Source organism: Mycobacterium sp. E2733, assembly GCF_001667585.1.
Classification (GTDB): domain Bacteria; phylum Actinomycetota; class Actinomycetes; order Mycobacteriales; family Mycobacteriaceae; genus Mycobacterium.
Map to the genome: position 1 here is coordinate 1 of NZ_LZJZ01000026.1, position 57671 is coordinate 57671.

At 67.2% G+C, this 57671-nt stretch carries 42 protein-coding genes and 2 pseudogenes (1 of these 44 running past the window's edge); 24 read left to right on the forward strand and 20 right to left on the reverse strand.

Annotation, left to right across the window (positions count from 1 at the left end; translation table 11 throughout):
• Positions 1–156: 156 nt before the first annotated feature.
• From A5678_RS05775 to A5678_RS05795, 5 genes are all read left to right on the forward strand, one after another.
• A complete protein-coding gene (locus A5678_RS05775) occupies positions 157–822 on the forward strand; it encodes an alpha/beta hydrolase (protein WP_068039896.1) in 666 nt (221 codons plus the stop codon).
• A 70-nt stretch (positions 823–892) separates the two neighbouring features.
• Positions 893–1720, forward strand: a complete 828-nt coding sequence (locus A5678_RS05780) for an SDR family oxidoreductase (protein WP_068039897.1) — start codon at positions 893–895, stop codon at positions 1718–1720.
• Positions 1721–1764: 44 nt separating this feature from the next.
• Positions 1765–5349 (forward strand): cobaltochelatase subunit CobN, encoded by a 3585-nt coding sequence (gene cobN, locus A5678_RS05785; RefSeq protein ID WP_068039785.1) that lies wholly within the window; start codon positions 1765–1767, stop codon positions 5347–5349.
• An 18-nt stretch (positions 5350–5367) separates the two neighbouring features.
• Positions 5368–5754, forward strand: a complete 387-nt coding sequence (locus A5678_RS05790; RefSeq protein WP_068039787.1) for a PPOX class F420-dependent oxidoreductase — start codon at positions 5368–5370, stop codon at positions 5752–5754.
• A gap of 6 nt (positions 5755–5760) precedes the next feature.
• A complete protein-coding gene (locus A5678_RS05795) occupies positions 5761–6615 on the forward strand; it encodes a type 1 glutamine amidotransferase domain-containing protein (RefSeq protein ID WP_068039790.1) in 855 nt (284 codons plus the stop codon).
• A 6-nt stretch (positions 6616–6621) separates the two neighbouring features.
• Here A5678_RS05795 and A5678_RS05800 read toward each other — a convergent pair whose 3' ends face one another.
• Complete coding sequence (locus tag A5678_RS05800) at positions 6622–7329, reverse strand: dienelactone hydrolase family protein (RefSeq protein WP_068039791.1); 708 nt, start codon at positions 7327–7329, stop codon at positions 6622–6624.
• Positions 7330–7402: 73 nt separating this feature from the next.
• Here A5678_RS05800 and A5678_RS05805 point away from each other — a divergent pair, with 73 nt between their 5' ends.
• The 3 genes and pseudogenes from A5678_RS05805 to lnt all read left to right on the forward strand — a co-directional run bounded on the left by A5678_RS05805 (position 7403) and on the right by lnt (position 12391).
• Positions 7403–7939 (forward strand): FxsA family protein, encoded by a 537-nt coding sequence (locus A5678_RS05805; RefSeq protein ID WP_068039793.1) that lies wholly within the window; start codon positions 7403–7405, stop codon positions 7937–7939.
• Between the two features lie 33 nt (positions 7940–7972).
• Entirely contained in the window at positions 7973–9586 is a 1614-nt protein-coding gene (locus A5678_RS05810; protein ID WP_068039795.1) for an amidohydrolase, read from the forward strand.
• Positions 9579–12391, forward strand: a pseudogene (lnt, locus tag A5678_RS05815) (apolipoprotein N-acyltransferase). The gene A5678_RS05810 and the pseudogene lnt overlap by 8 nt, the downstream one beginning before the upstream one ends.
• Before the next feature lie 10 nt (positions 12392–12401).
• Here lnt and rbpA read toward each other — a convergent pair.
• Positions 12402–12737, reverse strand: coding sequence for an RNA polymerase-binding protein RbpA (gene rbpA / locus A5678_RS05825; protein ID WP_067926986.1), 336 nt, complete (start codon positions 12735–12737; stop codon positions 12402–12404).
• 166 nt (positions 12738–12903) lie between these two features.
• Here rbpA and A5678_RS05830 point away from each other — a divergent pair, with 166 nt between their 5' ends.
• The 3 genes from A5678_RS05830 to A5678_RS05840 all read left to right on the forward strand — a co-directional run bounded on the left by A5678_RS05830 (position 12904) and on the right by A5678_RS05840 (position 28772).
• On the forward strand, positions 12904–13263 hold the full coding sequence (locus A5678_RS05830) for a hypothetical protein (RefSeq protein WP_082945410.1): 360 nt from the start codon (positions 12904–12906) through the stop codon (positions 13261–13263).
• A gap of 337 nt (positions 13264–13600) precedes the next feature.
• The gene (locus A5678_RS05835) at positions 13601–26113 is read left to right on the forward strand and encodes a type I polyketide synthase (protein ID WP_068039804.1); all 12513 of its coding nucleotides are present in this window, start codon (positions 13601–13603) and stop codon (positions 26111–26113) included.
• 25 nt (positions 26114–26138) lie between these two features.
• Positions 26139–28772 (forward strand): sugar epimerase family protein, encoded by a 2634-nt coding sequence (locus A5678_RS05840; RefSeq protein WP_068039806.1) that lies wholly within the window; start codon positions 26139–26141, stop codon positions 28770–28772.
• A gap of 49 nt (positions 28773–28821) precedes the next feature.
• Here A5678_RS05840 and A5678_RS05845 read toward each other — a convergent pair whose 3' ends face one another.
• The 14 genes and pseudogenes from A5678_RS05845 to A5678_RS05905 form a co-directional block, all read right to left on the reverse strand.
• A complete protein-coding gene (locus A5678_RS05845) occupies positions 28822–30009 on the reverse strand; it encodes a cytochrome P450 (protein ID WP_068039808.1) in 1188 nt (395 codons plus the stop codon).
• A 38-nt stretch (positions 30010–30047) separates the two neighbouring features.
• Positions 30048–31277, reverse strand: coding sequence for a cytochrome P450 (locus A5678_RS05850; protein WP_068039810.1), 1230 nt, complete (start codon positions 31275–31277; stop codon positions 30048–30050).
• Positions 31278–31305: 28 nt separating this feature from the next.
• Entirely contained in the window at positions 31306–32256 is a 951-nt protein-coding gene (locus A5678_RS05855; protein ID WP_068039812.1) for an SDR family NAD(P)-dependent oxidoreductase, read from the reverse strand.
• Positions 32257–32277: 21 nt separating this feature from the next.
• The gene (locus A5678_RS05860) at positions 32278–32700 is read right to left on the reverse strand and encodes a hypothetical protein (protein ID WP_068039814.1); all 423 of its coding nucleotides are present in this window, start codon (positions 32698–32700) and stop codon (positions 32278–32280) included.
• A 60-nt stretch (positions 32701–32760) separates the two neighbouring features.
• Complete coding sequence (locus A5678_RS05865) at positions 32761–33993, reverse strand: cytochrome P450 (protein WP_068039816.1); 1233 nt, start codon at positions 33991–33993, stop codon at positions 32761–32763.
• 15 nt (positions 33994–34008) lie between these two features.
• Positions 34009–35061: a dihydrodipicolinate reductase gene (locus A5678_RS05870; RefSeq protein WP_068039818.1), complete on the reverse strand. Its 1053-nt coding sequence runs from the start codon at positions 35059–35061 to the stop codon at positions 34009–34011.
• Positions 35058–35489 carry a hypothetical protein gene (locus tag A5678_RS05875; protein ID WP_068039820.1) on the reverse strand — a complete coding sequence of 144 codons (432 nt, stop codon included), beginning with the start codon at positions 35487–35489 and terminating at the stop codon, positions 35058–35060. Before A5678_RS05875 ends, A5678_RS05870 begins: the two co-directional genes overlap by 4 nt.
• Positions 35490–35510: 21 nt before the next feature.
• Complete coding sequence (locus A5678_RS05880) at positions 35511–36209, reverse strand: hypothetical protein (protein ID WP_068039822.1); 699 nt, start codon at positions 36207–36209, stop codon at positions 35511–35513.
• On the reverse strand, positions 36206–36334 hold the full coding sequence (locus A5678_RS28165; protein ID WP_046182590.1) for a hypothetical protein: 129 nt from the start codon (positions 36332–36334) through the stop codon (positions 36206–36208). The genes A5678_RS05880 and A5678_RS28165 overlap by 4 nt, the downstream gene beginning before the upstream one ends.
• 14 nt (positions 36335–36348) lie before the next feature.
• On the reverse strand, positions 36349–37158 hold the full coding sequence (locus tag A5678_RS05885; protein ID WP_068039823.1) for a CbbQ/NirQ/NorQ/GpvN family protein: 810 nt from the start codon (positions 37156–37158) through the stop codon (positions 36349–36351).
• Positions 37155–38684 carry a nitric oxide reductase activation protein NorD gene (locus tag A5678_RS05890; protein WP_068039825.1) on the reverse strand — a complete coding sequence of 510 codons (1530 nt, stop codon included), beginning with the start codon at positions 38682–38684 and terminating at the stop codon, positions 37155–37157. The genes A5678_RS05885 and A5678_RS05890 overlap by 4 nt, the downstream gene beginning before the upstream one ends.
• 217 nt (positions 38685–38901) lie before the next feature.
• Positions 38902–39609 (reverse strand): hypothetical protein, encoded by a 708-nt coding sequence (locus A5678_RS05895; protein ID WP_156746780.1) that lies wholly within the window; start codon positions 39607–39609, stop codon positions 38902–38904.
• Between the two features lie 191 nt (positions 39610–39800).
• A pseudogene (locus A5678_RS05900) lies at positions 39801–40088 on the reverse strand (dihydrodipicolinate reductase); the annotation flags it as partial.
• 40 nt (positions 40089–40128) lie between these two features.
• The gene (locus A5678_RS05905; RefSeq protein WP_068039837.1) at positions 40129–41046 is read right to left on the reverse strand and encodes an NAD(P)-dependent oxidoreductase; all 918 of its coding nucleotides are present in this window, start codon (positions 41044–41046) and stop codon (positions 40129–40131) included.
• A 241-nt stretch (positions 41047–41287) separates the two neighbouring features.
• Here A5678_RS05905 and A5678_RS05910 point away from each other — a divergent pair, with 241 nt between their 5' ends.
• Positions 41288–42415, forward strand: coding sequence for a dihydrodipicolinate reductase (locus A5678_RS05910; RefSeq protein ID WP_068039839.1), 1128 nt, complete (start codon positions 41288–41290; stop codon positions 42413–42415).
• Positions 42416–42421: 6 nt separating this feature from the next.
• Here A5678_RS05910 and A5678_RS05915 read toward each other — a convergent pair whose 3' ends face one another.
• Positions 42422–43021 (reverse strand): TetR/AcrR family transcriptional regulator, encoded by a 600-nt coding sequence (locus A5678_RS05915; RefSeq protein ID WP_068039841.1) that lies wholly within the window; start codon positions 43019–43021, stop codon positions 42422–42424.
• Between the two features lie 210 nt (positions 43022–43231).
• Here A5678_RS05915 and A5678_RS05920 point away from each other — a divergent pair, with 210 nt between their 5' ends.
• From A5678_RS05920 to A5678_RS05930, 3 genes are all read left to right on the forward strand, one after another.
• Positions 43232–44020, forward strand: a complete 789-nt coding sequence (locus A5678_RS05920) for an SDR family NAD(P)-dependent oxidoreductase (RefSeq protein ID WP_068039843.1) — start codon at positions 43232–43234, stop codon at positions 44018–44020.
• A gap of 65 nt (positions 44021–44085) precedes the next feature.
• Positions 44086–45168, forward strand: a complete 1083-nt coding sequence (locus A5678_RS05925; protein ID WP_068039845.1) for a dihydrodipicolinate reductase — start codon at positions 44086–44088, stop codon at positions 45166–45168.
• Positions 45169–45172: 4 nt separating this feature from the next.
• A complete protein-coding gene (locus A5678_RS05930) occupies positions 45173–45988 on the forward strand; it encodes a mycofactocin-coupled SDR family oxidoreductase (protein WP_068039848.1) in 816 nt (271 codons plus the stop codon).
• Positions 45989–46112: 124 nt separating this feature from the next.
• Here the strand turns inward: A5678_RS05930 and A5678_RS05935 are convergent, their stop codons facing one another.
• Complete coding sequence (locus A5678_RS05935) at positions 46113–46784, reverse strand: hypothetical protein (RefSeq protein WP_068039853.1); 672 nt, start codon at positions 46782–46784, stop codon at positions 46113–46115.
• A gap of 79 nt (positions 46785–46863) precedes the next feature.
• Here A5678_RS05935 and A5678_RS05940 point away from each other — a divergent pair, with 79 nt between their 5' ends.
• From A5678_RS05940 to A5678_RS05950, 3 genes are read left to right on the forward strand one after another with little or no spacing between them, the layout of a single operon-like run.
• Positions 46864–48369 (forward strand): carboxylesterase/lipase family protein, encoded by a 1506-nt coding sequence (locus A5678_RS05940; RefSeq protein WP_068039854.1) that lies wholly within the window; start codon positions 46864–46866, stop codon positions 48367–48369.
• A gap of 18 nt (positions 48370–48387) precedes the next feature.
• On the forward strand, positions 48388–50394 hold the full coding sequence (locus A5678_RS05945) for a phosphotransferase (protein ID WP_068039857.1): 2007 nt from the start codon (positions 48388–48390) through the stop codon (positions 50392–50394).
• Positions 50391–50885 carry a gluconokinase gene (locus A5678_RS05950; protein WP_068039859.1) on the forward strand — a complete coding sequence of 165 codons (495 nt, stop codon included), beginning with the start codon at positions 50391–50393 and terminating at the stop codon, positions 50883–50885. Before A5678_RS05945 ends, A5678_RS05950 begins: the two co-directional genes overlap by 4 nt.
• Before the next feature lie 4 nt (positions 50886–50889).
• On the opposite strand, the gene A5678_RS05955 is transcribed toward A5678_RS05950, so the two are convergent.
• Positions 50890–51921, reverse strand: a complete 1032-nt coding sequence (locus A5678_RS05955) for a DoxX family protein (protein WP_068039899.1) — start codon at positions 51919–51921, stop codon at positions 50890–50892.
• 94 nt (positions 51922–52015) lie between these two features.
• Between A5678_RS05955 and pncA the strand changes: the two genes are divergently transcribed.
• Positions 52016–52576 (forward strand): pyrazinamidase PncA, encoded by a 561-nt coding sequence (pncA, locus tag A5678_RS05960; protein WP_068039861.1) that lies wholly within the window; start codon positions 52016–52018, stop codon positions 52574–52576.
• A complete protein-coding gene (locus A5678_RS05965; RefSeq protein ID WP_068039863.1) occupies positions 52576–53376 on the forward strand; it encodes a ketosteroid isomerase family protein in 801 nt (266 codons plus the stop codon). The genes pncA and A5678_RS05965 overlap by 1 nt, the downstream gene beginning before the upstream one ends.
• Before the next feature lie 12 nt (positions 53377–53388).
• Here A5678_RS05965 and A5678_RS05970 read toward each other — a convergent pair whose 3' ends face one another.
• On the reverse strand, positions 53389–53739 hold the full coding sequence (locus A5678_RS05970; RefSeq protein WP_068039901.1) for a DoxX family protein: 351 nt from the start codon (positions 53737–53739) through the stop codon (positions 53389–53391).
• 168 nt (positions 53740–53907) lie between these two features.
• On the opposite strand from A5678_RS05970, the gene A5678_RS05975 reads away from it, so the two are divergent.
• The 4 genes in view from A5678_RS05975 to A5678_RS05990 are tightly spaced (each overlapping or abutting the next) and all read left to right on the forward strand, a layout consistent with a single transcriptional unit that may run on beyond the window.
• The gene (locus A5678_RS05975) at positions 53908–54900 is read left to right on the forward strand and encodes a sigma-70 family RNA polymerase sigma factor (protein ID WP_068039865.1); all 993 of its coding nucleotides are present in this window, start codon (positions 53908–53910) and stop codon (positions 54898–54900) included.
• The gene (locus A5678_RS05980) at positions 54890–56212 is read left to right on the forward strand and encodes a sugar ABC transporter substrate-binding protein (protein ID WP_068039866.1); all 1323 of its coding nucleotides are present in this window, start codon (positions 54890–54892) and stop codon (positions 56210–56212) included. The genes A5678_RS05975 and A5678_RS05980 overlap by 11 nt, the downstream gene beginning before the upstream one ends.
• A complete protein-coding gene (locus tag A5678_RS05985) occupies positions 56209–57150 on the forward strand; it encodes a carbohydrate ABC transporter permease (protein ID WP_068039869.1) in 942 nt (313 codons plus the stop codon). Before A5678_RS05980 ends, A5678_RS05985 begins: the two co-directional genes overlap by 4 nt.
• Positions 57137–57671 carry the 5' portion of a carbohydrate ABC transporter permease gene (locus A5678_RS05990; protein ID WP_156746778.1) on the forward strand. It continues 308 nt past the right edge of the window, so only the first 535 of its 843 coding nucleotides appear in the window; its start codon is at positions 57137–57139; its stop codon lies beyond the right edge, outside the window. The genes A5678_RS05985 and A5678_RS05990 overlap by 14 nt, the downstream gene beginning before the upstream one ends.

Sequence of the window (57671 nt, forward strand, 5' to 3'; positions counted from 1 at the left end):
AGGCGTCAGTGTCGCGCGTCCTGGCCACCCGTCCACGGTACCGAGGGCGTCCCGGTCTGGCGCCGAACGTGCACTCACGGCGAGATTTCGGCAGATTTGCCGCCCTGAGTGCACGTTCGGGATTGAAGCCTCACCGACCGGGGCACCCTCGTGCCCGTGCAGATAGTGGAGTACGCCCCGGGACGGTTTGCGGATGTCTACGGTGACTCGACCCGGCCCACCGTCTTGCTGTGGCACGGCATGCAGACCGATGCCCGCGCTGCCTTCGGTCCCCTCGCCGGCATGCTCGCCGAGCGCGGGGCGGCGGTGGTGGCGCCGGATTGGAATTCTCACGCCGACGACGGCGGGCGCGGGGACCTGTTGCGATCGCTCGACTTCACCCGAAACTTCGCCGACGACCGCGACAACATCGTCCTAGTCGGGTGGTCGATGGGAGGCGTCGCCGCGGCGGCCCTGACGCTGAGCGGCGACGGGCAATTGGCGCACACCGTGTGCCTGGCGGGCGCCTTCATGGTCCCCGATCCGATCTTCGGTCGACGCGTGACCGATGAGCTGTCGGCCGGCGGTGTCGGCACGCCGTTCACGCTGCTGCACGGCCTGGCCGACGACGTGGTCCCCGTGACGGCCAGCAGAGATTTCGCCCAAAGCCTTCAACGGGTCGGCTGGCCCGTCGAGTTGGTGGAGCTGGCGGCCGACCACGGGTCCATCGCCGGCGCGGACTACGACGCCGTCGCGGATCGCTACGAGCCGGGGAAGAGCGGCGAGTCGCTGCGGGTTGCGAGGGAGGTCGCCGCCCGGATCGCGGCCGTCGTCGGCCGCTGACCATCGCGCTCGGAAACCGTGCGGGTTGGTGTCAGAATGCAGCAGGGGCGAGCGGCGCGAGGAGGCAACCGTGCACGGGTTCGCGGGAAAGGTCGCCGCCGTGACCGGCGCCGGTTCGGGAATTGGCCGCGCGCTCGCCGTCGAGCTGGCTCATTCGGATGCGAGGCTGGCGATCAGCGACGTCGACATGGAGGGCCTCGCGCGGACCAAGGACCTGATCAGGCAGGTCGGTGCGCCCGTGCGCTCCGACCGCCTCGACGTCACCGACCGGGCGGCGTTCGTGGGCTACGCCGATACCGTCAGGGACCACTTCGGGATGGTCAACCAGATCTACAACATCGCCGGGATCGCCTTTCTCGGCGACGTCGAGGCCAGCCAATTCAAGGACATCGAGCGGGTGATGGACGTCGACTTCTGGGGAGTGGTCCACGGCACGAAGGCGTTCCTCCCGCACCTCATCGCGTCCGGTGACGGCCATGTCGTCAACATGTCGAGCATGTTCGGCTTCTTCGGCGTCCCGGGCCAGGCCGCCTACAACTCGGCCAAGTTCGCCGTGCGCGGATTCACCGAGGCGCTGCGGCAGGAGATGATTCTGGCCGGCCATCCGGTGGGGGTGACCTGCGTGCACCCCGGCTATGTGAAGACGCCGATCGCGCGCCACGCCGAATCAGTGGAAGGCCTGGACCAGGAAGCCGCGATCCGGGTCTTCGAGAAGGTCGCGATCACCAGCGCCGAGCGCGCCGCGCGGATCATCCTGAACGGGGTGCGCCGGAACAAGGCGCGCGTGGTGGTGGGCCCGGATGCCAGGGCGTTCAGCGCCATCGTCCGTACTTTCCCGGCGGGCTATCAGCGGCTGATGATGCCGATGACCGCGCGCTTCCAAAAGCCGTCGCGGTAGACGCCGTCGAGCGGCGTGACGCGTCCGTGCGGTACGAATGATGGGTGGCTGAGCCAACCATCCTGCTGCTGTCGACGTCCGACACGGACCTGATCAGCGCCCGCTCCAGCGGGAAAAATTATCGGTGGGCCAACCCCTCACGTCTGGATGAAAGCGAGTTGCCGGACCTGCTGGCCTCGCTATTGGAGGACGCTTCGATCGCGGTGGTCCGCATTCTCGGCGGCTACCGCGCCTGGCAGAGCGGCATCGACGCGGTCATCGCCAGCGGGGTGCCCACGGTGTTGGTCAGCGGCGAACAGGCCGCCGACGCCGAGTTGACCGGCCTGTCCACCCTCGCCGCCGGGATCGCGGTGCAGGCGCACATCTACCTGGCCCACGGCGGCGTGGACAACCTGCGCCAGCTGCACGCGTTCCTGTCCGACACCGTCCTGATGACCGGCTTCGGGTTCAGTCCGCCGGTCGTGACGCCGACCTGGGGCGAGCTGGAGCGGCCTACCGGCGACGCCGAAGGTCCCACGATCGCCGTGTTGTACTACCGCGCGCAGCAACTGGCCGGCAATACCGGCTACGTCGAGGCGCTGTGCCGGGCGATTGAGGACGCCGGCGGGCGGCCGATGCCGGTCTACTGTGCGTCCCTGCGGACCGCCGAACCGGAACTGCTGCAACGGCTGGGCGACGCCGATGCCATGGTGGTCACCGTTCTGGCCGCCGGGGGACTGAAGCCGGCCACGGTTTCCGCCGGCGGCGATGACGACAGCTGGAACGTCGAACACCTTGCGGTCCTGGGCATTCCGATCCTGCAGGGATTGTGTCTGACGAGCTCCCGGGCGCAGTGGAGCGAGAACGACGACGGGATCAGCCCGCTCGACGTCGCCACCCAGGTGGCGGTGCCCGAGTTCGACGGCCGCATCATCACCGTCCCGTTCTCCTTCAAGGAGATCGACGACGACGGGCTGATCTCCTACGTCGCCGACCCGGAGCGATGCGCGCGGGTCGCGGGCCTGGCGGTCCGGCACGCGCAGCTGCGCCACGTCGCGCCGGCCGACAAGCGGGTGGCCCTGGTGTTTTCGGCCTACCCGACCAAGCACGCCCGGATCGGCAACGCGGTGGGCCTGGACACGCCGGCCAGCGCGGTCGCGCTGCTGCGGGCGATGCGCGAGCGCGGGTACCAGGTGGGCGAGTTGCCCGGTGTCGACGCGGACGACGGGGACGCCCTGATCCACGCCTTGATCGAGCGCGGCGGCCAGGACCCCGACTGGCTCACCGAGGGGCAACTGGCGGGCAACCCGATTCGGGTGTCCGCCAAGGATTATCGCGACTGGTTCACCATCCTGCCCACCGAGCTGACGGACGCGGTGACCCAGCACTGGGGCCCGCCGCCCGGCGACCTCTTCGTGGATCGCACGCGAGACCCCGACGGTGAAATCGTCATCGCCGCAATGCAAGCGGGCAACCTGGTGCTGATGGTGCAGCCGCCCCGCGGCTTCGGGGAGAACCCGGTGGCGATCTACCACGACCCGGACCTACCGCCCAGCCACCACTATCTGGCGGCCTATCACTGGCTGGACGCCGGATTCGGCTCGCACGCCGTGGTGCACCTGGGCAAGCACGGCAACCTGGAGTGGCTGCCCGGCAAGACGCTTGGCATGTCGGCGGCCTGCGGATCCGACGCCGCGCTGGGCAACCTGCCGCTGATCTACCCCTTCCTGGTCAACGACCCCGGCGAGGGCACCCAGGCCAAGCGGCGCGCGCATGCGGTGCTCGTCGACCACCTCATCCCGCCGATGGCGCGCGCCGAGACCTACGGCGACATCGCCCGGCTGGAGCAGTTGCTCGACGAGCACGCCAACGTCGCCGCGCTGGATCCGGGCAAGCTGCCCGCCATCCGCCAGCAGATCTGGACGCTGATCCGGGCCGCCAAGATGGACCACGACCTCGGGCTGACCGAGCGCCCGCCGGAGGACTCGTTCGACGACATGCTGCTGCATGTCGACGGCTGGCTCTGCGAGATCAAGGACGTCCAGATCCGCGACGGCCTGCACATCCTGGGCCAAAAGCCTTCCGGGGAAGTCGAACTCGACCTCGTGCTGGCGATCCTGCGGGCGCGCCAACTGTTCGGCGGCGAGCAGACGCTCCCCGGGTTGCGGGAGGCGCTGGGCCTGGCGGAGGACGGCACCGACGAACGGGTGTCGGTCGACCAGGCCGAAGCCGCGGCGCGCGAACTCGTCGCCGCGCTGCAGGCCAGCGGGTGGGATCCCGACGCCGCCGAACGCATTACCGATAACGTCGAGGTGGCTGGGGTGCTACGGTTCGCGGCCACCGAGGTGGTGCCCCGGCTCGCCGGCACCGCCGCCGAGATCGAGCAGGTGCTCAACGCGCTGGACGGCCGGTTCATCCCGGCCGGCCCCTCCGGCTCACCGCTGCGCGGCCTGGTGAATGTGCTGCCCACCGGCCGCAACTTCTACTCCGTGGATCCCAAGGCGGTGCCGTCCCGGCTGGCCTGGGAAGCCGGTGTGGCCCTGGCGGATTCGCTGCTGAGCCGCTACCGCAACGACCACGGGGGGTGGCCGCAATCGGTGGGGCTGTCGGTGTGGGGCACCTCGGCGATGCGCACCGCCGGCGACGACATCGCCGAAGTGCTTGCCCTGCTGGGTGTCCGGCCGGTCTGGGACGACGCGTCGCGGCGCGTCGTCGACCTCACACCGATCCCGGTGGTCGAGCTGGGGCGCCCGCGCATCGACGTGACGGTGCGGATCTCGGGGTTCTTCCGGGACGCCTTCCCGCACGTGGTGACGATGCTCGACGACGCGGTGCGGCTGGTCGCCGGCCTCGACGAGCCCGCCGACGACAACTACGTGCGCGCACACGCGCAGGCCGACCTTGCCCAGCATGGCGATCAGCGACGTTCCACCACAAGAATTTTCGGATCCAAGCCGGGCACCTACGGGGCCGGGCTGCTGCAGCTGATCGACAGCCGCAACTGGCGCGACGACGCCGACCTGGCGCAGGTGTACACCGCGTGGGGAGGGTTCGCTTATGGCCGCGACCTGGACGGCCGCGAGGCGGTCGACGACATGAACCGCCAATACCGCCGCATCGCCGTGGCCGCCAAGAACACCGACACCCGCGAACACGACATCGCTGACTCCGACGACTACTTCCAGTACCACGGCGGCATGGTGGCCACGGTCCGGGCGCTGACCGGCCAGGCACCCGCCGCCTACATCGGCGACAACACCAGACCCGACGGGATCCGCACCCGCACGCTGTCCGAGGAGACCGCCCGAGTATTCCGCGCCCGCGTCGTCAATCCGCGCTGGATGGCGGCGATGCGCCGGCACGGTTACAAGGGCGCGTTCGAAATGGCGGCGACCGTTGACTACCTGTTCGGTTACGACGCCACCGCCGGGGTGATGGCCGACTGGATGTACGAGCGGCTCACCGAGAGCTACGTACTGGACCCCGAGAACCGGAAGTTCATGGCCGAGTCCAACCCGTGGGCGCTGCACGGCATGGCCGAACGCCTCCTGGAGGCCGCCGGCCGCGGCATGTGGGAACAGCCCCAACCGGAGACCCTCGACGGCCTGCGGCAGGCGCTGCTGGAAACCGAGGGCGACCTGGAGGGGTGATCGGCGTAGGTTGTTACCGTGACGCCCACCTTCGCCGATCTCGCCAAGGCGCAATACATCCTGCTGACTACCTTCACCAAAGACGGCAAGCCCAAGCCAACTCCGATCTGGGCGGCCGCCGACCAAGACCGGCTCCTGGTCATCACCCAGGAAAAGTCGTGGAAGGTCAAGCGCATTCGTAACACCCCGCGGGTCTCCCTTGCCACCTGCACCATGCAGGGCCGCCCGACGAGCGCGGCCGTCGAAGGCACCGCCGCGATCCTGGACAAGTCGCAAACCGCGGCGGTCTACGACGCGATCGGAAAGCGTTACGGTATCGCGGGCAAGGTGTTCAATCTCTTCAGCAAGCTGCGCGGCGGCATGGAGAACAATGTCGGTCTCGAGCTCAGGGTGGCACAGGCCTAGGGCCGCATGGGCACCGTTCTCGTCCCGATCCCGGACCGCGACTTCGACCCGACCGAGGTCGCCGTCAGCTGGCGCGTCCTGACCCGCAACGGCCATCGGGTGGTGTTCGCCACCGAGAGCGGGTCGCCCGGTTCGGCGGACGACATCATGGTGACCGGCCGCGGACTGGACGTGTGGTCCGCCCTGCCGGTGCTGGGCGCCGTCCCGGTGATCGGGCTGATGCTGCGGGCGAACAGGGATGGGCGTAGCGCGTATCGAGAGATGTTGGCCTCAAACGAGTTTCAACAACCGATCGCATGGGCGCAAGCCGGCCTCGACGGAGTCGACGCGCTGCTGCTGCCCGGCGGGCATCGCGCCCGTGGCATGCGCAGCTACATCGACAGCGACATCCTGCACCGGCTCGTCGTCGAAGCCTTCAGGCGCGGGGTCATCGTGGCCGCCATCTGTCACGGCGTGCTGCTCGCCGCGCGCAGCGTCGATCCCGCGACGGGTCGTTCGGTGCTCTATGGACACAAGACCACGGCGTTGACGTGGGCCATGGAGGGCCTGGCGTGGCGATTGACGCGGTTCACCCGATTCTGGGATCGGAACTATTACCGCACCTACACCGAGCAGCCCGGTCAGGCGGAAGGCTACATGTCGGTGCAGTCGGAAGTGACTCGCGCACTGGAAAATCCGATGGACTTCCGCGATGTCGTGCGTGGTACGCCGAGCTGGCGGCGCAAATCCTCCGGGATGTCACGCGACACCGCGACCGACTCGCGGCCCGCGTTCGTCGTCGACGACGGCGGCTACGTGTCGGCGCGCTGGCCGGGAGATACGCACACGTTCGCGACGGTCTTGTCGCGAAAGTTGGCGTGACGCAAACTACGTCGTCGCACCGGACTTCAAATGTTCGCCGAAGAACGCGAACACCCGGCGCCAGGCGTCCTCGGTGGCGGCCTTGTCGTAGCCGAAACCGGTGATCCGCAGCAGCGGCTGGGCGGGCAGCTCGTTGGCGAAGCTGTGCCCAACGCCGGGATAGACTTTCACATCGGCGGTGATGTTCTTGTTGGCGATGGTCTCGCGCAGCTTTTCGGGCGCGCCCCGTCCCAGTGGGTCGCGGGCGCCGAAGCTGGCCACAATGGGACACGCCCCATCGAGCGTCTTGTCGAGGCTGCGTGGCAGGGGAGCGCCGTAGAACGGCGCGGAGGCACCGAAACCCTTGGGCGACATCACCAATGCGAACTGGCCGCCCATGCAGAAACCCGCGACGCCGACCTGTCCGGAACATTCGGGCAAGGCTTTCACGTGATCGCGGGCCGCGAGGATGTCGTCGAGGGCGCGGCCGCGCTGCGTCTGCAGCTCCTTCATCACCCGGGTGATGCAGCGGAGGCGGCCGCCCCGCGCGTACATGTTCGGCGTGATCGCCACGTAGCCTGCCTGCGCGATTCGCTTGTTGGTCGACTCTTTGTCTCTGCCGTATCCGAATGCGTCGTGAATCACGACCACTCCGGGCCACGGGCCCTGACCGGGGGGAAGGTCCAGCAGTGCGTCGATCGGGCCGTCGGGGGTGTCGATCTCAATCGTGGTCATAGCGTCATCTAACTGCAATCGGCCACGACACCACCATGGGAACTTCGACGCGGGTGGTGGACGTTGGCTGGACATGCTGTCACGGCTGTTTTTCGTCTACGCCGCCGTCGAGCTGGCGGCGATCATCGCCCTGGTTTCGACGATCGGGTGGGGCTGGACGCTGCTGGCGTTGGTGGGCAGCTTCTTGCTCGGCTGGGTGCTGTTGGTGCCGATGACGGGCTCGCACCTGCTCCGCCAGATCGGGCACCTGCGGTCCGGCCTCGCCGAGACGCGCGCGGCGGTCCGGGATGGGGCGTTGGTCACGCTGGGCGCCCTGCTGGTCCTGATACCCGGGCCGGTCACCACGGTGATGGGGCTCTTGCTGCTGGTGCGGCCCGTCCGCTCGGCCGTCGGCCCCGGTTTGGCCGCGATCGCTATGCGTGGCCTGCGGCGGCGGATGCCGCTGCTCGCCGACACGGCGTTGTTCGGCGCGGGCGTGCCGCAAGGCAGCGGCGCTGCGGGAAACGACTACATCGACGGCGAGGTCGTGGACGTCCACGACGTCAGGCCGCCCGCCCTACCGAACGAGCCGGTGCGGGGCGGATTCCCGGGGCGGCCCACCTGGGACTAACCACCGGCCCGCCACCACACGTAGTTTTGCCCTGTGAGCGACGTGCCCACCACGCTGCTGGTCAACGGCCGGGTGCACAGCCCGACCCATCCCGACGCCACCGCGATGGCGGTGCGGGGCGGCATGGTTGCGTGGCTGGGCAGCGATGACGTCGGCCGTAGCTCCTTTCCGGGCGCGGACGTCGAAGACTTGGACGGCGGTTTCGTGGCGCCCGGGTTCGTGGACAGCCACATCCATCTGACCGCGACCGGCCTGACGCTCAGCGGGCTCGATCTACGAGCGGCGAGCTCGCGCGCGCAGTGCGTGCAGATGGTCGCCGACTATGCGGACGCCCACCGGGGCCTGCCGGTGTGGGGGCATGGCTGGGACGAGTCGTCATGGCCCGACAACAGCCCGCCGACCACCGCCGACCTCGATGCCGTCCTCGGTGACCGCCCCGCCTACCTTTCGCGGGTCGACGTGCACTCGGCGCTCGCCTCTACGGGGTTGCGCCGGCTGGTCACGGACCTACCGGCGGCGGTCGGCTTCACCCCCGACCGGCCGCTCACCGGCGACGCTCACCACCTGGTCCGTGCGGCCGCCCGCGACCTGTTGACGCCCGAGCAGCTGGCCGAGGCCCGCCTGGCCGCACTGCGGGCCGCCGCCGCGGCCGGCATCGTCGCGGTGCACGAATGCGCCGGGCCAGAGATCGGGGGGCTGGACGACTGGCTGCAGCTGCGGTCCCTCGGCGAGGATGTTCGAGGCGTCGAGGTGACCGGCTACTGGGGCGAGGCGGTGACCACCCCCGCACGGGCCCGCGCGCTCATCGAGGAGACCGGCGCCCGCGGGCTGGCCGGCGATCTCTTCGTCGACGGCGCGGTCGGGTCGCGCACCGCCTGGCTGCACGCGCCATACGCCGACGCCGAGGACCGGCTTGGCACCTGCTACCTCGACCCCGGCGCCATCGAGGCGCACGTGCGGGCGTGCACCGAGGCGGAGGTGACCGCGGGCTTCCATGTCATCGGCGACGCCGCCGTCTCCGCGGTGGTCACTGCCCTCGAGCGGGTCGTCGCGCAACTCGGGGTCGTCGCCGTCGCACGCTGCGGGCACCGCCTCGAGCACGTGGAAATGGTCACCGCCGAGCAGGCTGCCCAGCTGGGTCACTGGGGCGTTATCGCCAGCGTGCAGCCCAACTTCGACGCGCTGTGGGGTGGCGCCGACGGCATGTACGTGCGGCGCCTTGGCGCCCAACGAGGCAGTCGGCTCAATCCGTTTGCGCTGTTAGCATCCCAAGGCGTGCCCCTCGCGCTAGGTTCCGACGCACCGGTAACGGGCCTCGACCCGTGGGCGAGCGTGCGCGCGGCGGTCAACCATCGAACCCCAAGCAGCGCGGTCTCCGGGCGCGCCGCGTTCGCCGCCGCAACCCGTGGCGGCTGGCGGGCCGCCGGTATCCACGACGGCAAGACGGGAACCCTGGTGCCCGGTGCGCCGGCCTCCTATGCCGTATGGGACACCGGGCCCCTGGACGTCCACGCGCCTCGCGAGGCCGTTCAGCGCTGGTCGACCGACCCCCGCGCCCGGGTCCCGGCCCTGCCGCGCTTGGGCCCGAACGACGCGTTGCCGCGGTGCCGGCGAACGGTGCATCGGGGCGCTGTCATCCATGGCTGAGGAATGGTCCGACCGCAAGGACCGCCCCGACGGAGCCGACGGGCTAGACCCGGTGGAGGACGACCTCGCGGCGCGCCCGAATAGCGACCCGGGAAGCGACGAAGTCGAACCGGAGCGCGATGACAAGCCCGCAGACGACGTCGACTCCCCGGAACGCAGCGGGCCGCCGCTGACGGACCGCATCCGGGCCGGGGCCCGCGGGGTGGGCGCGGGGGTGCTCGCGCGGCTGCCCGCCGTCTGGGCGGCACTGCGGCCACGGCTGACCCGCCTGGCTTGCGCCGTGGCGGGCGGGGTCCTGCTCTTCACCAGCTTCCCGTCGTTGAACTGGTGGTGGGGCGCCGTGGTCGCGGCCGCGCTGCTGGGCTGGGTGCTCAAGCATCCGGCCACGACGCCGACGGGTGGTTTGGGCTACGGCTTCCTCTTCGGGTTGGCGTTCTATCTGCCGCTGCTGCCCTGGATCAGCATGCTCGTCGGCGCAGTGCCCTGGATGGTGCTGGCGACGACGTGTGCGCTGTTTCCCGCCCTCTTCGGCCTATGCGCTGTGCTGGTGCGGCCGCTGCCGGGCTGGCCGGTGTGGTTCGCGCTGGTGTGGGCGGCCCAGGAGTGGCTGAAATCGATGGTCCCGTTCGGCGGCTTCCCATGGGGGTCGGTGGCCTTCGGCCAGGCGCAGGGCCCGTTCCTGCCGTTGGCCCAGCTCGGGGGCGCCGCATTGCTCTCGATGGCGATCGTGCTGGTTGGGTTCAGCGCGACCGCCATCGAGCTGGAGATCATGAAGTGGTGGCACGCCGGTGAGCGGGCACACGGCGGCGACGAACGGGCGAAAGCCGATGCCGAACCACCCGCGGTGGTGCTGCCGGGCGTCTGCATCTGCCTCGTGCTGTTCGCTGCCGTCGTCGTCTGGCCGCAGGTGCGCCACGCCGGAACGGGGTCAGGCGGCGAGCCTTCGGTCACTGTCGCGGTGGTGCAAGGGAACGTGCCGCGGCTCGGTCTCGACTTCAATGCGCAACGCCGCGCCGTGCTCGATAACCACGTCCGCGAGACGCTGCGGCTGGCAGAGGACGTGCGAGCGGGACACGCGCCGCAACCTCAATTCGTCATCTGGCCGGAGGACTCCTCGGACATCGACCCGCTGGCCAACGTCGACGCCGCGCTGGAGATATCGCAGGCCGCGACCGCGATCGGCGCGCCGATCCTGATCGGCACCGTGTCGGAACTGCCCGGCAGCCCGCCGGAGAACCCCCAGTACACCAACACCATGATCGTGTGGAACCCGTCCACCGGACCGGCCGACCGGCACGACAAGGAAATCGTGCAGCCCTTCGGCGAATACCTGCCGATGCCGTGGCTGTTCAGCCATCTCTCCTCGTACGCCGACCGCGCCGGGAACATGGTGCCCCGGCCCGGCCGAGACGTCGTGCACATCGCCGGGGTGCCGGTCGGGGTGGCCACCTGCTGGGAAGTGATCTTCGACCGCGTCCCGCGCAAGGCGGTCCTCAACGGTGCCCAGTTGCTTGCCGTGCCGAGCAACAACGCCACCTTCAACAAGACGATGAGCGAACAGCAGCTGGGATTCGCCAAGGTGCGGGCCGTCGAGCACGACCGCTACGTGGTGGTCGCCGGCACCACCGGGATCAGCGCGGTGATCGCGCCGGACGGCGCCGAGCTGGTGCGCACCGACTTCTTCCAGCCCGATTACCTGGACATCCAGGTGCGCCTGAAGACGAAACTGACGCCGGCGACCCGCTGGGGTCCCATGCTGCAATGGCTCCTGGTCGCGGCGGCCGGAGCGGCCGTTCTGGCCGGGATACGGCACAATGGATGGTTCCCGCGTCCGATTCGTCGGAGGTCCGACGCCCCGGACGAATCCCCAAACGCCGGCACGCCCACGGGAGAAACCCCGCCCGAGGAGGGCGGGGACCAGGCGCAGCCGGAGGACGACGGTGACTACACTCCGCTCCACGAGGGCGGCCGACGACCGTCGCGAAACATCGGGCGACACAGAGGAGCTACATGACCACCGGCCAGCCGGCGCCCCGGGACCCGGGAAATCGTCCCAGCGAGCGCGTCCTGGTGATCATCCCCACCTACAACGAGCGGGAGAACCTGCCGGTGATCCACCGGCGGCTGAAGGACGCATGCCCGCACGTACACCTGCTCATCGTCGACGACAGCAGCCCAGACGGCACCGGCGAGCTCGCCGAGGAACTGGCGGCCGCCGATGCCGGCCGCACCCACGTGATGCACCGCACCGCCAAGGACGGCCTGGGCGCGGCGTACCTGGCGGGCTTCGCCTGGGGTCTGAGCCGCGACTACTCAGTGCTGGTGGAAATGGATGCCGACGGCAGCCACGCCCCCGAGCAGCTCCACCGTCTGCTGGACGCGGTCGACGCCGGAGCCGACCTGGCCATCGGATCCCGCTACGTCGAGGGCGGGTCGGTGCGAAATTGGCCGTGGCGGCGCTGGGCGCTGTCGTGGACGGCCAACACCTACGCACGGCTCGCGCTGGGAATCGGCGTCCATGACATCACGGCCGGCTACCGCGCCTACCGCCGCGAAGTGCTCGAGGCGATCGGTCTCGAGGCGGTGGATTCCAAGGGCTATTGCTTCCAGATCGACCTGACCTGGCGCACCGTGTGCAACGGCTTCGTCATCGTCGAGGTGCCGATCACCTTCACGGAGCGTGAACTCGGCGTCTCCAAGATGAGCGGATCGAACATCCGCGAGGCACTGATGAAGGTCACCCGCTGGGGCATCGAGGGCCGCAAGACCCGCGCCGGCGCCCAGCGCGCCGACAACCGCAGCTGAAGTTTGCGGGTCAGCCGCGGCGGCGTGACCGGATGATTTCGAGCCGTTCCTTGAGCAGCTCTTCGAGCTCCTCGACGCTGCGCCGTTCCAGCAACATGTCCCAGTGCGTGCGGGGCGGCTTCACCTTCTTCGGCTCCGGCAGGTCGCCCTCGATCAAGGTGCCTTCCAAACCGTTGCGGCACAGCCAGGTGCCGGGGATCTCAGCGTCGTCGGCGAACGGGACCTCGAACTCCTCGCCGTTCTCGGTGCGGTACTTCGCGAGCTGGCGTGGTGCAAGGTCGTGGTTGCGGTCGGTCTCGTAGCTCACGGCTCCGAGGCGGCTGCCTCTAAGGACGCGATCAGCCATGTTGCTACTCCTCTAGGTCCTTCGAACTTTCGGGCTGTGGTGCAATTCTGTCCGCTTAGCAAACGTTGCCGCGGTCTGCGTAGTTCCCCGGCCGGTGGCCGGCGCACGCGACGCGACCTTCAATGATACCGGGATCGCCGGGCGATCCCGACTAAAGTCGGCAGGCGTGACCCGCCGTTCCCGCCCGCAGCCGTGTCGTTGGTGCGGTCGAGACGTGTCCGACGCCGCTATGGGGCGCCGCCGCCAATACTGCCGGCAATCGTGCCGGCAGCGGGCCTACGAACAACGCGCCTCGCTGACCCGGGGCGGCGCCGGAGCCTCGCTCGCCCTGCCCCCCGACGCGGTGGTCCTGTCCGCGGACGACGCCGCCGACCTGTCCGACCGGGTCTACCAGGTGCGGTGCGCGGCGGAGGATGTCGCCACCGCCCTCGAAGAAGGAGCGCAGGCGACCGAACTGCGCGAATTGTGCGACCTGCTGATCCGGGCCGCCAGGGCAGCCGACGGCTGGCGCCGGGTCGGCGTCTGACCGTCCTGACCACTGTCGATGCATAGCCGGGTACAGTCGCGCCATGGACGGCGCGTCAGTTGTATCCCGGCGTACCGGGGTCGCGAGACGTCCCGACACCCGCGGGCGCAACGGCGCGTTCCGGATCCGCTTGGACAAGGCGTGCCTCACGCCGAAGCCGGTTCTCCGGTAGCAGCCGGGAGCATCGGACGTTTTGAAATACCGTCAGAGTTGGCCATACTCACCAGCGACATTCTTGGGCCGGAGAGCGCCACGGCATCGCATCGTGCGGCAATTTCCGTGACTCCGCGAGAGTCGCATCGGGGCAGCTGACGGCCAAGTTAGGCGAGAGGTAGTGATGGTGGATCAACTCCAGCATGCGACCGAGGCGCTGCGCAAAGCGCTGGTCCAGGTCGAGCGCCTGAAACGCACCAACCGTGCGCTGCTGGAGCGGTCGAGCGAGCCGATCGCGATCGTCGGTATGTCCTGCCGCTTCCCCGGCGGAGTCGAAACACCAGAAGACCTGTGGCAGATGGTGGCCGACGGCCGCGACGTGATCACGGAGTTCCCCAACGATCGCGGGTGGGACCTGGCGTCCCTGTATGACCCGGATCCCGACGCCCGCCACAAGACCTACGCGCGGACCGGCGGCTTCGTGGATGGCGTCGCCGACTTCGATCCGGCCTTCTTCGGCATCGCTCCGAGCGAGGCGCTCGCGATGGACCCGCAACACCGGATGCTGCTGGAACTGTCGTGGGAGGCGTTGGAACGGGGCGGGATCGACCCCAGCGGGCTGCGGGGCACCGCGACCGGTGTGTTCGCGGGCCTCATCGTCCAGGGCTACGGCATGCTCGCCGAGGAGATCGAGGGCTACCGCCTGACCGGCATGACCTCCAGCGTCGCCTCCGGTCGGGTGTCATACGTTTTAGGGCTGGAGGGCCCGGCGGTGTCGGTGGACACGGCGTGTTCGTCGTCGTTGGTGGCCTTGCACATGGCGGTGCAGTCGTTGCGTTCGGGCGAGTGCGATCTGGCGCTGGCCGGCGGCGCGACCGTCAACGCCACCCCGACGGTCTTCGTCGAATTCAGCCGCCACCGGGGGCTGGCGCCCGACGGCCGGTCCAAGGCTTACGCCGGGGCCGCCGACGGCGTCGGCTGGTCGGAGGGCGGCGCGATGCTCGTCGTCGAGCGGCTCTCGGATGCGCGGCGGTTGGGCCATCCGGTGCTGGCGCTGGTGCGCGGCTCGGCGGTCAATCAGGACGGTGCATCGAACGGGCTGACCGCGCCCAATGGCCCGTCGCAGCAGCGGGTGGTGCGCGCGGCGCTGGCCAACGCCGGGCTGTCGCCGGCGGACGTGGATGTGGTGGAAGGCCACGGTACGGGCACCACGCTGGGCGACCCCATCGAGGCCCAGGCGCTGCTTGCGACGTACGGCCAGGACCGGCCCGAGCCGCTGTGGCTGGGATCGATCAAGTCGAACATGGGCCACACCCAGGCCGCCGCCGGCGTGGCCGGCGTGATCAAGATGGTGCAGGCCATGCGCCACGAGATGTTGCCGGCGACACTGCATGTGGACGTGCCCAGCCCGCATGTCGATTGGTCGGCGGGATCGGTGTCGTTGCTCACCGAGGCGCAGCCCTGGCCGGCGGGCCCCCGCGTGCAACGCGCCGGCGTGTCGTCGTTCGGGATCAGCGGCACCAACGCACACGTGATCGTCGAGGCGGCCCCGGCGCCCGAGCCTCCGGCGGACCGCCCGCAGCCCGTGGCGGTGCCGTGGGTGGTGTCGGCAAAGTCGTTGCCGGCGTTGAGGTCTCAGGCGGCGCGGTTGGCCGGACACGTGCGCGGTCATGGCGATCTGGATGTCGCCGACGTGGCCTGGACGCTGGCGGGCCGCGCGACCTTCGAGCATCGGGCCGTCGCCGTCGGTGGCGACCGGGATCGGTTGCTGGCCGGGCTGGACGAGTTGGCCGGTGACGACCCGACCGGTTCGGTCATCCAGGGCAGCGCGGTGCCGGCGGGCAAAAGCGTCTTCGTGTTCCCCGGCCAGGGTTCCCAGTGGCTGGGCATGGGCATCGAATTGCTGGAAACCGCACCGGTATTCGCGCAGCAGATGGACGCGTGCGCGGAGGCGTTCGCGGAATTCGTCGACTGGTCGCTGATCGACGTCCTGCGTGGCGCCCCGGGTGCTCCGGGTATGGATCGCGTGGACGTGGTGCAGCCGGTGTTGTTCGCGATGATGGTGTCGCTGGCCGAACTGTGGAAATCGATCGGCGTCAACCCAGACGCGGTGATCGGCCATTCGCAGGGGGAGATCGCCGCGGCGTACGTCGCCGGCGCGCTGTCGCTGCGCGATGCCGCTCGGGTGGTCACGCTGCGCAGCAAGTTGCTGCGGGCGCTGGCCCATTCCGGCGGCATGCTCTCCATCGCATGCAGCACCGAACGCGCACGGGAATTATTGGCGCCCTACGGAAGTCGCGTCAGCATCGCGGCAGTCAACGGCCGCTCTGCGGTGGTGGTATCGGGCGAAGTGGCCGCGCTCGACGAACTCGTCGGGTTCTGCGCCGATCTGGAGCTGCGCACCCGCCGGATCGACGTGGATTATGCGTCGCACTCGGTCGAGGTGGAGGCCATTCGCGATGAGCTGACCGAGGCGCTGGCCGGCATCGAGCCGAGTTCCTCACGCATTGCCTTCTTCTCTACGGTGACCGGAAGCCGTTTGGACACCGCCGGTTTGGACGCCGCGTACTGGTATCGCAACATCCGGCAGACCGTGCAGTTCGACCAGGCGGTGCGCGCCGCATGCGAGCACGGGTACCGCACGTTCATCGAATCCAGCCCGCACCCCGCGCTGATCGCGGGCATCGAAGACACCGTGAACGACTGCCTGAAAAACGCGGCCGGTGACTCTGCGGCCATCGTGGTTCCCACTCTGGGCCGAGATGACGGCGGCCTCGACCGGTTCCTCACATCGGCCGCCGCTGCGTTCGTGGCCGGTGTGAACGTGAACTGGCGTGGTGTGGTGGCCGGAGCGGGCTTCGTGGAGCTGCCGACGTACGCCTTTGACCGGCGCAGGTTTTGGCTGTCCGGCGAGGGCATCGGAGCCGACGCCGCGGGCCTGGGACTCGGGACCAGCGAGCACGCATTGCTCACCGCGGTCGTCGAGCTGCCGGCCTCGGACGGGGTGCTGCTGACCGGTCGTCTGTCGCCCAGCCTGCAGGGGTGGCTGGCCGACCACGCGGTCTCCGGTGCCGCGGTGTTCCCGGGCGCGGGGTTCGTCGAGCTGGCGATCCGTGCCGGCGACGAAGTCGGCTGTTCGGTGGTCGACGAACTGACGCTGCAGGCGCCCCTGATGCTGCCTGCGTCCAGTTCGGTTGCCGTGCAGGTGGTTGTCGGTCCCAGCGACGAATCGGGCCGGCGCGCCGTCTCGGTGTTTTCCCGCGCCGACGCCGGTTCGGGATGGGTATGTCACGCGGAGGGAGTCTTGAGCTCCCGGTCGATTGAGCCCAGCGCCGATCTGTCGGCGTGGCCGCCCGCGGGCGCGGTCGCGGTGGACGTGGCCGATGGCTACGACCGGCTGGCAGCGCACGGATACGAATACGGCCCGGCGTTCCGCGGTCTGACCGCGACGTGGACCCGCGGCGACGAGGTGTTCGCCGAGGTGCGGCTGCCGGACGCGGCGGGAGGTGTCAGCGGGTTCGAGGTGCACCCGGCGTTGCTCGACGCGGCGATGCACGCCGTCGTCATGGCCCAGCAGGCGGCGGGCCATCCCGTCGAAGTGATGTTGCCGTTCTCGTGGCAGGACGTCTCGTTGCACGCCGCGGGTGCGACCGCGGTCCGCGCCCGGATCGCGCCGACCAACCAGGGCGCACAACGCGCTGGGGGCGCCACGATCTCGATCGAGCTCGCCGACGGGCTGGGCTTGCCGGTGCTGTCCGTGGGCGCGATGGTCGCCCGTCCCGTGAATGAGCGGCAACTGCGCGCGGCACTGTCGAGCTCGGGTCCCGAGCGACTGTTCGAATTGGCATGGTCGCCCGCAACGGTGGCGACCACGGCCAACCCGGCTCCGTCGTACGAGGTCTTGGAATCGGTTGTGACCGAACAGGATCCGGTTACCGCAACCTATGCGCGCACCCACCAGGTGCTGACTGCCGTGCAGTCGTGGTTGACCGAGCGCGACGCCGGTGTGTTGGTCGTGGCGACTCGCGGCGCCGTGGGATTGGCGGGGGAGGACGTCACCGATCTGCCCGGCGCGGCGGTCTGGGGACTGGTGCGCTCGGCGCAAACGGAGCATCCCGGTCGGATTGTTCTGGTGGATTCCGATGTGCCACTGGATGAACCGGCCGTCGCATCGGTACTCGCGGCCGGGGAGCCGCAGATTTTGCTGCGCAACGGCCAGGTCTATACGGCGCGAGTGCGGCCCAGCCGCGCAGTCGACGACCTCTTGGCGCCTCCGGGTGACGGACCCTGGCGCCTGGGCATCAGCAGCGCCGGGACGTTCGAAAACCTGCGACTGGAGCCGGTTCCCAACGCCGACGCACCGTTGGAGCCAGGTCAGGTTCGGGTGGCGCTGCGCGCCATCGCCGCCAACTTCCGCGACATCATGATCACCCTGGGTATGTTCACCCACGACGCCCTGCTCGGCGGCGAAGGCGCGGGCGTGGTGGTCGAGGTCGGCCCAGGTGTCACCGATTTTGCCGTCGGCGACTCGGTTTACGGGTTCTTCCCCGATGGAAGCGGCACGCTGGTCGCCGGTGACGTCCGCCTGCTGCAGCCGATGCCGCCGGATTGGTCATACGCCGAGGCCGCCGCCATCTCGGCCGTCTTCACCACCGCGTACATGGCCTTTGTGCACCTGGCCGATGTCAAGCCGGGCCAGCGGGTATTGGTGCATGCGGCCGCCGGCGGTGTCGGCATGGCCGCGGTCCAGTTGGGCCGGTACCTGGGTCTCGAGATATTCGCGACGGCGAGCCGGGGTAAGTGGGACACGTTGCGGGCCATGGGCTTCGACGACGACCACATCTCGGATTCCCGCAGCCTGGAATTCGAGGACAAGTTCCGGGCGGTGACCGGTGGCCGCGGTTTTGATGTGGTGCTGGATTCACTGGCCGGCGACTTCGTCGATGCCTCCCTGCGGCTGGTTGCCCCCGGCGGCGTGTTCTTGGAGATGGGCAAGACCGACATTCGCGATCCCGGCGTGATCGCCCAGGAATATCCGAGCGTGCGCTACCGCGCCTTCGACCTCTTCGAGCCCGGCCGTCCGCGGATGCACCAGTGGATGATCGAGTTGGCCGGGCTTTTCGACGCGGGTGTGCTGCGCCCGCTGCCGGTGACCACTTTCGACATCCGGCGCGCCCGCGCGGCGTTGCGGTACCTGAGCCAGGCCCGCCACGTCGGCAAGGTCGTCATGACGGTGCCGGACGCCTGGGCGGCCGGCACCGTGCTGATCACCGGTGGAACCGGAATGGCAGGTTCGACGCTGGCCCGCCACCTGGTCACTCAACACGGCGTGCGCAACGTCGTGTTGCTGAGCCGCAGCGGTCCCGAGGCGCCGGGCTCCGCCGAGTTGATCGCCGAATTGGAGGAAGCCGGGGCGGTTGCGCGCGCGGTCGTGTGCGACGCGGCCGACCGGGAGGCGCTGGCCGCGGCGATCGCCGACATTCCGGCGAGCCATCCACTGACCGGTGTGATCCACGCCGCCGGTGTGCTCGACGACGCGGTCGTCACGTCGCTGACTCCGGAGCGAGTCGATGCGGTGTTGCGCGCCAAGGTGGATGCGGCCTGGAACCTGCACGAGCTCACCCGCGATCTCGACCTGTCGGTGTTCGTCATGTTTTCGTCGATGGCCGGCCTGGTCGGGTCGTCGGGGCAGGGCAACTACGCGGCGGCCAACTCCTTCCTGGACGGGTTGGCCGCGCATCGGCGCGCCGTCGGGTTGCCCGCGATCTCACTGGGATGGGGGCTGTGGGACCAGGCCAGCGCCATGACCGGTGGGCTGGACGCCGCCGACCTCGCCCGCCTCGGTCGCGACGGGATTCTGGCGCTGTCTTCGGACGAGGCGATGGAGTTGTTCGACACCGCGCTGATTGTCGACGAGCCGTTCATGGCGCCCGCCCGCATCGACCTTAACGCGCTGCGCGCCCACGCAACCGCGGTGCCCCCCTTGTTCGCCGACCTGCTCAACGCCCCCGCGCGGCGCCAGGTCGACGACTCGCTGGCGGCCGCGAAGTCGAAATCCGCTCTGGCGCACCGTCTGCACGGGTTGCCCGAACCGGAACAGCACGCCGTGCTGCTGGACTTGGTCCGCTCGCACATCGCCACGGTGTTGGGTAACACCACGCCCGAGGCGATCGACCCGGACAAGGCGTTCCAGGATTTGGGCTTCGACTCGCTGACCGCGGTCGAAATGCGTAACCGGCTGAAAACGGCCACCGGACTGGCGCTTTCACCCACCCTGATCTTCGACTACCCGACCCCGAACGGGCTGGCGGGCTACATCCGCAGCGAACTCGCCGGAGTGCCACAAGAAATCACGCCCGCCCCGGTCGTTCGCGCCGCTGGCGACGACCCGATCGTGATCGTCGGCATGTCATGCCGGTATCCGGGCGGGGTGAATACACCGGACGACCTGTGGCAGATGCTCATCGAGCGCCGCGACGTGCTCTCGGAGTTCCCCACCGACCGCGGCTGGGATCTGGCCGGCATCTACAGCCCGGACCCCGACGTTCCGGGCACCTGCTACACCCGCACCGGCGGCTTCGTGGACGGCGTCGCGGAATTCGACCCCGCCTTCTTCGGCATCGCGCCGAGCGAGGCGCTGGCCATGGATCCGCAGCAGCGGATGTTCCTCGAGCTGTCGTGGGAAGCCTTGGAGCGAGCCGGAATTGAGCCCGGCGTATTGCGGGGCAGTGCGACCGGCATGTTCGCCGGGGTCTACACGCAGGGCTACGGCATGGGCGCCGCCCCGGCCGCGGAGGGCTTCCGCCTGACCGGGCAGTCGTCGAGCGTCGCGTCGGGCCGGGTGTCGTACGTGCTGGGCTTGGAGGGGCCGGCGGTGTCGGTGGACACGGCGTGTTCGTCGTCGTTGGTGGCGATGCACATGGCGGCGCAGTCGCTGCGCTCGGGCGAGTGCGACCTGGCGCTGGCCGGCGGCGTCACCGTCAACGCCACACCCGACATCTTCGTGGAGTTCAGCCGCATGCGCGGGCTGTCCGCGGATGGCCGGTGCAAGGCCTACGCGGGCGCCGCCGACGGCACCGGGTTCTCCGAAGGCGGCGGCATGCTCGTCCTGGAGCGCTTGTCGGATGCGGAGCGGCTGGGTCACCCCGTGCTGGCGGTGGTGCGAGGTTCGGCGATCAATCAGGACGGCGCCTCCAACGGCTTGACCGCGCCCAACGGTCCGTCCCAGCAGCGGGTGGTGCGCGCCGCGCTGGCCAATGCCGGATTGTCCGCGGCCGAGGTCGACGTGGTCGAAGGCCACGGCACGGGAACCACGTTGGGCGATCCCATTGAGGCCCAAGCACTGCTGGCCACCTACGGGCAAGATAGGGCGGAGCCCGGAAAACCCCTGCTGCTGGGATCGATCAAGTCGAACATGGGACACACGCAGGCCGCCGCCGGCGTGGCCGGCGTAATCAAGATGGTGCTGGCGATGCGCCATGACCTGCTGCCGGCGACGCTGCACGTCGACGAACCCAGCCCGCATGTCGACTGGTCGATGGGATCGGTGGCGCTGCTCACCGAGCCACAGCCCTGGACGGCGAACCGTCCCCGCCGGGCCGGCGTGTCGTCATTCGGCATCAGCGGCACCAACGCGCACGTGATCATCGAGTCCGCACCCGTCGGCGCCGCGCCGGTTGTGGATCGCGCCACGGCGCCGGTCGTTCCGTGGGTGGTGTCCGCAAAGTCGTTGTCGGCGTTGGGCTCCCAGGCCACCCGGCTGGCCGAGCACGTACGCCAGCGCGGTGACCTCGACGCCGGTGATGTGGCGTGGTCGTTGGCGGGGCGGTCGAACTTCGAGCATCGTGCCGTCGTTGTCGGTGGTGATCGCGAGCGGTTGCTGGCCGGCCTCGATGAGTTGGCCGCCGGTGAACTCGGATCGGTCGTCCAGGGCACGGTCACGCCCGGCGGCAAGACCGTCTTCGTCTTCCCCGGCCAGGGCGCCCAGACACTCGGCATGGGCATGGGTTTGCACGCCGCCTACCCGGTGTTCGCCGAGGCGTTCAACACCGTTGTGGCCGAACTGGACCGGCATCTGCTGCGGCCGTTGCGCGAAGTCATGTGGGGCCGCGACGAAAACCTTTTGAACACCACCGAGTTCGCCCAGCCAGCGTTGTTCGCGGTGGAAGTCGCCCTGTTCCGGTTGCTCGAGTCCTGGGGCATCCATCCCGACTTCGTGCTGGGCCATTCGATCGGTGAGCTGTCGGCCGCGCACGTCGGCGGCGTCTTGTCGCTGGAGAACGCGGCGGTACTGGTCGCCGCCCGCGGCCGCTTCATGCAGGCCCTGCCTGAGGGTGGGGCGATGTTCGCCGTGCAGGCCACCGAGCAGGAGGTGCGACCGCTGCTAGTGCCCGGGGTCGGCATCGCCGCCGTCAACGGGCCGACGTCGGTGGTCATTTCGGGCGCCGAGGACAAGGTGTCCGCTATCGCGGGCCAACTCCGCGCCGACGGGCGGCGCGTCCACCAGTTGGCGGTGTCCCACGCGTTCCACTCGCCGTTGATGGATCCGATGGTCGACGAATTCGGCACGGTCGCGGCCGGACTCGCCATCGGCAGTCCGACGATCCCGATCGTGTCGAACCTGACCGGGCAGCTCGCGGCCGACGACTTCGCTTCGGCCGCCTATTGGAAACGGCACATTCGCGAAGCCGTGCGGTTCGCCGACAGCGTGCGCTTCGTTCATTCGGCCGGCGCAGACCGCTTCCTCGAGGTCGGCCCCAGCAGTGGGCTGACGGCATCGATCGAAGAATCGCTTCCCGACGCTCCGGTGATCACTATGTCGGCGCTGCGCAAGGACCGCCCGGAGCCGGTGACCCTGACCAATGCCGTCGCGCAGGGATTCGTCGCGGGGATGGACGTGGACTGGCGCCGCGCCATCGGGAAAGCCAATTTCGTGGAGCTGCCTACCTATGCGTTCGAGCGCCGTCGGTTCTGGCTCTCCGGCGACGGAGCGACGGTCGACGCCGCGGGTCTGGGGCTCGCGCCCGGCGAGCACGCCTTGCTCGGTGCGGTGGTGGAACTGCCGGCGTCCGGCGGGGTGGTGCTGACGGGCCGGCTGTCGCCCAGTACGCAGAGCTGGTTGGCCGATCACGCCGTGGGTGGGGTGGTGCTGTTCCCCGGCGCGGGATTCGTCGAGCTCGCGATCCGCGCCGGCGACGAGGTGGGCTGCGGCGTTGTCGATGAGCTGAATCTGGCGGCGCCGCTGGTGTTGCCGGGCTCCGGATCGGTCGCGGTGCAGGTCGTCGTCGGCGGCGCTGACGAATCGGGTGCCCGTGCCGTGTCGGTCTTTTCGCGCGCCGACGCCGGTTCGGGCTGGTCGTTGCACGCCGAGGGTGTGCTGCGTGCAGGCGAAGTGCAGCCGAGCACGGACCTGTCGGTGTGGCCACCGATGGGTGCCACCGCGGTCGACGTCGGCGACGGCTACGAGCGCCTGGCCGAGCGCGGATACGGCTACGGCCCCGCGTTCCGCGGCCTGACCTCGATGTGGCGTCGCGGTGACGAAGTGTTCGCGGAAGTGAATCTGCCTGCAGATAGCGGGGTTTCGGCGGCCGGGTTCGGCGTCCACCCGGTGATGCTCGACGCGGCACTGCACGCGGTGATCTTGGCGTCCGATGGCGACGAACTCCCCGAAGGCTCGATGTTGGTGCCGTTCTCCTGGCAGCAGGTCTCGCTGCACGCCGCGGGCGCGACGGCGGTGCGGGCACGGATCGTCCCGGTGAGTGAGTCGGCGGTGTCGATCGAACTTGCGGACGGATTGGGACTGCCGGTGCTCTCGGTGGCATCGATGGTGGCCCGGCCGGTGACGGACCAGCAGCTGCTGGCGGCGGTTTCGAGTTCGGGACCGGACCGGCTCTTCGCGGTCATCTGGTCGGCGCAGCGGTCAACGTCGGTGCAGCCCGTCTCGGTATCGCTCTGGGGCGCAACGGAATCAGACGACACAGAGACGCAGCCGTCGGCCGTGGTGTTCGAATCGGCGCCGGTAGCCGACGATGTCGTGACCGAGGTCTACGCGGCAGCGCGCGCGGTCCTGCCCGTGCTGCAGTCCTGGCTGGCCCGCGACGGCGCGGGCACCCTGGTCGTGGCGACCCGCGGCGCGATGGCGTTGCCGGGGGAGGACGTCACCGATCTTGCGGGCGCGGCGGTGTGGGGACTGGTGCGCTCGGCGCAAACCGAGCATCCCGGCCGCATCGTGCTCGTCGACACCGATGCCCGGTTGGACGACGAGTCCGTGGCCGCACTCCTGGCGGTCGGCGAGCCGCAGGTTTTGCTGCGCGGCGGGGCGGTGTACACCGCCCGGGTGCACGGCAGCCGCGCCGTCGGCGGCTTGTTGGTGCCCCCGGCCGATGGGCCGTGGCGACTCGGCATGAGCAGCTACGGCACGTTCGAGAATCTGCGGTTGGAACGCATCCCGGATGCTGACGCCCCGCTGGAACCCGGACAGGTTCGGGTTGCGCTGTCGGCCCTGGCCGCCAACTTCCGCGATGTGATGATCGCGCTGGGGCTGTATCCGGACCCGGACGCCGTAATGGGCATCGAGGCATCCGGCGTCGTCATCGAAACTGGGCCCGGCACTGGACGTTTCGCGGTCGGCGACCGGGTGATGGGCCTGTTCCCCGATGGCACTGGCACGATCGGCAGGACCGACCAGCGCCTGCTCGCCAAGATGCCGGCCGGGTGGTCACACACCTCGGCCGCCACCACCACGGTGGTGTTCGCCACCGCCTTCTACGCGCTGGTGGACCTGGCCGCCGCCAAGCGAGGCCAGCGGGTGCTGGTGCACGCCGCCGCCGGTGGGGTGGGAATGGCCGCGGTGCAGCTGGCCCGCCACCTGGGTCTGGAAGTCTTCGCGACCGCCAGCCGGGGCAAGTGGGACACCCTGCGCGCCATGGGCTTTGACGAGGACCACATCTCGGATTCGCGCAGCCTGGACTTCGAGGACAAGTTCCGGGCCGTCACCGGTGGGCGTGGCCTGGACCTGGTGCTGGACTCACTGTCGGGCGACTTCGTCGACGCCTCCCTGCGACTCGTCGCCCCCGGCGGCGTGTTCCTGGAGATGGGCAAGACCGACATGCGCGAGCCCGAGGCGGTGGCTCAGGCACACCCCGGTGTGCGCTACCGCGCCTTCGATCTGTTCGAGGCCGGGCCGGACCGCATCGCTCAGATACTCGACGAGCTGGCCGCGTTGTTCGGTGACGACGTGCTGCGGCCGTTGCCGGTGACCAGGTTCGACGTGCGACGCGCGCCGGCTGCGTTGCGCTATTTGAGCCAGGCTCGCCACGTGGGCAAGGTCGTGATGAGCATGCCGGACGCCTGGGCGGCGGGCACGGTATTGATCACCGGTGCCACCGGGATGGCGGGTTCGGCATTGGCCCGTCACGTGGTCACGCGCCACGACGCGCGGAACCTGGTGTTGGTGAGCCGGCGTGGTCTCGACGCGCCGGGGGCCGCCGAACTGGTTACGGAACTCAGCGCGGCCGGCGCGCAGGTGCAAGTGGTGGCCTGTGATGCTGCCGACCGCGAGGCACTGGCCAAGGTGATCGCCGACATCCCGGTGCAGCGGCCGCTGTCGGGAGTGATCCACGCGGCCGGCGTACTCGACGACGCGGTGATCTCATCGCTCACCCCCGAGCGGGTGGAGGCGGTGTTGCGGGCCAAGGTCGATGCCGCGTGGAACCTGCACGAACTGACCCGCGATCTCGATGTGTCTGCGTTCGTGATGTTTTCGTCCATGGCCGGGCTGGCGGGCGCGTCCGGCCAGGCCAACTACGCGGCGGCGAACTCGTTCCTGGACGGGTTGGCCGTGCACCGGCGCACGCATGGGCTGCCGGCGATGTCGCTGGCCTGGGGTCTCTGGGATCAGACCAGCGCGATGACCGGAGCGCTCGGTGCCGCCGATCGTGCCCGCTTCGGCCGCGACGGAATCGTCGCGATGTCCTCCGACGAGGCGCTGGAACTGATGGATACCGCGCTCATCGTCGACGAGCCGTTCCTCTTGCCCGCCCACATCGACCTCGCCGCCCTACGGGTCAAGTTCGACGGCGGCACCCTGCCGCCGATGTTCGTCGATCTGATCAACGCGCCGACCCGCCGCCAGGTCGACGACTCACTGGCCGCGGCGAAGTCGAAATCGGCCCTGCTGCAGCGCCTCGAAGGATTGCCCGAGGACGAGCAACAGGCGGTTCTGCTGGACTTGGTGCGTGCCAACATCGCCACCGTGCTCGGCAACTCTAGCCCCGAGTCCATCGATCCGGACCGCGCATTCCAGGAGCTGGGCTTCGACTCGCTGACCGCGGTGGAGATGCGCAACCGGCTCAAGTCCGCCACCGGACTGGCCCTGTCGCCCACGCTGATCTTCGACTACCCCAACTCCGCCGCGCTGGCCGGTTACATGCATCGAGAACTCGTCGGTGCGGCCGAACAACAGAGTCCTGCCGCCGCTCCCGGGGAAGCCGAAATCCAGCGCGCCGTGGGATCGATCCCGGTCAAGCGCCTGCGGCAGGCCGGCGTGCTGGAGCTGTTGCTCGCGTTGGCGAATGAGGCCGACGGCGGTCGAGGCGACGGACAGTCGCCGGCCACCCCGGTGACCTCGGAGAAGGACATCGCGGACATGGACCTCGAGGACCTGGTCAACGCGGCGTTGATGGACGACGACGAGTAGCCATGAACTTGCGCAGGGCCAGTCAGTGAGAATCGCCGTCACCGGCGCCGGCGGCGTCCTCGGCCGGGGCCTGACCGCCCGCTTGCTCAGCCAGGGCCACGACGTCATCGGCTTCGCCCGTCATCGACCCGAGAGCTGGCCGAGTGCCGCAGAATTCGTCGCGGCCGACATCCGGGACGCCGATGCGGTCAACCGCGCGGTCGCCGGCGCCGACGTCGTGGCGCACTGCGCATGGGCGAACAGTCCGGGCCCCGACGCCCGGATCAGCCATCAGGTGAATGTCGCGGGCACCGCCAACGTTCTGCAGGCGATGGCCGAAACCGGTTCCAGGAGGATTGTTTTCGCATCCTCGCCGCATGTTTACGGCGGTGGAGATGCACCGAGGACCGAGCACGATGCGAGAACGCCGATCAGCGTCGATGGCGAATACAAGGCCCGGGTCGAGCGGATGATTGAGGAGGCCGGCCTGGAATGGGTCGCGATCCGCTCCGCGCTGATCGTCGGCCGAGGCGTCGATAACTGGGTGCGTCGGCTGCTGGCGCTGCCGGTATTCCCCGACAGGTCGGCCGACCGTCTCATGCAGGTCGTCCACCTCGACGACGCCCTCAGGCTGTTCAACCGGGCGATCGTGGACACCGAAATCGGCAGCGGTCCCGTCAATCTCGCCGCTCCTGGTGAGCTGACCTTCCGGCGCGTCGCCGCGGTGCTTGGACGCCCGATCATGCGGTTGGGCTTTGAGGCGGCCGAGCTGCAACTGGTGCACGGCGCGGCGTTCATGGATACCGCACGGTTGCGTGAGCAGTGGGGATTCCGCCCGGCGTGGAACTCCGGTGAGTGTGTCGAGGATTTGGCGCTCGCGGTGCGCGGCCGGGTCACCCTGGGCAAGCGGGTGGTGTCGCTACCGTGGCGGATGGCCAACATCGTTGACCTTCCTTCCGTGGATGCGCCGACCGAGGACGGGGTGAAGCCGAATTGGGCCGGCCCAGCCGGAGATAACGGGGAATTCGATACCCCGATCGACCCGCGCTTTCCAACCTTTCTGGCCACCAATTTGTCCGAGGCCCTACCTGGCCCGTTCTCGCCGGCGTCGGCGTCGGTGACCGTGCGCGGACTGCGCGCGGGTGGCGTGGCCATCGCCGAGCGGCTGCGGCCCGGCGGCATCATCCAGCGTGAAATCGCCACGCGGACCGTCGCCGTGTTCGCCCACCGGCTCTACGGGGCCATCACCTCGGCGCATTTCATGGCGGAAACCGTCCCGTTTGCCAAGCCCGCGATGATCGTCAGCAACAGCGGATTCTTCGGCCCCAGCATGGCGTCGTTGCCAATCTTCGGTGAGGAGCGTCCACGCTCCGAAACCAGCCGCGTCCGAAAGCAACTGCGGACCGTTCGCAACATCGGGGTATTCGGCGTCAACCTCATCGGCCTGTCCGCCGGCTCGTCCAGGGACACCCACGAGTTCGTTGCCGATGTGGATCGCCTGGAACGCCTGGTCGACGACGTGAACCGGTTGGACGATCGTCGGCTGCTCAGCCTGATCTCTTCGGCGCGCGACGATGTGGTGCACGGTTGGGTGCTGGCCTCGGCGTCGTTCATGCTGTGCGCCGCGTTCAACGTCCTGCTGCGCGGTTTGTGTGGACGAGACACCGCCGCGCCGGCGGGACCGGAATTGGTCAGTGCCCGATCGGTCGAGGCAATGCAGCGGTTGGTGGCTGCCGCACAGCGCGACCCGAAAGTGACAGCGCTGCTGGCCGAACCGGGGGCGCGGCTGGGCAAGCTGGCCGTCGAGGCCCCCGAGTTTCACGCCGCAGTCCTGGCGGAGCTGGCGCTGATCGGGCATCGGGGCCCCGCCGAACTCGAGATGCTGTCGATCAGCTATGCCGATGATCCCGAGTTGCTCGTCCGGATGGTGACCAGAGCGATGAGCGTCCCCGATCCGCCGCAGCCGCCGACGCGCCCCCCGATTCCCCTGCACGCCAGGCCTGTCGCTCAGCTGGCGGCACGCCAACTCCGCGACCGCGAAGTCCGTCGCGACAAGGTGGTTCGGGCCAACTGGGTGCTACGCAACCTCATGCGCGAGTATGGCCGCAGGTTGGTCGAGGCCGGAACCCTTGATACCGCCGATGATGTGTTCTATCTGCTCGTCGACGAGCTCGATGCGCTGCCGCCGGACGTCGGTGGGTTGGTGGCCCGGCGTCGTGCCGAACAACGCCGGCTGGCCGCTGTGGTTCCGCCGACGGTGTTCAGCGGGAGCTGGCAACCGACCACAGCGACATCGGGGGCCCTCACCAGCGGCGACAGACTGCGCGGTGTCGGCGTGTGTGGGGGTAAGGTGCGTGGCCGGGTGCGTATTGTCCGGCCCGAAACGATCGACGAACTGCAGGCCGGCGAAATCCTTGTCGCTGAGGTCACCGACGTCGGATACACCGCGGCGTTCTGCTACGCCGCCGCCGTGGTGACCGAACTGGGCGGCCCGATGTCACACGCCGCGGTGGTGGCCCGCGAGTTCGGCTTTCCCTGTGTGGTGGATGTGCAGGGCGCAACGAAGGCGCTGCCGCAGGGCGCCCTGGTCGAAGTCGACGGTACCTCGGGCGAGATTCGTCTGCTGGAGTTGGCGTCTGCGGACCATCCACCGCTTCCTGCGGACGGTCACGCCCACTGAAATCTGTTGCGCCATAAGCTGTTATGACCCGTCCTATCGACGTCGACGGTCACGGAGTCTCCGGTGTGAGAATTTTCAGCGGCAGCCTGGGCAACGTGGAGGTGGGGGATGGCCAGGTGATTTCGGGACGGTACCCGTGCGCAAGCTCAAAATGGGGAATGCGGCTCAGCCATTGGGTCACGACCACATTCATTTCCATCCGGGCCAGATGAGAGCCGACGCAACGGTGCGGACCGCCACCGAAGCCCCAATGCTTGTGCACCTTGCCGTCCAGCACCACATCATCACCGGAGATCGCGTCGCTGCCATCGCGGTTGATCGCACCCAGGCACAGTCGCACGCGCGAACCCGCCGGCAATGTGATGCCCGCAATGGTGACCTCCTCTGTGGTCACCCTGGGAACGACGGGGGCCGACGACTCAAGTCGGACTATCTCTTCGACGAAAACGCTTATTTCAGCAGGGTTTTGGCACAGTCTATTGCGCAAGTCGGGACGGCGCGCCAACTCGAGCATCGCCGCCCCGATAGCCGAGGTGACGGTGTCCAGGCCTGCCAGCACAAAGAAGAAGGCCATGCCGAGGGCTTCGTCGTCGGTCATCGCATCCTCGCCCACCAAAACCTGGGACAGGACATCGTCTCCGGGATTTTGCCGATGGGCGGCGACGGCCTCCGTAAGGTAGGCGAACATCTCCAGTGCCGGCGTCAGATCCGGGGTTTCACCAGCGGCGTTCGGAATGCTGAGTTCGATGATGGCGTCCTTCCACCCGATTAGCCTCTCCCGATCATGTAGCGGAAGGCCGAACAGCGTCAGGAAGACCTGCGAGGGGTAGGGAGTCGCCAGGTCGGCCATCACCTCACACTCGTCGCGTCCGGCAATCGAGTCGATGATGTCGATCGCTTGGTCCTGCATCGCGGGCAGTATCGCTGCAAGCGCATGGGGGCTGAAGAACGGTTGCAGAATCCTGCGAAACCGGGTGTGTTCCGGAGGATCGAAGGCCGCGGGCACCAGCGGCAGCGGGCTGCCGACGAACTCGAACGCCTTCTTAGACGAAAACACGCTCGGATTACGCAGTGCGGCAAGTACATCCTCACGCCGAGTCAGGGCGTACCAGCCGTCGCTCATTACCACTGGCCCCGCTTCGCGCAGTGCGGCCCAACCGGCGCCCCGATCGAGTGACATCGGAATATCGACCAAGTCGAGCACCGGAATTGCGGGGGAGTCATGAGGCTCGGTCATGGGCGCCTGTTCCTTTTGGCTTAAAACACCGCGGCGTTTCATCTACCGAACTCGAGCGCGAGACGCGTAGGTCCGCTCATGCCAAGAAGCGGCCTCCACGGCGGGTTCTCGGTGCACCGTGGATGGGGCAGCCTGTTCGCAAGTATCTTGAGCGCTTCGGAGAGCTCCCGCCTGGCGAGGTTCGCGCCGAGGCAGTAGTGAGCTCCTCCGCCGAACGTGAGGATGGGCGGCGGATCGTCGCGAGTGATGTCGAAGCGGGTGGGGTCGGCGTAAATGGAGGGATCCCGATTGGCGGCATAGGTGTTAACGATGATGAATGTCCCCGCTGGGAACGTGTAGTCACCGATCGTGACGTCGTTGGTGACACTGCGGAGGGTGCTGCACATAGATGGGGAGTGACGCATGGTCTCCTCGACGGCTTTCATCCCGAGCTCGGGGCGGTCGCGAAGCAGCGCCCATTGGTCCGGATGCTCGGATAGAACTTGCATCGAGGCTGCTAATTGCGTACGTGTGGTGTCGGTTCCGGCCACCAGGATGCTGAAAGCCAGCATCCGCACTTCGCCGGCGTCCAGCCGGTCGCCTCGGTTTTCCGCCCGGATGAGTTCGGAGAGCAGGTCGTCTGTCAGGGTCTTGCGCCGATCGGCGATCATCCCGTCGATGTATTCGTCGAAAGCGTCCCAGGCCGTCAGGACCTTGGGCTCTTCCTCGGCAAGATTGCAGTCGAAGCTCACGATCTTGAATATGTCCTCCGCCCACTTCGAGAACAGCTGCCAGTCTTGCCGTGGCGCACCCAGGAGCGCACAGATAACGGGGATCGGGTACGGCCGCGCGATCTCCTCGACGAACTCACAACTCCCTTCTGCGACAACCGCATCGACGAGTTCATTGATGACGGCGTGAATCGTCTCGTCCATGCGCGCGGTTGCCCGTGGCGTAAACGCCTTCGATACCAAGCCGCGCAGCCGACGATGTTCGTCGCCTTCCATGCAGAGGATGCTGCGCACGACGCGGTCCCACAGCTCGCCTGACGTCACGCCGTGCGCAGTGAGGTGAATGCCCGGAGGAATCCCGAACCGTGGATCGCCCAGTACGGTTCGAGCAAGTTCGTAGGAGAGTACCTCCGGCCCCACGGGACCCAGCGCGATCGGTGCCAGCTGCTGGGCGGCCCGAAACTGTGGATATATCTCCTGAGGCGTGTCCGTGACGTCGTAGGTCAGCACCGGTAGATCGGCGTCAACGACACTGGGCTTCGCCGTGCCGACGGTCATGATGTCTCCCTGTCGCGGTCTCGGTTGCTCAAATCGGTTGGTAGGGCTTCAGAACGGCGCCTAGCTGGGCTGCCCCGGTGGGCCCGGCAGGTAGCTCGCCGGGGTCGGGGATCATGGCCGCCGTGCGCTTGTCGATGATCGCCGAGAGGTGGTCTCGCACTTTCTCGACAGTGAGCCCGGTGTCGGTGTATCCCGCAGTCTGGCCGAAGACGCGTAGGCCGACGTTACCTGCGCCCGCTTCGAGATTGGCTCCCGAGAGCTCGCAGGCCTCATGGGCCAGGTAACCGACGGCGGGCGATACCAGGCCGGTGGGGAAATGCGCCTCCATCAGCGAGGTGAACGGCGAAGTCTCGTTGAAGTGGCGGATAGCGGTGGTGTTGGCTGCCGGTCCCAGCGCGTTGACCTTGATACCGAGCGGCGTGCCCTCGACGGCCAACCCGCGCGTCAATCCGAAGATGCCGCTCTTGGCCGCACCGTAGATGGAAAGGTTCTCGATCCCGAACATCGCGCCCGACGTGGTGTTCACAATCCGTCCATACCCCGCCTCACGCATGTGCTGCCATGCCGCCCGGCACATCCACACGGTTCCCATCAGGTGCACGTCGATCACCGTGCGGATATCGGCACTGGAGATCTCGTCGAAATGCGCCAGGAAGCAGACCCCGGCATTGTTCACCAGGATGTCGAGGCGTCCCCACGTGTTCAGCGCCGTCGTGACGACGCGGCGCGCGCCATCTTCCTCGGCAACGCTGTGCTGATCGGGAACCGCTTCGCCGCCGGCGGCGAGGATCTCTTCGACGACGTGCTCCGCATTCGCCCGCATGGTTCCCCGCCCGTCGGGGCCCACGCCAAGGTCATTGACCACCACTTTGGCTCCGCGCTCGGCAAGCAGGGTCGCGTGGGACCGGCCCAAACTCGGGTCCTGGCCACCGGCCCCGGTGACGATGGCAACCCGGCCGTCGAATCGAAGCTCGCTCATGGCAGTCCTTTTCGCGGTTACTTACGGCAGGTTGGTCGACAGGAATGTCAGGGGCAGGCCGAGCACCGACAAGTCGATTTCCTCGAGATAGTTGCCCTCGCCCTCGAAGCCTTGCCGGAAGCGGGTGGCCGAGCCGTAGCGCTTGGCGATGTCCTCTGCCTCGGACGCTCCGGGGACCTGCACCACCACCGTGAAAACGCCACCCTCACCGTGACTGGCCAGGAATTCGGTGACCGACGTGGCCACCTCGGCGGTGGACCCCGGGTTGGGACTGATCAGCTCGATGCCCCGATTCCAATCCAGGAGCACCCGGATGCCGAGTTCGTCCAAATTGATCTCGTCGAAGCTGAAGCCCAGTTCGGTGAATAGCCGCCCCACCGTGTCATGTCGGTCCCTTGCCACCGCGAAGACGACGTGATGCAGCCGTGACGGTGAATCATTCATTCGTGACCTCCGGGCAGGATCGGGAGAGTGGTCGGGAAGCCGGACGCGCGGCGCGGGCTGTCACTGGTGGCTGAAATCTATGGGAAGACTTGTCGGCCCACTCATGCCGAGTATCGGCTTCCACGGTGCCGCTCCGGCACGCCGGGCGTCCGGCAGCCGGCGCGCCAGGATCTTGAGGCCTTCGGCCAGCTCCAGCCGGGCCAGGTTCGCGCCGAGGCAATAGTGCACGCCGCCGCCGAATGTCAGTACCGCCGGCGCCTCCTTGCGGGTGATGTCGAAGCGGTCGGGTTCCCGGTATATGGTCGGATCGCGATTCGCTGCAAAAGAATTCACAAAGATGTAGGTCTCGCTCGGGAACATGTATCCGTCCAACTCGACATCTTCGTTCACGGTTCGGACCGTGTTGCACACGGCGGGCGAGTGGCGCATGCTCTCTTCGACCGCCGGCATGGCGAGTTCGGGGTGCTCGCGCAACATCGCCCACTGCTCCGGGTGATCGAGCAGCACCTGCAAGGACGCGGCCAGCTGATTGCGTGTGGTATCCGTTCCGGCAAGCAACAATCCGGCCACGGTCATGCGAAGTTCGTCGGCATTGAGGCGGTCACCGTCATCCTCGGCGCGGATGAGATCGGAGAGCAGGTCGTCGGTCAGGTGGTGTCGCCGCTCGGCGACCATCTCATCGACGTAGGCGTCGAGCTCGGCCCAACCGCGAAGGATCGCGGGCGTTTCGGCGGCGAGGTTGACCGAGAAGTTGGCCATCTTGAAAATGGCTTCGGCCCATCGGGAAAACTCTGCCCAGCTTCCACGTGGCGCACCGAGCAATGCACAGATGATCGGGATCGGGTAGTGACGGGCAATGTCAGTTACAACGTCACAGCGGCCGGCGTCGACGACGCCATCGACCAGTTCGTTGACGACTTCGCCGATAGTGTCGTGCAGACGCGCGGTGGCCCGCGGGGTGAATGCCCGCGACACCAGGCTTCGCAGCCGATGATGTTCGGCGCCTTCCGCGCAGATGATGCTTCCGACGACTCTGTCCCAAAGCGGGCCCGACGTCACGCCTTGCGCGCTCAGGTGAAGGCCTGGGGGGATGATGAATCGGGTGTCGCGGAGAACGGTGCGCGCGAGCTCGTAGGAGAGGATCTCGGGTCCGAATGGGCCGAGGGCGATTGGGCCACGTAGCTGCGCTGCCCGGATGCGAGCGCAGACCTCGTGCGGTGACTCGGTGACGTCGTACTCGAGCACCGGAAGTCCCGCCTCAAAGATACTGGGCCCACCGGTCGTTGCGGTCATTACACGCACGTCCTCTCAGCTACCTGCCAGCACTCCCCGCGGAAGGAGCAGCGGCAGGTCGTTGTAGGTGGCGATGCCGGGCGGGGCGGCGACCACCGCAGGTATCGCGTTGATCGCCGGCATGGCGGTGATGGTGAGACCCAACATGATGTAATCATCCAGCGTCTCGCCCCGAAAGTCTGGCGGCGGAAGGAAGCTCAGCGTCGTCTTGATCGTCGGCTGGCCTTGCACCTCGATGGTGTAGCCCACGTCCAGCGGCCAATCCGGATCCAGCGTTTGACCCTTGCGCCACCGGCCGCGGATTTCGATGATGTCGCGGCCGCCGAAAATTCCTCTCCAGCGGACGTCTACGCCGGCGACACACCCTTTGGCGATCGTCCAGTCGCCGGGTAGCTCGAGATCCTCGGTGGTCTGGGCATACTCGACCTCGCAACGCACTTCGTCGAGTTCCACGCCGAGAGCGTCGGCGATCAGCAGAACGGCGTCCCGGAAGACGCCGGACCCCTTCTCGGTGATGGCCGGCAGGCCTGGCTGGTCGATGGGATAGCCGAAGCCCATGGGTATCTCGGTCGCGGGGGAGTTGTAGATGGTGGTGTCAGCGGACTCAAGCATCGACACCTTGTCCACTCGGTCGGAGAGGCCTGCCGACACGATGGCGAACAGTTGGATGAAACCGGGGTTGATGCCGCTGCCGAAAATGGTCGACCCGCCCTGCTGACAGGCCTCGGCAATCCGATCGCGTCCCGCGCCGAGGAAGTGGCCGGTGACGAACCCTGCCGTACCCACCACGTTGACACCCGCTTCGAGGATGCGGACCAGCTCATCGACATCGGCGAACATCGGGTTGTAGACGACGCAGTCGGGCTTGAGCGCGAGCAGCGCGTCAATGTCGTTGGTGGCCTTCACATCGAGGGGTTCGATCCCGCACAGCTCGCCGACATCGCGGCCGACCTTGCCTGGTGACCAGGCGTAACATCCGACGAGCTCGAGTGTGGGGTTTCTGGCTATCGCCCGCACCGAACTCTTGCCGACGTTACCCGTCGTCCACTGAACGACCCGATAGGTCACGGGTGCGGTGCCGCGTGCAGTTGGGCCGCCTGGCGAGCGAGCCGTTCGTTGTGGATCCTGACCAGTTCGCGGAACCCAAGCCTGTGGTACTTCGGTATGGGCTGGATGCCCCACACGTCCTGCGCGGTGGCCTTACCTTCAGCGCCCTCCGGGGGCCCGAACGGCGGGTACGGGTACTTGCACTCCAAGGTGTCGTTGGAGTAGCGAATCTTCAGCAGCTCGCTGCAGATCTGCGTGAGGCTCAGCGTTGGGTAGCCGTAGTAGACCGCCATGAACGGCAAGGTGAATGCGCCTTCGATGACCAGGGCGACCAGGCACACCAACACGGCCCGTTTGATCCATTTGTGCATTCGCGCGTAATACGGCGTGGTCCCCGGCTCGAGACCAGCGGTGGGTTCTTGCTCTTCGGTGGGCGTCGGTGCGGTCATGGCATTGCTCCTTAAACCTGTTCAGTCGGAGAAGATTTCGCGGTTGACGGTGTGCAGATACGGGATGGCCAGGAAGGGGGTGATGTAGAAGATGTCGTAGAGCCACCAGCCGACGACCGGGAATACCACACCGGCGTAGCGCACGTCGGCGAACATCGTCATGTTGAACACATACGCGGACCAGATCACCACGCCCATCCAGCAGGTGACGATCATCCACTGATGGCCCCAGCGCTTCATCTGCAGGAATCCGATGGCCGCGGCCACCCGCATGGAGAACACCGTGAGGATCAGCCCTGCCACATAAGCCTTCTCGCCCGGTCCCGCCGCGCCGCCGATCCAGAGCTCGTTGTAATGCCAGAAGTAGCCGGCATCAAACATGTTGCCCCACCCAACCATCAGCACCCGGTTGATCAACGTGTGGTTGGCGACCAGGTCCAGGGCCCAGCCGAGACTGTTGAGCATTCCGTCGATCAGGACCAGATAACCGATCAGGGTCACGATCATAGGCCGGACCGACAAGCCGGCTCGCAGTGCTTGACGCTGCAGCCACACTCCACGCATGAAGATGGGAAACCCGATGAGCCCCGGAGCCCACATGCCCATCAGGGCGGCGCCGACGATCATCCACTTGTCGGCCCGGCGCTGCGCCTGGCGGGATTCGTCGTGGTGATCCTCGAGGGCGACCGAGCTCGTGGGCTGTGCGGCAACAGGATTCATAGATCCCACCACCCTCGGGCGAACGACATGTACAGCTGGATGCCGAACATCACCAGCAGGTAGCCGTAGATGAAGATCTGGAAGACGATGAGCGCCCTCTTGCGCTTCTGTTCCTGTTGGTCCATGCCGGACTCCTTTCTTATGGGGTTGCGCTCGGGGCATCCGTGGCGGCCAGGCTGGCCGCCGCGACTTCGCGTAGACCGTCCGTGACCGCGCCGTCGGTACTCAGTGGCGCGAGTATGCAGGCGTCAGCCGCATCCAATTCGGTTGCGCCGGCGGCGATCAAGTGCGCTGCCGTGACCAACACCCTGGTCGACGGGGGCTCGAAGTGAAAGGCTTCGTCGGCGGTGCGGATGGCAACCGCGCATCCGACCAGCCGCCGTGCCATCGCTATCGGAATCCCGGCTTCGGCGACAATCACTTCGGCCTCGCGCTCGGGCGGCAGATACCTCATCGTGAGGGTGACGAACCGCTGGCGGAAGGACGGTTTGAGCTCCTTGAGCGAGCTGCGATATGCCGGGTTGTAGGAACACACCAGCATGAAGGTGTCCGGCGCGGTCACGACTTCGCCGGCTCGATCGAGATACAGCGACCGGCGGTGATCGGTGAGCGAATGCAGGATGGCCAACGAGTCGTGGCGAGCTTCGACGACTTCGTCGAGGTAGCAGATCGCGCCGGCTTTGACGGCCCGGGTCAGCGGGCCATCGGTCCAGACCACGTCGCCACCGGTGACCATGAAGCGCCCGACGAGATCGGAGCTGGTGAGGTCGTCGTGGCAACTGATGGTGACGACCGGTCGTTGCAACAGCAGGCCCATGTGTTCGACGAATCGGGTCTTGCCGCAACCGGTCGGGCCGGTGAGCATCACGGGCATGTGCTGGCGGAAGGCCTGCTCGAATAGCTGAACTTCGTTGCCGTTTGCGAAATAAAGGTCCGTGGCGGCGTTCATGCGGCGACCAGTTCACGGTGGACGTGAGCCAATACCCTCGGGAGCTCCTCTACGCGTCGGATCCGTTGCGACCGTCTGGGCCCGAACACCTCGGGAAGGGGATCAACCCGGGTCGGTCCGACGCCGACGTAGTACATCGACACACCGGCGTCGTTCGCCTCCTCGACGGCGTGCGCGGCATCGGCCCAGGCGTAACGACCTTCATAACCTTCGTCGGAGATGAGACCGTCGCCGATGACGATCAGCAGGCGCCGCTCTGAGGGCTGCGCCAGGAGCCGGCTCGTCAGGTGGCGCAGTGGCGCACCGAGTCGCGTGTACCCCCGGGTGGACAGGCCCAGTCCGCTCGGCGGCACAAACCGGCGGTCGTCGAAGTCCTTCAGACACCGCACTTCGACCCGATGACGAGTGTTGCCGGTGAACACGAAGACACCATGACGCTCGCGGGCCAGCGTCATGGCCCGCGAGAGTGCATCGGCACAGGCCAGTTCGAGTTGGAAAATGCGACCGCCGTGTACCCCTAACGACGAACTGCCGTCGAGTAGCAACGCTGTGGCGACGTCGCGGCTGGTGGGCAGCAAGTCGCGGAAGAGCCGCGGCTCCTTGGCCTCGCCGGTGGACAGGTCGATGTAGTGGTTGACGTATTGGTCGACATCGAGGTCGGATCCGTCTTCGAGGCGGTTCGTCATCGCACGATGGGTGTGTTCTTCGAACCACTTGCGTACGTCGACGGCAACCGGCACCGGACGGCGAATGCGGCGGCCGTCCGCATGTTCGATAACGGCGACGTGGTCCTGCATGAACTGCTTGGTCCACATGTTCCATTCGGGGTAGGGGATACCGGGCCGATGTTTCGGCGTGACGTCGAAATCGTTGTCTTGGGGCCGGCTCGGGGGCGGCAGGTTGGGGTTACGGACGCCTCCATCGCCGCCGACGGGAACCGAGTACGGCCGCGGCAGCCGTTTCTGCGTGCTAGTCCAGGGCATCCGGCCAAAGCTGCGGCGCAATTTGTCGGTCAAGCCATGCGGCGCCGTAAGGGCCAGCGGCAGATGGCCCAGCAGCGGGTGGACCGTCAATGCCTGGCCGGTGTTCGCCAACGCGATTGCCCGGCTGAGCATTTCCGCGGCATCCATGTCACCGGCTTCGACGTGGACCTCCGGGAGTAGTCGCTGGACCTCGGGGAGCAGGCCCGGCCACCGCGACGCGATCCACCCTAGCGCGACACCGGCTTCGACAAGCGTGAGTGCGCGGAGTTCGCGAGCGGACAGCTCGTTCAGCCGGTATTCGGTGATCCGCTCTTTCGACGGCGAACATTGCAGGGCTACACCACATGTCAGGGTCCTGCGTGTCCAGTCGGGTATCACGGGGTACGGCACATGAACGAACGTCAGCGCCGCATTCAAGCCGAAGCCACGACGGTCACCGGTGACGAGCCGGACGCCCTCGCGACGCTGCTCACTGAGTGCGACCGCCGTCACGGAACAACTCCGCTCCAGCGCCATCGCGTGGGTTTCGGAAGGCTCAGCCATGGTCTGAATCTCGCGCAGGCAGGTCGCCCGGTTGGTGGGCCGCGCGCTCAGAACGTTCCGATGTTGGAGAACATCCAGTACCAGAACCAGATGATCAGCCCGGTGCCGCCCCACGCGGCGACGTAGCGAAGGATCTCCCACACATAATCCACGATCTGACCTCCTAAGTGACGAGCTCTGGCGCTTTTTGATTGAAGTCAACGGTCACAATCCGTATTCAGTCGGAGAAGAGTTCGCGATTGACCGTGTGCAGGTAGGGGATTGCGAGGAATGGAGTGATGTAGAAGATGTCGTAGAGCCACCAGCCGACGACTGGCAAGACGACACCGGCGAAGCGCACGTCGGCGAACATGGTCATGTTGAAGACGTAGGTAATCCAAATGACCACGCCCATCCAGCACGTGATGACCATCCACTGGTGGCCCCAGCGTTTCATCTGCAGGAATCCGATGGCGGCGGCGATTCGCATGGTGAAGACGGTCAGGATGAGACCGACTTCCATGGCTTTTTCACCAGGTCCGGCGGCACCGCCGACCCACAGCTCGTTGTAGTGCCAGAAGTAGCCGGCGTCGAACATGTTGCCCCACCCGTTGAGCAGCACGCGGGCCAGCAGAGTATGGCTTGCCACCAGGTCGAGTGCCCACCCCACAGTGTTGATGGCGGCATCGATGATGACGAGATAGCCGAGCAAGGTGACCAGCATCGGGCGAACGGAGAGGCCACCTCGCTGGGCCCGGCGCAGCAACCGAACTCCCCAGAGGAACAGCGGCAACCCGAAGACGCCCAAGGCCGCGGTGCCGATCAGGAGACTGCCCGAGATAAGCCATTTGTCGGCCTGACGCTGCGCAAGTTGTGACCGTTCCAAGTGCTGGTCGAACGTCAGACCCTCTGCTGCGCGGCCGGTTTCCGCCGAGGCCCTTCCGATGCCGCCGGCAATGCGCTGTTGCAGTTTCGGCAGATTCACAATCCTCCGCGTCATCGAGGCCGATTGGGTACGTTAGTGAACTATACAGACTGACTGTAGTCAGCGTAAAGCGTTGGCACCGGCGCGCGAGATGTTGGCAACGTGACAAGAACATCCGCGGATGCCACTACGGAGTGGACGACTTACTCAACCCCAGCGGACAGGAATTGCGACATCTGATCGATTACTTCTATCGGACGGGTTTCGGCCTGCGGCGTGAAGATGACGCAGTCCGCTCCCAGGTCGACAAGGGTGTCGATATCATCCGTCGCGATAACGCCCGTGGCTTCGCTCATTCCGCAAAGTTCGGCGGCATCGTGGCCGACCTTCTCGGGGCTGGCCGCGTGCACGGCGACCAGTTCGAGATCTGGTCGTTCAATGATCGTTTTCAGCGAGTGCCGGCCGACGTTGCCTGTTGAGAACTGGATCACCCTGCGCACTGCTCGCCTCCCTCTTGTTCGACCGGTCAGTTCGTTGCCGCTAGCTGGCGACGCCGATCAAACCGAGGCGCGAAAACGTGTCGCGGACGCCTTCCTTCCAGTGCTGCGAGCACTTGCCGATGAGTTGCTCACGGCGGGTGTTGTCTGACCAGAAGCTGTCGAAACTGACGGGCGACTCCACAAAACTTGCGGTCACCCCCGTCAGTTCGGCGACGTATTCACCCATCTGCTGGTCCGTGACGGGGTCATCTCCGCCCCAGTTGACGATCGTCGCAGGGACAGTGGCGATTTCAAGCAACTTGTGCGCTTGGTCGGCGATGTCGACACCGCTGATGGGTGACCCGATGTTGTGGTAGCCCACCGGAGTGAGCCAGGGTTGCCCATTCTTGAAGGTCTGGTATTGCATGACGGGAAGTCCGCCATGGCCCGTCCAGCTGTACCCAACGTTCATCCGGGCGATGGTGGTGGGGAGGTCCAACATACGCGCGGCGGCGCGGACGCTGCCCTCGGAGGTGATCTTTGCGATCGGATAGACCTCGGCATAGCTGGCGAGACCACCGAGCGGGTCGGTCTCTGCGTAAGCGTGGTTGGGATGATCTGCGTGAGGCTTATAGACACATGTGCTGGAGACGTGCAGAAACGCCTTTGCGTTGCGGCAGTGCTGCATCAGCAGTGCAGATCCTTCTGCGTTATTGGTAATGGCTTGGTCGTAGTCCGGGCTGAGGTTCAGGGCCGAATGGACCACATGGGTGAAGTCGTTCGGCAGCAACGAGTTGTCGCCCGTGTCCATATCCCATAGGCAAGTCTTGATTCCGAGCGCCTCGAGTTCCGCCCTTCGGTCTGGATTGCTGAACCGCGCCGCGATCCACACCTCATTGTGCTTGGCGAAGTCCTCGGCAATCGGGCCGGCGATCTGACCTGTGCCTCCGGTCACGAGGATCTTGCGGTCTTGCAGCATGCAGCAACCCCTTCACGCGCCGATGAGACACCTAAGTCACTGACTGTACTCAGTAGAGATGCACAGTCGTCAAGAGGAGCGGGCATTCGAAATCAGCTCGCGTGCCGGTTCGCGCCGTTCCTCCGCAACATGGCTGGCATTCCTACTGACACGAGTCAGAGGGGAATCGTTGACACCATGTTGACGAGGTGCCTACGCTCAGCGAGCGTTCAGTCGCTGTCGGTGCACCATAGGAGTAGCAATGACGCTGACCCAAGAATCTACAGTCACCGGAAAATCGCCGACCGAGAAGAAGTACCGCGTTATCCAATGGGGCGTCGGCAACGTTGGAACGGTGGCGCTCCGCCACTTTGCGCATAACCCGGCCTACGAACTGGTCGGGGTGCTCTGCAATCGTCCGGAGAAGGTCGGCAAGGACGCCGGCGAGCTTTGTGGCAAACCACCGACCGGCGTGCTCGCTACCGACGACAAGGCGGTCATTGAAGCGCTCGATGCGGACTGCATCTTCTACGCGCCGCTGTGGTCTGATCCCGACGAAGTCTGCCGACTGCTGCGCGGCGGGAAGAACGTGGTCGCGTCGGGCGGCGCGTGGTGGTACCGAACCGAGCACAGCAAGGCCGATATCGACAAGATCCACGCCGCGTGCCTCGAGGGCGGCACATCGTTCTACGCCGGTGGTGTCAATCCCGGTTTCGCGGGCGACCTCCTTGTCCTGACGTTGGCGCGGATCGTAAGCCAAATCGACACCATCCACATCTATGAGGTCGTGAATTTCGGCAGGGACACCCTGAAGTACTTGTTCGAGATGGGGATGGGCAGCGATCCGGCCGGCTTCGAGGATGGCCCGAATCTGCTGGGACAAGCCTGGCCGCTGTTCGCACAGTCGATGGCGATGATCGTCGAGAACATGGGCAAAACGGTCGAACGGTACACGACGGAGGTGGAGCTCGGCGTCGCCACGCGGGACATTCCCTTCGAAGGAGGCGAGACCAGCGACATGCCGGGCTTCAAGGGAGTGATCAAGGCGGGTACCGTCGCCCGCCAGCATCACAAGTGGACAGCGTGGGTGGAGGGTCGGCCGCTCATCGTCTTTCACGAGATCTACACGATGGACACCTACGATGCCATTGAGCCACAGGAGGATTGGCCTCAGCACTATCACTACCGGATCGTGATCGAGGGTGACTCATCCACGGAGCTGATCCTCCAAGGGGCGCAGGACCCTGACGGCGGCTACGCGCTGCCCGGCTACACCTGGACCGCGATGGGCCCCGCGAACGCGATCCCCGCCGTCTGCGACGCCCCGCCGGGCTTCATGTCCCACAATGAACTTGGACTCATGCCGCTGCGCGGGGTGATACGCCCGTGACGCGGGTCAGGGCCTGATGCTCCGCAACGTTCGCGCGACATAATCTTCCAGCAAACTGTGGCCAGTCGGCCAATGGTTCGTGGTGATCAACAGAGCGTAGAGCCCCAGCAGGAAGAACACCGCACTGTTCATGGAATTGACGTGCGGGTCCGTCTCGCCGCGTTCTTGAGCAAGCGCGATCTCCTGGGCGACCAAGACGATCAAGGGGTGGTCCCTGCCGTCTTCGGTTTGCGGCCGGGTTTGCGAGAAGTGCAGTGCGAGAAAGTCATTGAAGAGCAGATCGCCCAGCCGACGTTCCAATCCCACCACGAGGCGGACGGCCTCGTTCAAGGCTGACGCCAGGTCGTGCTTGGATTTCAAGAATTGCGCGAACTGCTTGGCGATACGGTCCTCTTCGCGCCGCTCCAACTCGAGCAGAACGTGCTCCTTGGTCGGGAAGTGGAAGAAGAAGGTTCCATGGGCGACACCTGCCGCCGCCACAATGGTGCTGACGTCGGCTTCGGCCATCCCGGCCCTGGCGAACTCGGCGATGGCGGCGCCCATTAACCGTTCCTTCGTCTGCAGGCGCTTTGCCTCGCGCGCCGAGAGCCTGTCCGTTACGGCCATTTCTATCCTCACAGTTGACTCGACTCATGCCAGAGTGCCGAGGTTAACCAGACCATTATGCCGTGTTCCGGCCAGAATGGCTTGCATAACTTGGTCATTCTTGGATCATCTCGAGCGCCGCAGACCCCGGTCCCTGATCTTCATTGACTTTAGTCAGCAATATTCATAGATTGAACTGCGCACATACCCGCATGGTCAAAGGAGCCCGGCATGGCATTGGAGCAGTTCCGGCTCGATGGACAGGTCGCAATCGTCACTGGAGCCGGGAAGGGCGTCGGCGCGGGCATTGCGCGGGTCTTGGCGGAGGCGGGTGCCACGGTCGTCGGGACCGCACGCACCGAGGCGGATATCGTTGGCACGATTCAAGGCATCGAGGCGGCGGGCGGCAAGGGGCTGGCACTCGTGGCCGACGCGATGAGTCGTCCCGACGGAGAGCGGGTCGTCAACTCCGCGATGGAGCGGTTCGGCCGCATCGACGTTCTCGTCAACAATGTCGGTGGGTCGACCTACGCGAGGTTTCTGGACATCACCGACGAAGACTTTCGGCACACTTTTGACTGGTGTGTGACTTCGGCATTCATCATGAGTCAGCTCGCCGCCCCGCACATGCTCAATGCCGGGCACGGTTCCATCATCAATATCTCGTCGGGCTCGGCGCGGTTCGGCATCCGCGCGCTGACCGCCTATTGCGTGGCGAAGGGCGGCCTCGAAGCGCTTACCCGCGCGATGGCACAGGAACTGGCACCGAAGATTCGCGTCAACGCCATCGCCCTGGGTTCGTTCGCCACCGACGGCCTGAAGGGCAGCCTGGATCTGATGCCCGGGTCGCTGGAGAAGATGCAAGAGGCCACACCGCTGCACCGCTTGGGCGACGTCGAGGACCTCGGGCGGCTCGCGGTATATCTCTGCACCCGCGATTGTTACGCAACCAACGCGACGTTCCACGTCGACGGCGGGATCGACTCCAACAATTCGCCGCTGCCGATTCCTGACTACTGACCCGCGCCGCGATTGAACGCGCCATGATGGGTCATCACCCGCCGCTGGAAGGATGAGGGGTAGCCGTGCGCAGAGTCATTCAATTCTCCACCGGGAATGTGGGCCGGCATTCGTTGCGGGCCATTATCGGTAGACCGGACCTCGAATTGGTCGGCGTGCACGCCGCCAGCGCCGAGAAGATCGGCCAGGATGCAGCGCAGTTGTGCGGACTGGACGAACCGACCGGCGTCATCGCCACCGACGACGTCGATGCGCTGGTGGCCCTCGGCGCCGACTGCGTGGTTTACACGTCTCAGGGCGAAACTCGCCCGATGGAAGCCATCGAACAGATGGCCAAGTTCCTTGCGGCGGGCACCAACGTCGTCGGCACGTCGATGGTCTGGCTCGTCGCGCCCCGCCACGCCGACGACTGGCTGCGCGAGCCCTTGGAGCGCGCCTGTGCGGCCGGCAACACCTCGCTCTACGTCAACGGCATCGACCCCGGCTTCTCCGGCGATACGCTGGTGCACTCGGCGGCCAGCCTGACCACGCGGGTCGATTCGATCACCGTGCAGGAGATCTTCGACTACGGGAACTATGACGATGCCGAGTTCACCGGAGCGGCAATGGGATTCGGGACGACGCCGGACGACGACTCGCCGATGATGTTCCTGCCCGGGGTGATCGTGTCGATGTGGGGCGGTCAGGTCCGCAGCCTGGCGGACGATCTCGACATCAAACTGGACGACGTGCGCCAGCGCGTCGAACCCTGGTACACGCCGGAACGAATCGAGTGCACGATGATGACGGTGGAGCCGGGACAGATGGGCGCGGTGCGCTTTGCCACCGAGGGCGTGATCGATGACAAGCCGGTGATCACCCTCGAGCACGTCACCCGGCTCACCCAGGCCGCGGCTCCGGACTGGGAGTTCCCGCCCGAGGGGCACACTGGCGTACACCGCGTCATCGTGGAGGGCGAACCGCGGGTGGAAATCAACACCCACGTCTCCCACCCTCTCTTCGATTCCACTGATGCGGGCTGCATTTCGACGGCGGGCCGGGCCGTCAATGCGATCGACTGGGTGTGCCGCGCGCCCCAAGGACTGATCGGGGTGGAGGACATCCCGCTGTCCACGACGATGCGTGGCCTGATGTGGAACGAGCGGTAGCCGGGTGACACCACATCCGGGACGTGTTGCCGGTAAACGCATTCTGATTACCGGTGCCGCCCGGGGGCTGGGGCGCAGTCACGCGCTCCGGCTTGCCGAGGAGGGCGCCGACCTGATCCTGGTCGACATCTGCCGATCTCTGCCGGAGATCGAATATCCCTTGGCCACAGAGCAAGACCTTGAGGAGACGGTGCGGCTAATTGGTGAGTTCGGCCGCCGCTGTGTGAGTCGGGTCGTCGACGTACGCGACGGGGCCGAGCTCCGCGAGGCCGTCGATGACGGCGTCGCGGTCCTCGGCGGTTTGGACGGCGCCGTCGCCAACGCCGGCGTGCTGACGGTTGCGCCCTGGGACAAGACAACTTTCGAGGACTGGCGCACGGTGGTCGACGTGAACCTTATCGGCGTGTGGAATACGTGCGCCGCGGCCATACCCCACCTGCTCGACCAAGGCGGTGGCAGCCTGGTCAATATCAGCTCTGCCGGCGCCATCAAAGGCTTTCCGTTGCAGCTCCCTTACACGGCCGCGAAGCATGGTGTCGTGGGTTTGACCCTGGCGTTGGCCAACGAACTGGCCGCCCAGAATGTTCGGGTCAACTCGGTGCATCCGACGGGTTCTCCGACCGGCATGATCCCGCCGTCGATCGGCGCCGCTCTGGGCGAATTGCGGCCCGACCTGATCCCCATCTTCGTCAATGCGATGCCCACTCCGGCCATCGAGCCCCTAGAGGTCAGCCACGCGGTGCTGTTCCTGCTATCCGACGAGTCCCGCTATGTGACGGGATTGCAGTTCAAGGTCGACGCCGGCGTGACGATCAACTGATTGGGTTCCAGAGGCCCGCCACTCGGTCCGACCGCGTATCGCAGTTCCGCGGGCCATGGCAACAGCCGCCGTTCACCCACCGATATCGCATCGACGATGAGGGCGACATGACGTCGCCAGGCGATCACGAACAGCTGAAAGCCGCGCCGACGCCGTCCGGCGGCGGCGCCGGCTTCAGGCAGCCGAATGGCTCGATGCCCGAGGGGCTCAATCGGGCGGCCGACTGGTGGGCATAGTTCACGCAATACAGTCCGGTTTGATCGGCCCGGCACCGATTATCGCCGAATGACAGCGAATCACCGTTCGCCAGCTCCGAACCGTTGCCGTTGATGAACGGGCCGGGATCGGCGCGCGACGCACCCACCTGCAGATTCAGGCCGTCAAACGTCACCCAACCGCCCTGCCAGTTGCCGTAGGAGGTCGCGGGCGCGGGCGGCGGATTGGTCAGGCTCACCAGACACAGCAGGGCGGCACCCGTGTGTTTGGAATCGGTCATGCAAGATGCTTTGCCGGCGACGGCCGTGAACGCGATGTCATTGCCGAGCGGCGTGGTCGCACCGTCGCGAATCGCGTTGTGATACTGACCGGGGTCCGCGGGACGGCCTGCTTCGATCCACCCGATGACGTCGGCGATCGCGGTGCCAGGCGTCGGCGCGGCCGAAGGCGCGGGTGGCTTGCTTCCCGACGGGCCGGATGCAGCGCTCCTCGATGTCTGAGTTTGCTGGGACTGGCCGCCGACCGTGTGAGAACACCCGGCGATCAGTAACGACAATGCGAGCAGCGCGGCGATCCGCATTCAGCCAGGCTAAACCGCAATGCCCGCAAATAAGGCGCTGCGCGCGCGTTACGTCCGTCATGTCGGCTAACGTCGGGTTATGCATCAGCGCACCGTCCGCGCACGCACGACCATCGGCACCGTGGAAGGGTTCACCCGCGACGGCGTCCACCGCTGGCGATCCGTCCCGTATGCCCGGCCACCGGTCGGGCCTCTGCGATTGCGCGCGCCCCAGCCGGCGCAACCGTGGTCGGGTGTGCGGCACTGCCACGGCTTCGCCAACTGCGCACCCCAGCAGCGCCGCTACACCATGCTCGGTGTCGGCCGGTACCAGCCGATGGGGGAGGACTGCCTCACCCTCAACGTCGTCACCCCCGAGACCCCCGCCGAAGGGCCGCTGCCCGTCATGGTCTTCATTCACGGCGGCGGCTACATCCTGGGCAGCTCGGCCACGCCGCTTTACGACGGTGCGGCGCTGGCGCGCCGTGGCTGCGTGTACGTATCGGTGAACTACCGGCTGGGCGCGTTGGGTTGTCTCGACCTGTCGTCCCTCTCTACCCCGGACATCACGATCGACAGCAACTTGTTCCTGCGCGACCTCGTGATGGCGTTGCGCTGGGTGAAGGACAACATCTCCGCATTCGGCGGCGATCCGGACAACGTCACCATCTTCGGGGAGAGCGCCGGAGCGCACATCACCGCCACCCTGTTGGCGGTGCCCGCCGGCGAAGGGCTGTTCTCCCGGGCAATTTCGGAGAGCCCGGCCTCCGGCATGGTTCGGTCGCGAGAGACCGCGGCGGAGTTCGCGACGCGCTTCGCCGCACTCCTGGGCGCACGACCACAGGACGCCGCCGAGGCCCTGATGCAGGCGTCGCCGATGCAATTGGTGGACACCCAGCACCGGCTGATCGACCAGGGCATGGAGGACAGGTTGGGCGCCTTTCCGATCGGCCCGGTCGCCGGCGACGACGTCGTGCCCATCGATCCGGTCGAGGCGATGCGCGGTGGGCACGCGCACCGGGTGCCGCTGATCGTGGGTACAAATGCCGAGGAGGGTCGCCTGTTCACCCGGTTCCTCAAAATGCTGCCGACCAATCAAGCGATGATCGAAGAGCTGCTTGCTGACGCGGAACCAGATGCGCGCGAACGCATTACGTCCGCGTACCCGGATTACCCCGCGCCATCGGCGTGCATCCAGCTCGGCGGTGACTTCGCCTTCGGTTCGGCGGCCTGGCAGATCGCCGAGGCCCACAGTGCGCACGCGCCCACCTACCTCTACCGGTACGATTACGCCCCCCGTACGCTGCGCTGGTCGGGCCTGGGCGCCACCCATGCCACCGAGTTGCTGGCCGTCTTCGACGTCTATCGCACCCGATTCGGCGCCCTGTTGACCGCCGCGGCCGATCGGCGCGCCGCGCTGCGGGTCAGTAACCAGGTGCAGCGGCGGTGGCGTTCCTTCAGCCGGCACGGTGCGCCGGGCGACGACTGGCCCACCTACACCACCGCCGACCGTGCCGTCATGGTCTTCGACCGCAAGAGCCGCGTCGAGTTCGACCCGCATCCGCACCGCCGGATTGCCTGGGATGGCTTCTCCCTGGCCCGGTGACCTGGCACGCTGACCCTCATGCATGGCGACACCGCAGAAGTCATCGAACGACCCGCCGACCTCACCGCCGCATGGCTGGAAGCGGCGATCGGAGCCGGACCCATCGCCGACTTCTCGGTCGAGCGCATCGGCACCGGGCAGATGAGCGAGTGTTACCGCGTTCGGCTCAGCTACGCCGATGCCGCGGAGGCGCCCGGCAGGCCCGGGTCGGTGGTGCTCAAGGTGGCGGCCACCGACCCGGTGAGCCGGCAAACGGGGCTGGCGCTGGGCCTGTACGAACGCGAGGTGCGCTTCTATGGCGACATCGCGCCACGCCTGGGCGGGCCGATCGCGCCCTGCTACCACGCCGCCGTCGACACCTCGACGGGCGCGTTCGATCTGCTGCTGGGCGATGCCGGGCCGGCGGTCGTCGGGGACGAAATCGCAGGCGCGACAGCCGAACAGGCGCACCTCTGTGTCGTCGAGCTGGGGCGGCTGCATGGCCCGCTGCTGGGCGACACCGCGTTGGCCGAGGCCCCGTGGCTGAACCGCGAATCGCCGCTCACCCAGGCGATGATCACCCCGCTGTATGCCGGGTTCATCGACCGCTACGGCGACCAGATCGCGCCGGAACACCGCATGGTGTGCGAACGCCTGGTCGCATCCTTCGACGGTTACCTGGCCGCCGAGTCGGCGCCCGACCGCATCCGTGGGCTGATGCACGGTGACTACCGCCTGGACAACTTGTTGTTCGGCACCGCCGGGGCAGACCGCCCGTTGACGGTCGTTGATTGGCAGACGGTTTCCTGGGGGCCGGCCCTGACCGACCTGTCGTACTTCCTCGGCTGCGCGTTGCCGACCCGGGACCGCCGGGAGCAGTACGACGCTTTGCTGCGGGCTTACCACGAGGCGCTGGGGCCCGCGGCGCCCCTCACGCTCGCCGACGTCGCCGAAGGCGTTCGCCGGCAGAGCTTTTTCGGTGTGATGATGGCGATCGTCTCCTCGATGCTGGTGGAGCGCACCGAGCGCGGCGACCGGATGTTCATGACGATGCTGCAACGGCACTGCGACCACGTGCTCGACACCGACGCGCTGGCGACCCTGACCGCCGCGCAGACACCCGAACCCCTGCGGCCCACGGAGGAGGACGAGGGCGCGCACGCGCCGACCGCCGAACCGCTGTGGAGCGAGAGCTGGTATGCCGACTTCGCCGATGCGGCACAGGGATTGGGCGGCTGGTTCCGCCTCGGCCTGATCGCCAACGAACAGAAGGCGTGGGTGCACGCGCTGCTGTGCGGCCCCGACATGCCCACCGTGGCCGTCGACGCGCAAGTACCGCTGCCGGCGGATCCGTGGAACGTGCGCACCGACTCCTTCGAGCTCGGCCACTCCGCGACCACCGCGCTGCAGACCTACCGCGTCGACCTGCACGCGCGCGCCCAGGCTTACCGCGATCCGTCGGCGTTGTTGCGCGGGGAGCCCGGCAACCCCGTCGAAATGACGATGCGCTTGGTGTGGGACACCGACGGCGTCCCGTACAAGTACCGGTTGACGACGCGTTACGAGATCCCGTGCCGCGTCTCGGGCACGGTCACCATCGATGACGCCAGCCACCGCGTCGAGTCGGTCCCCGGCCAGCGCGATCACTCGTGGGGGGTCCGCGACTGGTGGAGCATGGACTGGATCTGGAGCGCGCTGCACCTGGACGACGGAACCCATCTGCACGGTGTCAGCATCCGCATTCCCGGCGCACCGGCCTTCAGCATCGGCTACTCCCAGGATGCCGAGGGAACGGTCACCGAGCTGCAGACGGTGGATTCACGAGAGTCGTTCGGCGAGAACGGGTTACCGCTGGGCGCCACAATGGCGCTCGACCCCGGCGCGATCACCGCGGACGTCGAGGTCCGAGGCCACGCGCCGGTGCGTCTGACCGCCGCGGACGGGCGGGTGAGCCAGTTCCCGCGGGTCTGGGCGACCGTCCGGACGGTCGACGGACGCAACGGCGTCGGCTGGTTGGAATGGAACCGCAACCTCGCGTCCGAGTGAGCGGACGGGCTCCCGTCGTGGTGATGGGTGTTTCGGGATCGGGGAAGTCGACCGTGGGGGTGGCGCTCGCCCGGCGTTTGCGGGTTCCCTTCGTGGACTCCGACGCCCTGCACCCACCGGGCAATATCGCCAAGATGGCGGCCGGTGAACCGCTGGACGACGACGACCGCTACCCCTGGCTGGACAAGGTCGGCGAGTGGTTGGCCGGCCACCGCGACGGAGGCGTGGTGAGTTGTTCGGCGCTCAAACGCGCATACCGCGACCAGTTGCGCACGCACTGCCCGCAGGTCGAATTCCTGCACCTCGCCGGTTCGCCGGCACTCATCAGCTGCCGACTGACCGTCAGGATCGGTCATTTCATGCCGGCCGCGCTGCTGCGCTCGCAATTCGACGCGCTGGAGCCGCTCGGCGCCGACGAGTCCGGCGTGACCGTCGACGCCGGTCAGGGCGTCGATGCGATCATCGACGCCTATCTAAGCGGCAGCGGGTGAGCTGTCAGGAAAGCTTGCGACGACCGGTTTTGACCTGCTCCCCGAGTCGTTCGCGCGCGGTGTCCGCCAGGTAACCACCCCGAGCGCGGGCCGTGTCGGCGAGGTAGCTGCCCCGCGCGCGGGCGGTTTCGGCGAGGTCCTCACCGCGATCCAAGGCCGTGCTCGCCAGTTCTTCGCCACGCTTGCGCGCCTTCTCGGCCAGCTTCTCGCTGCGCTTGCGCGCCTTCTCCGCCAGCGGCGCGGCCCAGTCGGCGGCTTCGTCGGCGAGTTCCTCGCCGCGCTTGCGGGCCTTCTTGGCCAGGGGCGCGGCTCGTTCGGCGGCTTCGTCGGCCAACTCCTCGCCGCGCTTGCGGGCCTTCTTGGCCAGTGGCTTGCTTCGTTCGGCGGCCGTGCTGGCGAATTCGCGCCCGCGTTCGAGGGCGGCCTCGGCGTACGGCGCGCCTCGCTCGGCGGCGGTTCCGGCCAGTTCGCGGCCGCGTTCGGCGCCGATTTGCAGGCCGTGCACGATCTTCTCGCCCAACTCCGAGAAGTCGGTCTCGAATGCGCCGTCGTCCGAACCCGGTAGCGCCGACGACACTCGCTCGGAGAGCCGTTCGGCCGCCCGGCGGCTGCGCCACCCGAGCGACGGCTTGCCCGCCGTGTCGGCCGACGCGATCAACAATCCGCCCACCAGGCTGAGGTCGGTGAGGAACTGCTGGCGCTTCTGAGCTTTCGCCTCCGGGTCGCTTTCGTTCCAGAACGAGTGCGCCCCGAGGTTGGCCGGTAGCACCGTGAACGCGAGGGCGGCCGAGGCGACGCGCGGCAGTTTGCCGGTGGCCAGCAACAGGCCGCCGCCGATCTGGACGGCGGCAGTGATTTGTGCGACCGTCTCGGGGTCGCTCGGAATGCTGCCGCTCACCGAATTCGGCAGCGCCTGCAAACCATCCACCGCGGGGGCGGCGGCTGCCGCCGCCGATTTGGGGTTCAGCAGGGAATTGACTCCTTGGCCGATGAAAGCCACTGAAAGCAACGGGCGCGCGATTCTCCGGATCAACATGGCCGGTGGATTACCCGACTCGTTGGCGAACAAACCGTCCCACCGATACGCCCAGCTGAAGCGCCGTGGCGGGCGACACCGATAGGGTGAACGCGTGAGGGCGTTGATCATCGTCGACGTGCAAAACGACTTCTGCGAGGGCGGCTCGCTGCCGGTGACTGGAGGCGCCGCCGTGGCGCCCGCCATCAACGACTATCTGGCCGGCGAGCCGGGCTACCAGCACGTCGTAGCAACCCAGGACTCGCACATTGAGCCAGGCGACCATTTCTCCGACCGGCCTGATTATTCCGCGTCATGGCCCCCGCACTGCATCGCCGGAAGCCCGGGTGCGGACTTCCGGCCCGACCTCGACACCAGCCGGATCGAGGCGGTCTTCCGCAAAGGCGCCTTCGCCGCGGCATACAGCGGTTTCGAGGGCGTCGATCAGAACGGGACCCCGCTGTTGGACTGGTTGCGGGAGCGTGGGGTCGACGAGGTCGATGTGGTCGGCATCGCCACCGACCAGTGCGTCCGGCGCACCGCCGAGGACGCCGCGCGGGCGGGCCTGTCCACCAGGGTGCTGATGAACCTGACCGCGGCCGTGTCGCCGGACTCGGCCGCCGCGGCGCTGGGGGAAATGCGGTCCGCGGGCATCGAGGTGGTCGGGGGACCGTGATGGGGGTGGCGCCGGATCGGGAACATCTCCTGGCCGCCGTCGAGCGCTCGCCGCAGGCGGCCGCCGCACACGACCGAGCCGGATGGGTGGCGTTGTTCACCGCCGACGGCCGCGTCGAGGACCCGGTCGGGTCCCGGCCGCACGTCGGGCAGGGACAGATCGGCCGCTTCTATGACACCTTCATCGCTCCGCGCGACATCAAATTCCATCGCGACCTCGACATCGTCTTCGGCACCGTGGTGCTGCGCGACGTCGAGCTCGAGGTTGCGATGGGCCCGGCTGTCACGATGTACATTCCCGCGTTCCTGCGCTACGACCTGCGAGACACCGACGGAGAGTGGCGCATTGGAGAACTGCGGGCCTATTGGGAACTGCCCGCGATGATGCTGCAATTCCTGCGAACCGGATCACGCGCGGTGTTGCCCGCCCTGCAACTGTCGCGGTGCCTGTTGAGCAATCAGCGGGTGCGCGGCACGACCGGCTTCATGACCGGATTCCGGCGGGTGGGTGCGCGGCACAAGAAACTCGCCGAGGCGTTCCTCGGTGCCGCCGCGCGGCAAGACCGGGTCGCGGCTGCTCGTGCGTTATCACCCGGCGCCACAATAACTCTCGGCGACCACGATGCCCTCGACCTTTCGGAACTCGTCGAGCAACTGACCGGCGGCGGTTCGACCAAGACGATCGGCGCAGGCCCCACGGTGACGATGTCGGTCAACTCCGGCCATGGGCGGGGAATTCTCTTCGCCGACATGGCCTGGCGGGGTGATGCCATCAACCGGATCCGGTATTTCCCCGGCTGATCGCGACGCCGGTCAACGCAGCACCATCAGCGCCAGTGATGCCCCCGACATGCACAGGTACGCTCCCGGAAACGCGATGTTGTACAGGACGTGGGCCCGCAGGTGCGTCACCACCGCGCCGACAAAGAACAGCACCAGGCCGGTGGCGGCAGCGATCCCCAAGGCGGGCAAGCCCACCAGGCCGACGATCAGCCCCGCCGCGCCCGCCAGCTTGACCGACCCCAGCGCCGGCAGCCACGAACGCGGCACCCCGACTTCGGCCGAGTTCGCCAGGACGAAACCCGCCGGGATGAGATCGGCCACGGCGATCGCGGCGGTGATGGCGGCGGTAAACAGCGTAATCACAACGTATGCGGTGTTCATCTGTGTCAAATCCTTGCCGGACAGCCGGTTTTGCGGCGGCGAGCCGGATGGTCGCGGCACGCGCTGCGGCGCACAATCGATAAGGTCATGGTGCTGGCCTCCTTTGCAACAGAGAGCTCGATGGACGCGGTCATCTTCTTGACGGCTCCTGTGCGGAAAAGGTGACCCATGAGCGCCCCGAAAAATCTGGCCGATCTCGCCCGACGTTTCAACGCGGACCGGCGACACCTCAGGTCGGTCGCGTTACAGCTGCTGGGGTCGGCGGCCGACGCCGACGACGCGGTTCAGTCGGCGTGGCTGAAGGCCAGCCGTGCCGACTTCGGTGCGGTCGACAACCTCACCGGCTGGTTCACCACGATCACCGCCCGCGAGGCCCTCGACCAACTCCGCGCGCGCAAGCGGCGTGCGGAACAACCGCTCGCCACCCCCGACGAACTGGACCGGATCGCCGCGACCGCGTCGGCGTCAGCCGACGAGGAAGCGCTACTGACGGAGTCGGTGAGCAACGCGCTGCTCGTGGTGCTCAACCGGCTCTCGCCGGCGCAGCGCGTCGCGTTCGTGCTGCACGATGTGTTCGCAATTCCCTTCGAGGTGATCGCCGGCCTGCTGGAGCGGTCGCCGGATGCCGCGAAGAAGCTGGCAAGCCGGGCGCGTGCGCGGGTGGCCCACCCGGGCGGCGAGCCCGAGCGCATGGCGAAGCACCTCGAGATCGTGGAAGCGTTCCTCGCGGCGTCCCGCGGCGGTGATATCGCCGGCCTGCTCGCGCTGCTGGCCCCGGACGTTGTTCGCAGGGTCGACCGGGCACTGGTGCCCGACGACGTGCCGACTGAGCTGGGCGGCGCCAGGCAGGTCGCGGAGGAGACCCGTCGGTTCGCTCTCCGGGCACGCGCCGGCGCGGTCATGCTCATCGACGGGGTTCCGGGCATCGCGATCGCGCCGCACGGGCACGCTCAGGCACTGCTGCTGATCGCCGTCGGAGCCGACGACCGCATCCACGCGATCGACATCATCGGGGACGCCGGCCGCGTTCGTCGGGCCGTGCTTGCCCTTCCGAGTTGGCCGATCAAGCAACACCACACCAGCATCGGGTACCAAGGACATCAGAAACCGGCGGCCGGGCGACCGGCACCGGGGCGAGAACGGAAGCACCATGCTCGATAAGCCGTTCGGGCGGCGCGGCCTGCTGCGCGGTGCCGGCGCGCTCACCGCGGCATCGCTGGCGCCGTGGGCCGCCGGCTGCGCTTCCGAAGAAGACGCGTTGACCTTCTTCTTCGCGGCCAATCCCGACGAACGCGATGCCAGGGTCCGCATCGTCGACGAGTTCGTGCGCCGCAACCCTGACATCAAGGTCCGCCCGGTGCTCTCGGCCCCGGGCGTGATGCAGCAGCTGTCGACGTTCTGCGCCGGCGGAAAATGCCCGGATGTGTTGATGGCGTGGGACCTTACCTACGCCGAGTTGGCCGCCCGGGGCGTGCTGCTGGACCTGAACACGATGCTGTCCCGCGACCAGGCCTTCGCGGCCCAGCTGAAATCGGACGGCATCGGGGCGCTCTACGACAGCTTCACGTTCAGCGGAGGCCAGTACGCATTCCCGGAGCAATGGTCCGGAAACTACTTGTTCTACAACAGGCGGCTGTTCGCCGAGGCCGGGGTGCCGCCCCCGCCCACAACGTGGCAACAGCCGTGGAGCTTCACCGACTTCTTGAACACCGCCACCGCGCTCACCAGGCGTGATCGCTCCGGGCGGGTGACCCAGTGGGGCTTCGTGAACATGTGGTTCTCCTACTATTCGGCCGGGCTGTTCGCCATGAACAATGGGGTGCCGTGGTCCACCCCGCTCAAGAACCCGACCCACTTCAACTTCGACAACGACGCCTTCATCGAGGCGGTGCAGTTCTATGCCGACCTGGCCAACAAGTACAAGGTCGCGCCCAATGCGTCCGAGGTTCAATCGATGTCCACGCCCGACCTTTTCGCCGCGGGCAGGGCGGCGATGGCGATGGGCGGCCACTGGCGTTACCAGACCTTCATCCGGGCCGAGGGCCTGGACTTCGATGTCACCTCGTTGCCGGTGGGGCCGCGCCGGCAGGGGCAGCCCGCCCATTCCGACATCGGTTCCACCGGATTGGCCATCTCTGCGAGCAGTCAACGCAAGGAGCAGGCATGGGAATTCGTGAAATTCGCGACCGGGCCGGTCGGGCAGGCGCTGATCGGTGAATCCAGCCTCTTCGTGCCCGTGTTGCGATCGGCGCTCGGCTCGGCCGGATTCGCCAAGGCCCACCGGAACCTCGGCAACCTCGCCGTTCTCACGCAAGGACCGGCGTACTCCGAAGGACTGCCGGTCACTCCGGCGTGGGAGAAGATAGTCGCCTTGATGGACCGCACCTTCGGACCCGTGCTGCGTGGATCGCGGCCCGCCACGTCGTTGGCCAGTCTGTCGCCCGCCATCGACGAGGTGTTGCGAACCCCATGACCTCAGTCGATGGCAGCGCGCGCGCACCCGCCAAGGGCGCGGGTCCATGGCGGCGGCGCGCCCGCGCCGGCCGCTTTTTCGTGGCGCCGAACCTGGCCGCCGTCGCGGTATTCATGCTGTTTCCGCTCGGATTCTCCCTGTACATGAGCTTTCAGCGGTGGGATGTCTTCCGACCCCCTAAGTTCGTGGGCCTGAAGAACTTTCAAGAGCTGTTCACCTCGGACCCGCTCTTCCTGATCGCCATCCGAAACACCGTCGTCTTCACCCTCGGAACGGTCGTGCCCACCATCGTCGTCAGCCTCGCCGTGGCCGGCGTGCTGAACCGAAAGGTCAGGGGCATCGGCGTTTTCCGCACCATCGTCTTTCTGCCGCTGGCCATCTCGTCGGTCGTCATGGCGGTCGTCTGGCAGTTCGTCTTCACCACGGACAACGGGTTGCTCAACATCATGCTGGGCTGGGTCGGGATCGGCCCGGTCCCGTGGCTGGTCGAGCCCCGATGGGCGATGGGCTCGCTGTGCATCGTCAGCGTGTGGCGCAGCGTGCCGTTCGCCACCGTCATCCTCCTCGCGGCGATGCAGGGCGTTCCCGAAACCGTCTACGAGGCCGCCCGAATCGACGGGGCCGGCGAGATACGGCAGTTCGTGTCCATCACGGTGCCGCTGATCCGTGGGTCGATATCATTTGTGGGCGTCATCTCGATCATCCACGCGTTCCAGGCTTTTGACCTGGTTTATGTCCTCAACGGCGCGAACGGCGGTCCCGAGACCGCCACGTATGTCCTGGGCATCATGCTGTTCCAGCACGCGTTCTCCTTCCTGGAGTTCGGGTACGCGTCAGCGCTGGCGTGGGTGATGTTCGCCATCTTGCTGGTGCTGACCGTGGTGCAGCTGCGGATCACTCGGCAACGGTCTTGGGAGACTTCTCGTGGCCTCAGCTGAGCGGATGTTCACGCGCAATGTCGTTCGTAGCCTGCTGGTTTACACCGCGCTGCTCGTCATCGCTTGGTGCTGGTTGTTCCCGATAGCCTGGGCCGTGTCCGGCTCGTTGAAGCGGGAAGGCGAGATCATCGAGCCGAGGCTGCTACCGGCGCACCCGCGCTGGTCCAACTACACCGAGGTCTTCTCGTTGATGCCGTTCGCGCGGATGTTCTTCAACACCGTGCTGTACGCCGGGTGCGTGACCGCAGGGCAGGTGTTCTTCTGCTCGCTGGCCGGATACGCCTTCGCACGGCTGCAGTTTCGCGGCCGCGACACGCTGTTCGTGTTATACCTTGGCACGTTGATGGTTCCGCTGACCGTGACCGTGATCCCGCAGTTCATCTTGATGCGGACGGTCGGGTGGGTCGACACGCCCTGGTCGATGATCGTGCCGGGCTTGTTCGGCAGCGCATTCGGCACCTACCTGATGCGGCAGTTTTTCCGAACGCTTCCGACCGACTTGGAGGAGGCGGCGATACTCG

Coding starts and splice junctions, on each gene's coding strand:
- A5678_RS05795 (WP_068039790.1), top strand. CDS start 5,761: ATGGGCACCGTTCTCGTCCCGATCCCGGACCGCGACTTCGACCCGACC.
- A5678_RS05800 (WP_068039791.1), bottom strand. CDS start 7,329: ATGACCACGATTGAGATCGACACCCCCGACGGCCCGATCGACGCACTG.
- A5678_RS05805 (WP_068039793.1), top strand. CDS start 7,403: ATGCTGTCACGGCTGTTTTTCGTCTACGCCGCCGTCGAGCTGGCGGCG.
- rbpA (WP_067926986.1), bottom strand. CDS start 12,737: ATGGCTGATCGCGTCCTTAGAGGCAGCCGCCTCGGAGCCGTGAGCTAC.
- A5678_RS05835 (WP_068039804.1), top strand. CDS start 13,601: ATGGTGGATCAACTCCAGCATGCGACCGAGGCGCTGCGCAAAGCGCTG.
- A5678_RS05845 (WP_068039808.1), bottom strand. CDS start 30,009: ATGACCGAGCCTCATGACTCCCCCGCAATTCCGGTGCTCGACTTGGTC.
- A5678_RS05850 (WP_068039810.1), bottom strand. CDS start 31,277: ATGACCGTCGGCACGGCGAAGCCCAGTGTCGTTGACGCCGATCTACCG.
- A5678_RS05855 (WP_068039812.1), bottom strand. CDS start 32,256: ATGAGCGAGCTTCGATTCGACGGCCGGGTTGCCATCGTCACCGGGGCC.
- A5678_RS05860 (WP_068039814.1), bottom strand. CDS start 32,700: ATGAATGATTCACCGTCACGGCTGCATCACGTCGTCTTCGCGGTGGCA.
- A5678_RS05865 (WP_068039816.1), bottom strand. CDS start 33,993: ATGACCGCAACGACCGGTGGGCCCAGTATCTTTGAGGCGGGACTTCCG.
- A5678_RS05875 (WP_068039820.1), bottom strand. CDS start 35,489: ATGACCGCACCGACGCCCACCGAAGAGCAAGAACCCACCGCTGGTCTC.
- A5678_RS05880 (WP_068039822.1), bottom strand. CDS start 36,209: ATGAATCCTGTTGCCGCACAGCCCACGAGCTCGGTCGCCCTCGAGGAT.
- A5678_RS28165 (WP_046182590.1), bottom strand. CDS start 36,334: ATGGACCAACAGGAACAGAAGCGCAAGAGGGCGCTCATCGTCTTCCAG.
- A5678_RS05885 (WP_068039823.1), bottom strand. CDS start 37,158: ATGAACGCCGCCACGGACCTTTATTTCGCAAACGGCAACGAAGTTCAG.
- A5678_RS05890 (WP_068039825.1), bottom strand. CDS start 38,684: ATGGCTGAGCCTTCCGAAACCCACGCGATGGCGCTGGAGCGGAGTTGT.
- A5678_RS05905 (WP_068039837.1), bottom strand. CDS start 41,046: ATGCTGCAAGACCGCAAGATCCTCGTGACCGGAGGCACAGGTCAGATC.
- A5678_RS05910 (WP_068039839.1), top strand. CDS start 41,288: ATGACGCTGACCCAAGAATCTACAGTCACCGGAAAATCGCCGACCGAG.
- A5678_RS05915 (WP_068039841.1), bottom strand. CDS start 43,021: ATGGCCGTAACGGACAGGCTCTCGGCGCGCGAGGCAAAGCGCCTGCAG.
- A5678_RS05920 (WP_068039843.1), top strand. CDS start 43,232: ATGGCATTGGAGCAGTTCCGGCTCGATGGACAGGTCGCAATCGTCACT.
- A5678_RS05935 (WP_068039853.1), bottom strand. CDS start 46,784: ATGCGGATCGCCGCGCTGCTCGCATTGTCGTTACTGATCGCCGGGTGT.
- A5678_RS05940 (WP_068039854.1), top strand. CDS start 46,864: ATGCATCAGCGCACCGTCCGCGCACGCACGACCATCGGCACCGTGGAA.
- A5678_RS05945 (WP_068039857.1), top strand. CDS start 48,388: ATGCATGGCGACACCGCAGAAGTCATCGAACGACCCGCCGACCTCACC.
- A5678_RS05955 (WP_068039899.1), bottom strand. CDS start 51,921: ATGTTGATCCGGAGAATCGCGCGCCCGTTGCTTTCAGTGGCTTTCATC.
- A5678_RS05965 (WP_068039863.1), top strand. CDS start 52,576: ATGGGGGTGGCGCCGGATCGGGAACATCTCCTGGCCGCCGTCGAGCGC.
- A5678_RS05970 (WP_068039901.1), bottom strand. CDS start 53,739: ATGAACACCGCATACGTTGTGATTACGCTGTTTACCGCCGCCATCACC.
- A5678_RS05975 (WP_068039865.1), top strand. CDS start 53,908: ATGAGCGCCCCGAAAAATCTGGCCGATCTCGCCCGACGTTTCAACGCG.
- A5678_RS05980 (WP_068039866.1), top strand. CDS start 54,890: ATGCTCGATAAGCCGTTCGGGCGGCGCGGCCTGCTGCGCGGTGCCGGC.
- A5678_RS05985 (WP_068039869.1), top strand. CDS start 56,209: ATGACCTCAGTCGATGGCAGCGCGCGCGCACCCGCCAAGGGCGCGGGT.